Source organism: Microbacterium sp. CCNWLW41, from assembly GCF_037083505.1.
The window spans coordinates 1,181,242-1,238,912 of the sequence record NZ_JBAOJP010000001.1; the positions used below are offsets into that span (position 1 = coordinate 1,181,242).

Genomic DNA, 57,671 nt, shown 5'->3' on the forward strand with positions numbered 1-57,671 from the left:
TGCCGGTGCCGGGGTCGGTGTAGTTCACCGTGATCCCGATGTCGGCGAGCTGCTGCGCCACGAGGTCGAACGTCGTCTGGAAAGCCGGCGTGGACATCATGTCGAGCGTGAAGCCGTCGGGGTAGCCGGCCTCGGCGAGCAGCTCCTTGGCGGCCTCGGGGTCGTATCCGTAGGTGCTGTCGAGCGCCTCGTCGTAGCCGACGGACGTCTCGGGGAAGACCTGCTCGGTCACCGTGCCGTAGCCGGCCTGCAGCGCGTCGAGCAGCGCCTCGCGGTCGAACGCCATGTTGATGGCCTGGCGCACCCGCACATCGGCCAGCTCGGGGGCCATGGTTCCGGCGCGGTCGAAGAGCAGGAGGCCCTGGAAGTCGAGCTCGTTGGACTCGATCGTCCAGCCGGATGCCTCGATCTCGGGGATCGTGTCGTTGTTGACGATCTTCGCGCCGTTCGCCTCGCCCGCCTTGAGCGCGTTAAGCGTCGCCGTCGGGTCCTCGATGACGTTGATCGTGAGGTTGTCGTACTTGACGGCGTCGGGGTTCCAGTAGTCCGGGTTGGCGGTGTACACGTACGTGGTGCCGGTGACCGTCGCCGCGGTGTCGAGGATGTAGGGGCCGGAGCCGACCGGCTCGGTGGCGGAGTCCGGGTCGTCGAACGTCGACGGCGCCTGGATGAGGCCCGGGGCGATCGACAGCAGGTTCACGAGCGAGGGGTCGGGCGTGGGCTGCGTGATGGTGACGGTCGTCGGGTCGACCGCGGCGAACTCCTTGCCGGCGAGGGTGGCGGCCTGCGGGGCGGTGCCGTCGCGGAAGCGCTCGAGGCTGGCGACGACGGCGTCGGCGTCCAGCGGCGTGCCGTCGGTGAACTCGACGTCGTCGCGCAGGGTCAGGGTCAGCACGGTGTTGTCGTCGTTGTACTCCCACTCGGTGGCGAGCCACGGCTCGATCTCACCGGCGGCGTTCTTCTGCAGCAGCGTGTCGAACACCGCCTGGAAGAACGGGCTGCGGTTGCCGTATTCGGCGCCCTGGCCGATGTCGTAGCTCGTGGGCCCGATGATCGCGGTGAGCGTGAGCCGGTCTGCCCGGCCGGATTCGCCTGCGCCCGACCCGTCGTCCCCGGCACCGGCGCAGCCGGTGAGGGCGAGAGCGGCGATCGCGATGGTGGCTGCTGTGGCCTTCCAACGGAACATCCTTGGTCCCTTCATAGGTGGCGATGCCCCTGCGGATCGCCTTCTGGCGGGAGACGCTAACACCAATTCCTAGTCACCGCTAGGTTTTTGACGCAAAAATCTAGCGCGCGCTCGAATTTCGTTATAGAACGGAGGGGAAGGAACCCGGCGGCCACCGATGCAGGTGCGCGAGACGACCCGGGGATACGGTGAGACGATGACCGAGACCACCTCCGCCGCAGCGCAGAAGGGGACCGCTCCCACGCGGACGCGCAAGCCGCGCGGCGAGTACGCGAAGTCGGCGGCGACGCGGACGGCGATCCTGGATGCAGCCCTCGAGGTGTTCGCCGAATCCGGATATCGAGCCGGATCCCTGCGGGAGGTCGCCGAGCGCGTGGGCATGAGCGAGGCCGGGCTGCTTCACCACTTCCGAAGCAAGAGCGCACTGCTTCAGGCGGTGCTCGACCACCGAGACGACCTGGCGCGCGAACTCGTCGACTTCGACGTGCCCGACGGCGTCGAGGCCCTGCGCGGCCTCGTCGCGCTCGCGCGGCACAATGCGTCCATCCCGGGGGTCGTCGAGCTCTACTGCACGCTTTCGGCAGAGGCGACGTCGTCCGATCATCCCGCCCACGGGTACTTCGTGCAGCGATACGAATACGTGCGGGAGAGCACCACCCGGGCCTTCGCGCGCATCGCCTCCGCCGATCGGCTGCTGCCGGGGGTCGACCCGCGACGCGCGGCGGTCGCGACGATCGCGCTCATGGACGGCCTCCAGGTGCAATGGCTCCTCGACCCGTCGTCGACGGACATGGCCGAGGCGCTGGCGGAGTTCTTCCGCGGCATGATCAGCGGCTACGACCTCGCGGGGATCGAAGCGGTGCTCGATGCGAGATCGGGCGGCGCTGAACCCGCGGAGGGCGCCGGGGCGGACCCGGGACCCGCGGAGGCCGACGGCTCCCGCGAGGTCGGCGCGTGATCCGGCAGCCGTTCCTCGAGGGCTGGACCGTCGGTCCCAAGCTCGGTGCCTTCGAGGCACCCACGCCCGAGTCGGCGCCGCGGCCCGTCCGGCTGCCGCACGACGCCGTGCGCGACCTGCCGCGGTCCTCCGGCAGCGACCAGGGCGTGCACACCGGCTACGTGCCGGGCGGGGTGTTCGAGTACGCGAAGACGATCGACGTGCCCGCTTCGTGGCGCGACAAGACGGTGCGGCTCGAGTTCGAGGGTGTCTACCGTGACGCGGTCGTCTTCGTCAACGGCGACGAGGTCGTGCACGAGCCGAATGGCTACAACGCCTTCGAGGCGGTGCTGGACCCGTATCTGCGCCACGGGGAGGCGAACCGCATCACCGTCGAAGCCCGCGCGCACCGCGACAGCCGATGGTACTCCGGCGCGGGCATCTATCGTCCCGTGCACCTCGTCGTCGCCGATCCGGTGCACATCCCGCTCGACGGCACCGTCGTCACGACCCCCGACATCGACGCCGACCGTGCGATCGTGAACGTGGCGACGACCGTGCGGAACGGCTCGCGCCACACGCGCAGGCTGCGGCTCACGTGGACGGTCGTGGGACCCGACGGCGTGCAGGTCGCGACCGGGTCAGCGCCCGTGACCGTGCTCCCCGGGAGCGAGGCCGTCGCACGGCTCCGCCTCGCGGTCGAGGCGCCGGCGCTGTGGAGCGAGGCGTCGCCCGCGCTGCACCAGGTGCGCACCGCCCTCACGGCCGAGGACGGAACCGAGCTGGACACGGATGCCGCGAGCTTCGGCATCCGTCGCCTCCAAGTGGACGCGCGGCGCGGCCTGCGGATCAACGGCGAGCCCGTGACGCTCCGGGGCGCCTGCGTCCACCACGACGGCGGGCCGCTCGGCGCCGCCACCTTCGCCGACGCGGAGGACCGGCGGGTGCGGCTCCTCAAGGAGGCGGGCTTCAACGCCCTGCGCAGCGCGCACAACCCGATGAGCCGCGCGATGCTGGACGCGTGCGACCGGCACGGCGTGTTCGTCATGGACGAGCTCACCGACACCTGGACACGGTCGAAGGTGGCCTTCGACGCCGCGCCGGGGTTCGCCGAGCGATGGCGGCACGACGTCGACGCCCTCGTCGCGAAGGACCTCAACCACCCGAGCGTCATCATGTACTCGATCGGCAACGAGATCCTCGAGCTCGCGTCGCCCGCCGGGTCGGCGTGGAGCAGGCGCCTGGCCGAGCGGATCCGCGAGCGCGACGACACCCGTCTGGTCACCAACGGCATCAACGGCATCATCGCCAACCTCGACCGCATGCGGGAGGCCGATGCCGGGCCGGAGGGTGAGGGCGAGGCCTCCGATCCGAACACCATGATGGCGACGATGGGCGACGTGATGGCCCGCGCCAACGCGTCGGAGCTCGTGACGTCGTCGACCGAGGAGTCGGCATCGGTGCTCGACGTCGTGGGGTTCAACTACGCGGAGTCCCGCTACGAGCTGGATGCCGAGCTGTTCCCGAACCGGGTCATCGTGGGCTCCGAGACCTTCCCCTCGCGGATCGAGAAGATGTGGGAGCTGGTCCAGCGCCTGCCGCACGTCATCGGCGACTTCACCTGGACGGGGTGGGACTACCTCGGGGAGGCCGGCATCGGCCGCGTCGACTACACCGATGAGCCCGGCTATCAGCCGACCGGGACCGCCGGACCGTTCCCGCATCTGCTCGCCGGCTGCGGCGACCTCGACATCACCGGCCACCGCCGCCCCGCGTCCTACTACCGCGAGATCGTCTTCGGGCTGCGCACCGAGCCGTACCTGGCGGTGCATCCGCCCCGGCACCACGGCCGGCCCACGGCGACCACGCCGTGGTCGTGGGACGACTCGGTGTCGTCATGGACATGGGATGCCGCGCCCGGCGCCCCGGTCACCGTCGACGTCTACGCGCCCGCGGAGGAGGTCGAGCTGCAGCTCGACGGCGTCTCGCTGGGCGTGGCGCCGGTCGGCGCCGAGAAGGCGTTCCGGGCGCGCTTCGAGACGGAGTACCGGCCGGGCGAGCTGGTCGCCGTCGCGCGCGCCGGCGGTCGCGAGGTCGGCCGCACGACGCTGCGCACCGCGGCGGACATCGCCCTCGTGGCGATGGCCGAGCGCGACGAGATCACGACGGACGGCCTCGGCTTCGTCCGGATCCTCCTCGCCGATGCGGACGGGGTCGTCGCGTGCGACGCCGATCGCGCGGTCACCGTGACGGTAGAGGGCGATGCCGAGCTCGTCGGCCTCGGCACCGGGCGCATCCGCACCGAGGAGTCCTTCGCGGGCCCCGCCGTCACGACGCACGACGGGCGGGCGCTCGCGATCGTGCGGGCGACGGGGCCGGGACGGGCGACGGTGACGGTGACGGCCGACGGCCTGGCCGCGGCATCCGTCACCCTCACCGTTTCCTGACGCGGACCGCGGTGCCGCGGGAAGACGTCAGCTCGCGCGGCGGACGCGCACGTCGCCCTTGTCCTCGGGCACGACGCGGATCGGGGTGGTGCCGGCGACCTCGTCGCTGAACTCCTCGGGAGCGATGACCGAGAGGGGGCGCGTCTCGTCGAGCGTCAGGCGGAACCGCCTGTGCTCGTGGCGGTGGAGCCGGCCCGAGACGAAGAGCCAGGTCGCACCGATCGCGAAAGCCACGAAGGCCGCTGCCGCGCCGAGGAGGATCGCCACGCGCGGACCCCACTCCGCCGCCACCCATCCGACGATGGGTGCGCCGATCGGCGTGCCGCCCATGAGGATCGCCATGTACAGGGCCAGCACCCGGCCGCGCAGCACGGGATCGGTCGTGGTCTGCACGTAGCCGTTGGCGGTCGTCATCATCGTCACCACGGCGAAGCCGGTGAACATGAGCGTGACGGCATACAGCCAGTACGAGGGCATGAAGGCCGACACGAGGGCGGCGAATCCGAACATCGCCGTGCCGGCGATGAGCACCCGCAGCCGCGCGCGATCGCGCCGTGCCGCCATGAGGGCTCCGGCGACCGAGCCGATGGCGAGGATCGAGCTCAGCAGTCCGAAGCCGTCGGCCTCCTTGCCGAACTCGACCGCCATCGTCGAGGCCAGGATCGGGAAGTTCATGCCGAACGCGCCGATGAGGAACACCATCGCGAAGGTGACGATCAGGTCGGGTCGCCCGGCCACGTAGCGGAAGCCGTCGGCGAGCCGCGACGACTGGGGCGCCTTCACGCGCGGGATGAGCTCGTGGGTGCGGATGAGCACGAGCGCGGCGAGCATCGCGAGGAAGGTGACGGCGTTGGCGACGAACACCCACCCGGTTCCGACCGCCACGATGACGATGCCGGCGACGGCCGGGCCGATCATGCGGGCGCCGTTGAACGACGCGGCGTTCAGCGCGACGGCGTTGGAGGCGTTCTCGCGTGCCACGAGGTCCGACACGAACGCCTGGCGCGCCGGGTTGTCGAACGCCGCCACGACGCCGAGGGCGAGTGCGAATGCGTACATGATCAGCAGGTTCATGACGCCGGCGAAGATCAGCGCGCCGATGCCGAGTCCGAGGATCAGCAGCAGGCTCTGCGTCACCAGCAGGAGCCGGCGGCGGTCGAACCGGTCCGCGACGAGGCCCGTCACGCCGACCAGCAGCAGCGGCGGCGCGAACTGCAGCGCCATCGTGACGCCCATCGCGGCGGCGTCGTTGTCGGTGAGCTCGGTGAGCACGACCCAGCTGATGGCCGTCGCCTGCATCCACGCGCCGATGTTCGACACCAGCGCGCCGATGAACCAGACGCGGTAGTTGAAGGCGGAGAAGGACCGGAACATCGCGCTCATCGATCGACCATCCGCTGCATGATCTCGGCGGCGGCCTCGAGCGTCTCGCGCTCGCGCGCGGTGAGCTGGGCGAGGGATGCCTCGACCCACGCGTCGCGGCGGCGCGCGGTCTCTTCGACGACCGCCTCGCCCTCGGGCGTGAGCGAGATGACGACCTTGCGGCCGTCCCGCTCGTCGGCGCCGCGCACGATGTAGCCCGACTCCTGGAGGCAGTTGACGGTGCGGTTCATCGAGGGAGCCGAGACCCGCTCCCGCTCGGCGAGCTCGCCGAGCGTGTGGGGACCGTGCACCTTGAGGGCGGCGAGGACGGCGAACTGGCCGTCGCTCATCGAGTCGACGGCGCGCTGCGTGCGCATGCGCCGCGCGAGACGGAAGATCGCGATCCGGAGGCGGGAGGCGGCAGGGGAGAGGTCCGGCTGGTCGACGGCGCTCGGGCCGGTCGCTGTCGTGGTGGTCTCGTCGCTGCTCATACGGTTAGTTAGCTTAGCTCATTAGTCTTGCTAAACAAAGTCGGAAAGCGGATGCCGCGCCCCGGCGCGCACCGCATGCGGCGGGCGGCGGCATCCGTCCGCATAGACTCCTGCGCATGCCCGAGTTCATCGATGCCCACGGCATCACGATCTTCTTCGATGTCCACCCGGCGAAGACCGAGCCGCGGGCTGTCGTGCAGCTCCTGCACGGCATCGGTGAGCACGCCGGGAGGTACGCCGCCCTCATCGAGGCACTCACCGGACAGGGCTGCACCGTCTACGCGGCCGACCACCGCGGCCACGGCCGCACCGGAATGGCGCAGCACGGTGGCGATGCCTCTCGGCTCGGCCACCTGGGTCCCGGGGGCCTGCGCGCCGCACTGGCCGCCATGTGGCAGTTCACCGAGCACATCCGCGCCGAGAATCAGGAGCTGCCGCTCGTGCTGCTGGGGCATTCGGGCGGATCGATCCTCGCGCAGATGCTGGTCAACGCCCACCCCGACGCGTATGACGGTCTCGTCCTCACCGGCTCGGCCCTGCGGATGCCGCGCTGGATCCGCACGACCGCGCTCAACAAACCGTGGGACGGGCCCGGTGCGATGGGCACGGAGTGGCTCTCGAGCGATCTCGCCGTGGGGCGAGCGTTCCTGGACGACCCCTTGACCACCAGCGAGGACCCGCTCAAGCTCATCGGGATCCCGGACTCCCTCCGGATGTACGGTCTTCCGCTGCGCGACTCGCCGCGCGACCTGCCCACCCTGCTCATGGTGGGTCGCGACGACCGGGTCGGCGGCCCGCGCAGCGTCCACCGGCTCGCCGACGCGTACCGGACGCGCTCGGGGTTCACCGACGTCACGACCCTCGTCTACCCCGGCGCCCGCCACGAGATCTTCAACGAGGTCATGCAGAAGGATGTGCGCGCCGATCTCCTCGCGTGGCTCGACCGGCGGTTCCCGGCGAAGGGCTGATCGCCCCGGCTCGGCAATAGGCTGAGCGGATGCACGGCGAATACAAGGTGCCCGGCGGGAAGCTCGTCGTCGTCGACCTCGAGGAGCGCGATGGCCGCATCGCGGACTTCCACCTCGCGGGCGACTTCTTCCTCGAGCCGGACGACGCGCTCGACGACATCGACGCGGCGGTCAACGGCCTCCCGGTCGAGGCGGACGTCGCCGCGGTCGCCGCGGCCGTGCGCTCCGCGCTCCCCGAGGGCGCCCAGCTGCTCGGCTTCACGCCCGAGGCGGTGGGCACGGCGGTGCGCCGGGCCTTGGTCACCGCGCCCGGCTGGCGGGACTTCGACTGGGAGATCGTGCACGAGCGCCCGGTCTCGCCGCGCATGAACCTGGCGCTCGACGAAGTGCTCACCGCCCGGGTCGGCGACGGCCGGCGGCGCCCGACGCTGCGCATCTGGGAGTGGAACGAGAACGCCGTGGTCATCGGGTCGTTCCAGTCGCTGCGCAACGAGGTGGATCCCGAGGGTGCCGCGCGCCACGGCTTCGACGTCGTGCGCCGCATCTCGGGTGGGGGCGCCATGCTCATGGGCGCGAACTCGATCATCACGTACTCGCTCTACGTCCCGGCATCGCTCGTCGCCGGTCTCACCTTCGCGGACTCGTACGCGTTCCTCGACGACTGGGTGCTGCAGGGGCTGCGCGCCCTGGGCGTCGACGCCACCTACCAGCCGCTCAACGACATCGCCTCGCCGCAGGGCAAGATCGGCGGCGCCGCGCAGAAGCGACTGGCGAACGGGGGAGTGCTGCACCACGCGACGCTCAGCTACGACATGGACGGCCAGATGATGACCGAGGTGCTCCGCATCGGGCGCGAGAAGCTGAGCGACAAGGGCACGACCTCGGCCGCGAAGCGCGTCGATCCGCTGCGTCGCCAGACCGGGCTGCCGCGCGAGGCGATCATCGCCAAGCTCGAGCAGACGTTCACGAAGCTCTACGGCGCCGTGCCCGGGCGCATCGCCGAGGACGAGTACGCCGAGGCGGAGGCGCTCGTGGAGTCCAAGTTCGCCACCGACGCGTGGCTGCGCCGGGTGCCGTGACCGACGACGGGCCGGCCCCCGCGCCCGCCGAGGGGGCCGTCGAGATCCACGAGGGCGACAACCTCGACGTCGTCCGCGGCTTCGCCGACGCCTCCTTCACGCTCATCTACCTCGACCCGCCGTTCAACACCGGCCGCACGCAGGAGCGGGCCGTCGAGACGGCGCGGACGCGGCATCCGTCCCCCGTCGAGCAGGCGGCGGAACCCGCCGGGATCGTGCGACGCGGGTTCCACGGGCGCGAGTACGAGCGGATCCGCGGCGACCTTCGCGCCTACGACGACCGGTTCGACGACTACTGGGGCTTCCTCGAGCCGCGACTGCTCGAGGCGTGGCGGCTTCTCACCGAGGACGGCACCCTCTACCTCCACCTCGACTACCGCGAGGCGCACTACGCCAAGGTGCTCATGGACGCCCTCGTGGGGCGGGAGCGGTTCCTCAACGAGCTCATCTGGGCGTACGACTTCGGCGCCAAGACGCGCAAGCGCTGGCCGACCAAGCACGACACGATCCTGGTGTACGTGAAGGATCCGCGGGCGTACTGGTTCGACTCCGACGCCGTCGACCGCGAGCCCTACATGGCGCCGGGGCTCGTCACGGCGGAGAAGGCCGAGCGGGGCAAGCTGCCCACCGACGTCTGGTGGCACACGATCGTGCCGACGACCGGGCGTGAGAAGACCGGGTATCCCACCCAGAAGCCCGAGGGCATCCTGCGCCGCATCGTGCAGGCGTCCTCGCGCCCCGGCGACCGTGTGCTCGACTTCTTCGCGGGGAGCGGCACCACCGGCGCCGTCGCGTCGTCACTCGGCCGCGACGCGGTGCTCGTGGACCACAACCCCGAGGCGATCGCGGTCATGCGACAGCGGATGCCGCGCGCCCGCGTGGTCGCGGACTGACCGGGCGGCCGGCGGGCCGGGCGACCGGCGGAATATACCTCTCCGCGAGGCGGTCGTCGAGCCTCCGCGGCGCCGGGGCGCGGCATCCGTCACCCGCTCTAGGGTGGGAGCCATGCGCTTCGGAACCTTCATCCCCCAAGGCTGGCGATTCGATCTCGTGGGCATCGAGCCCTCCGCCCACTGGGAGGTGATGAACGGCCTCGCGCAGCGCGCGGATGCAGGCCCGTGGGAGTCGCTGTGGGTGTACGACCACTTCCACACGACCCCGGTGCACTCGGACGAGGCGACGCACGAGGCGTGGACGCTGATGGCCGCCTTCGCGGCCTCGACCAGCCGCATCCGTCTCGGCCAGATGTGCACGTGCATGGGCTACCGCAACCCCGCGTACCTCGCGAAGGTCGCCGCGACGGTCGACATCGTGTCGGGCGGCCGCACCGAGATGGGCATCGGCGGCGGCTGGTACGAGCACGAGTGGAACGCGTACGGCTACGGGTTCCCGCCGGTCCCCGAGCGGCTGCGGATGCTCCGCGAAGGCGTCGACATCATGCAGCAGGCGTGGACCACCGGCCGGGCGACGCTCGACGGCCGGCACTACCAGGTCGACGGCGCGATCGTGCAGCCGCTGCCGCTGCAGGACGGCGGCATCCCGTTCTGGATCGCCGGCGGCGGCGAGAAGGTCACGCTCAAGATCGCCGCGAAGTACGCGTCGTACACGAACTTCTCGGGATCGCTCGAGGACATCGACCGCAAGAGCGCCGTGCTGCGTGAACACTGCGACGCGCTGGGACGCGACTTCTCCGAGATCACGCGCACCTCGAACTTCAACACGATCGTCGGGGCGACCGAGGGCGAGGCCCGCGAGCGGCTCGCCGTCGTCAAGGAGCGGCTGCTCCCGCACGTCGGGCAGGAGCGGGCCGACCACATCGAGCACGAGTACCTCGCGTCGCCCGGGTTCGGCTCGGTGGAGCAGGTCGTCGAGCAGCTCGCCGAGCGCGAGCGGCACGGCATCGCCTATGCGATCCACTACTTCCCCGAGGCGGCCTACGACGTGTCGGGCATGGAGCTGTTCGAGCGCGAGGTCGTTCCGGCGCTGCGCTGATCGACGCTTCGTTCAGACGAGCGCGCGGACGCTGCGGTAGCCGTCGCCGATGACGTCGGAGGCGGATGCCTCGCCGCCGAAGACGCGCGTCGTCCCCGGCGTGCTCGACCAGGCCGGCCAGCCGGGGTCGTCGCCGCGCACCAGCGCCACCGCGGCGCCGTGGAGCGCGGCGGCGATCCGCCGCGGGGGCGCGTCTCCCGCGATCGCGGCGACGCCGGGCTCGTCGAGGCAGTCGAACCAGAACGGCACGTCGAGGCAGTGCAGGGCCCACCGCCTCGTCGGCGAGGGCCACGAGAAGCGATACACCCAGGTGGGCGCTGCGCCCCGCGCCTCGGCGACCCTCGCCACCGTGGAGCGGAAGACCGCGTCGGTGACATAGCGGCCGAGCACGGCGGCCGTGCCCTTGCGCCGCTGCGCCGCGTTGTCGGCGAGGTACTCGCGGCGGCGATCGCGCGGCACGCCCAGCCTCGAGAGCGCGAGACCGGCCGGGACCAGGCGCAGCGCGCGCGCCGCCCCGTCCAGGACCATCGTGAACTCGTCGTCCGTCGAACCCAGCACGAGCGGCTTGTCGGCGCCGACGCCGTCCCGCAGCGCGGCGACCGTCGGCTGCGGCACGAGGTCTCCGTCGACGGCGGGGCCCCACGAGAGCCCGTCGTCCAGCATGGCGCGGACGCCGGCGAGGCGGTCGCGCGAGGGGGCCTGGCTCGCCTTCGACTGCAGCCCGTGCAGCGTCGCCTCCGGCACCGAGGCGAAGCCGTCGCGCGTCGGGGCGACGCCCGCGAGCGCCGCGAGCCGGGCCGAGGCGGCCTCGGCGCGGTCAGGCGGCACGTCCGCCAGGGCGGCGGACAGCGCCCACGCCGAGTGGAACAGATGCTGGGCGGCCGGCAGCGCGAGCAGCCGCAGCACCGCGCCTCCGCCGGCGGACTGGCCGGCGATCGTCACACGCGAGGGGTCGCCCCCGAAGTTCGCGATGTCGTCCTGCACCCACTGCAGCGCCGCGAGCCAGTCGCGCACGCCTCGATTGGACGGGGCGCCGTCGATGCGGCCGAATCCGTCGAAGCCGAGGCGGTACGAGATCGTCACGGTGACGACGCCGTCGCGGTTGAAGGCGCGGCCGTCGTACCAGGGACTCGCCGGTGAGCCGGAGACGTAGCCGCCGCCGTGGATCCACACGAGCACCGGCAGCGGCGTCTCGGTCGCGCCGGGTGCCGGCGTGAAGACGTTGACGTTGAGCGTCGACTCGCCCGGCACCGACGGCTCGGGGATGAGCGTGATCCCGGTGTCGCCGCGCTGCGCGGTCGCGCCGAACTCGAGGGCGTCGCGAACCCCCTCCCACGGGTCGACCGGCACGGGAGCGGCGAACCGGAGGTCGCCGACGGGAGCCTTGGCGAACGGGATGCCGAGGAACGCCGCCGACCCGCCGGCGCCGGGCTCGCCGCGCCAGGCGCCGCGGACCCGTCCGGTCGTCGTGCGTGCCTCGGCGTACCGGATGGTCGTGGTGGTGTCGGTCATCGCTTCTCCGTGGTGAGCAGTTCGAACAGGGCGTCGATCGTTGCGGCCATGTCGACGTCGGGCTGCTGCATCCACTGCAGCTGCAGTCCGTCGGCGACGGCCTGGAAGATCCTCGCGAGCGTCGCGGGGTCGATCCGGTCCGTGATCTCGCCCGACTCCTGCCCGGCGGCGATCGCTGCGGCGAAGTAGCCGCGCAGGGTCTCGCCGCGCTCCACGAAAAACCGGTGGGCGGGATGCTCCGGATCGGCGGCGTCGACCGACAGCCGCGCGAAGAGCTGCACGAGCCCCGGGACCTCGGCGTTGTGACGGACGATCCCGACGTACCCGTCCCGGAGCTCGCGGAGGTCGGCCGGCGCGGCCTCCGGTGAGGCCGTCGCGGCGTCGAGCCCCATGTCGGCCGAGTCCCGTTCGTCGCGCTTGCGGAGGATCTCGGTGAACAGCTCCTCCTTGCCCTCGAAGTAGTGGAGGAGTCCCGCCTGGCTGAGGCCGACGGCATCCGCCAGCTCTTTCACCGACGCGCCTCGGTAACCCTCACGGGCGATGACCTCCAGCGCGCGCGTGAGGATCTCCTCGCGCTTGGCCACCCCCTTGGCGTAGGAGCCCCGCCGCCCCGTGCCGTTCTCTGCCATAGCTCACAGTAAACCCGAACGGTGCTCGATTTCTCCGGCGGGGCTCGTCACGGACCGGCTGCCGGGTCGGATGCCTCGGCCCGGGCGGTCCCGGAGACCGAGGGCCGAGGCATCCGTCGTCGTCAGCTCTTCAGGAAGGCGAGCAGCGCCTCGTTCACCTCGGCGCCGTGCGTCCACAGCAGGCCGTGCGGCGCGCCTTCGAGCTCGACGTAGGTCGCGTCGGGGAGGAGCTCCTTGAAGCGCCGGGCGGTCACGTCGATCGGCAGGATGTTGTCGGCCGTGCCGTGGAGGATGAGCGCCGGCACGTCGATCGATCCGATGTCGCCGCGGAAGTCGGTCGGCCACGTCAGCGGCGCCGCGGCGATCGCGGCGTTCCCCGCGTAGCTCGCGACCTGGACGCTCGCGTCGAGAGCCTCCTGCGAGATGCGGGTGCCGAGGTTGTCGTCGAGGTTGTAGAAGTCCTTGTAGAACCCGGCGATGAACGCGTAGCGGTCCTCGCGCACCGACTGCGCGATGCCATCGAAGAACTCCTGGGGGCCGGCGCCGCCCGGGTTGTCGTCGGTCTTCAGCAGGTACGGCTCGAGCGACCCGAGGAAGGCCGCCTTCGCCACGCGGCCGCTGCCGTACCGCGACAGGTAGCGTGCGATCTCGCCGGTGCCCATCGAGAAGCCCACCAGGACCGCGTCGCGGAGGTCGAGGTCCTCGACGAGGGCGTGCAGGTCGGACGCGAACGTGTCGTAGTCGTAGCCCGACCCGGCCTTGGTCGACGCGCCGAAGCCGCGTCGGTCGTAGGCGATGACGCGGTAGCCGGCGTCCAGGAGCGCCGCCTGCTGCTTGCCCCACGACTCGCCGTTGAGCGGGAACCCGTGGATCAGCACGACCGGCTGCGCATCGGCCGGTCCCTGATCGGTGTAGTAGATGTCGATGTCGACCGAGTTCTCGGTTCCGACGGTGATGTACGCCACGATCGCTCCCTTACACGCGCGGACCGGATGCCCGCGCACCAGGTTCGACGCTAAGCGTCCCCGATCCATTCCCGCCAGGTCTTGCGCCGGCTGGCCGGCGCCCCTTCCCCCGGTGTTCACCTGCGCTGGATGCACGCGTCCACGCGGCATCGGCGTACGTTCAGCGCAAGTGAAGCATGAGGCTGTGGGGGCGAGTCAGTCGCGGGCGGCGCCGGCGGACGGGGCCACGGTGAAGATCGTGGGGGCGGCGAAGCCGGCGGACGCGAAGGCGGCGGTGGCGGCATCCGTCACGGCCTGCACCCGATCGCGGGCGACCAGGGCGATCGCCGCACCGCCGAAGCCGCCGCCGGTCATGCGCGCGCCGACCGCGCCGGCCGACAGCGCCGCCTCGACTGCGGTGTCGAGCTCGGGAACCGAGATCTCGAAGTCGTCGCGCATCGACGCGTGCGACGCCACCAGCAGGTCGCCGATCGCGGTCGGCCCCTGCTCGCGGAGCGTTCGGACGGTGTCGAGCACGCGCTGGTTCTCGGTCACGACGTGGCGCACGCGGCGGAGGGTCACGTCGTCGACGAGACCGGCGAGGCGCGGCAGGTCGGCGGGAGTGACGTCGCGCAGCGCCGGAACGCCCAGCGCGGCCGCGCCCCGCTCGCACGCCGCGCGGCGCTCGCCGTAACCCCCCGTGGCGTGGGAGTGCTTCACGCCGGTGTCGATCACGACCAGCTCGAGCCCCGCGTCCGCGAAGCCGAGGTCGATGATCTGCGCCTCGAGCGAGCGGCAGTCCAGGAAGATCGCGGCGTCGGCACGGCCGAGCAGCGACGCCATCTGATCCATGATCCCGGTGGGCGCCCCCACGGCCTCGTTCTCGGCGCGGCGGCCGACCTTGGCGAGGGCGACGCGGTCGAGGTCGACGGCCCAGGTCTCGGCCAGGGCGACGGCGGTCGCTCCCTCGATCGCGGCCGATGACGAGAGGCCGGCGCCGACCGGCACGTCGGACGCGAAGGCGAGGTCGACGCCCGGCACGCGGGACGGATCGATTCCGGATGCCGCGAGCAGCGCCCACGCGACGCCCAGCGGGTAGCGCGCCCACTCGGGGACCTCGTCGCGCCGTTCGGGGAACAGCGTGTGCAGCTCGGCGAGGCCCGCTTCGACGGCGCTGCCGTCGAAGGTCGAGACGACACGGATGCGATGGTCGTCGCGGAGGCCCAGCGCGACGTGCGTCCGGTGCTGGATCGCGAAGGGCAGCACGAACCCGTCGTTGTAGTCGGTGTGCTCGCCGATCAGGTTCACGCGGCCCGGAGCAGACCACGTCCCCGTCGGATCGGCGGCGAAGCGCTCGGCGAACAGGGCGATCGCGGCGTCGGCGGTGCGGGTGTCGGTGGCGCTCACGGGGTCTCCTCGGGGACGGCGGCGACGGCTTCGCGCAGCCTTGCGGCGGCCGTCTCGGGCGGGATGTCGCCGATCCAGGCGCCCATGGCGGCCTCGGAACCGGCGAGGAACTTGAGCTTGTCCGCGGCGCGACGCGGCGACGTCAGCTGCAGGTGCAGTCGGGCGGTGTCGCGGCCACGGTGCACGGGCGCCTGGTGCCAGGCGGCGATGTACGGCGTCGCCGAGTCGTACAGGGCGTCGACGCCGCGGAGCAGCCGCAGATAGAGGGGCGCGAGCTCGTCGCGCTCGGCATCCGTCGTCTCGGCGAAGTCCGCGACGTGACGGTGCGGCAGCAGATGGATCTCGATCGGCCAGCGCGCGGCGAACGGCACGAACGCCGTCCAGTGCTCGCCCTCGAGGATCACGCGCTCGCCCGCACGCTCGAAGGCGAGGATGCGCTCGAACAGGTCGGGGCCCTCGCGATCGATCGACGCGAGCAGGCTCGTCGTGCGGGGCGTGATGTAGGGGTACGCGTAGATCTGCCCGTGCGGGTGGGGGAGCGTGACGCCGATCGCCTCGCCGCGGTTCTCGAACGGGAAGACCTGCTCGATGCCGGGAAGCGCCGACAGGGCCGCGGTCCGGTCGGCCCACGCCTCGATGACGGTGCGCGCCCGTGTCGCCGTGAGCGAGCCGAACGATCCGGCGTGCTCGGGGCTGAAGCACACGACCTCGCAGCGTCCCACGCTCGTGCGCGTGCGGCCGAGCCCGGGGGCGACGAGGTCGTCGAGGTCGCGGGGCGCGTCGACGCCTGCCGGCGCGTCGCCGTGCGCGACCGCCAGGGCGGGCCCGAACGATGGCGACTTGTTCTCGAAGACGGCGACGTCGTAGCTGGACGGGATCTCGGACGGGTTCGTCGGCGTCTGCGGAGCGAGCGGGTCCAGGTGAGCGGGAGGCAGGAACGCACGGTTCTGGCGCGCCGCGGCGATCGAGACCCAGTCGCCGGTCAACACGTCGCGCCGCATCGTCGCGGTCTCGGGCCGCGGTGCGAGCTCACGTGCGTCGACGGCGCGCTCGGCCCCGAGGGTCGTGCCCGGGTCGTCGTAGTAGATGAGCTCCCGGCCGTCGGCCAGTCGCGTTGCGCGCTTGACGACGCCGGCGCTCAGCGCCTGCACGGCCAGCTCTGCCGTCGAGGCGGCGACCATGGGGTCCAAGTCCGGTGTGTTCACGTCAACATGCTAGCTATAGCGCTATGTTAGCGTCAACACGGTTTCGGGATTCGCGCTGCGGTGGCGAGCGCACGGGCCGGGGAGCGAGGAGTTCGAGGATGACGACGAGACGCGTCTCGATGGCGGACGTCGCCGCCCGCGCCGGCGTGTCGGGGCAGACCGTGTCGCGCGTCGTCAACGCCAGCCCTCGCGTCGACCCCGAGACGCGCGCGCGCATCGAGGCGGCGATGGCCGAGCTGGGCTACCGCCCGCACCGTGCCGCCCGGGCGCTGCGCACCGGCCGCACGCAGACGATCGGCCTGGTCGTGTCGACGCTCGCGTCAGTGGGCAACTCCCGCATGCTTCAGGCGGTGGCGGATGCCGCGGCCGCCCGCGGCTACGCCCTCACGGTCGTCACGCTCGGCGCCGAGGGCGACGTCGCCGCCGCGTTCGGGCGGCTCGTCGACCAGGCCGTGGACGGCGCGATCGTGCTGAACGAGGCCACCGAGCGCGTGCGGGAGGCGGACCTGCGCGCGGCGGGGCTGCAGCTCGTGGTGGTCGACTCGCCGCGCGACGACCGCTTCGGTGTCGTCGAGACAGATCACGCCGGCGGTGCGGGCCAGGCCGTCCGGCACCTCCTGGACCTCGGGCACCGGACGGTGCACCATCCCGCCGGACCGGCGGGCTCGTTCGCCGCGGCCGAGCGGGAGCGCGGCTGGCGCGAGGCGCTCGTGCAGGCGGGCGCGGCGGTGCCCCCGGTCGTGCGCGGCGACTGGACGTCCGCGTCGGGGTCGGCTGCGGCATCCGCTCTCGTCGATGCCGGCGCGACCGCCGTCTTCGCCGCGAACGACCAGATGTCGCTCGGGCTGCTGCGGGCCTTCGCCGACGCGGGGCGTGCCGTGCCGGGGGACGTCAGCGTGGTCGGGTTCGACGACGTGGCGGATGCCGCCGACTACCGCCCGCCGCTCACCACGGTGCACCAGGACTTCGACGCGCTCGGCTCGCTCGCGGTGGCCGCGCTCGTCGACGGCATCGAGGCCGGCGCGGCCGCGGCCTTCGTGACCGTGCCGACGCGCCTCGTCGTGCGCGCCAGCACCGCGCCCCCCGCCCGCTGAGGGGCGGGTCCGGGTCGTGGGAGGCGCCGCTTTCGCGTGGCGGGTGGCGCCGCTTTCGGGCTGCGGGTGGCGCCGCTTTCGGGTTGCGGGTCGCGCGGCTCCGGGTCGCGGGTGGCGCGGCTCCGGATTTCGGACTTCGCGAGGGTTTCCGGAGGCTTCGGTGCCCGCGGGTCCGGAAAGCGTGCGGAACTCCGATTTCCGGATCCGCGAATCGGGGGCGGGCGTCAGCCGTGGGCGGCCCGGCGGGCCTCCCAGGCGCTGCGCACCATCTCGTCGACGGTGTAGCGGTTCCTCCAGTCGAGGTCCCGCGCGGCGAGCTCGCCCGTCGCCACGATCCGATCGGGGTCGCCCGGACGGCGCGGCGCGACCTCGGGCGTGAAGTCGATGCCCGTGACGCGCGCCATGGCGTCCATGATCTCGCGGACGCTCAGGCCGTTCTGCGACCCGAGGTTGTACGCGGGCTCGATCGGCGCGCCCGTGAGCAGCCGCTGCGCGGCGGCGACGTGGGCGGCGGCGATGTCGGCGACGTGCACGTAGTCGCGCACATTGGTGCCGTCGGGGGTGTCGTAGTCGTCGCCGTAGATGCGGGGCGTGCGTCCCTCGAGGAGCGCCTCGAACACCAGCGGGAACAGATTGTGCGGGCTGGTGTCGTACACGGCGGGATCGCCGGAGCCGACAACGTTGAAGTAGCGGAGCGCGGTGTGGCGGAGCGGATGCTTCGACTCGGCGGTCGCGACGGCCTGGTCGCGGATGAGCCACTCGCCGATCAGCTTGGACTCGCCGTACGGCGACGCGGGCCGCTTGGGCAGATCCTCGGTGACCAGCGGCGCGTCGGGGGTGCCGTACACCGCCGCGGAGGACGAGAACACCAGGTTCGCGACGTCGGCGACCTGCATCGCCTCGAGGAGCACCCGGGTGCCCTCGACGTTCTGGGCATAGGTGTGCAGCGGCCGCTGGACGGAGACGCCCGCGTACTTGAACCCCGCCAGATGGATCACGCCCTGGGCGCCGTGGTCGCGCAGCGCGCGTTCGACGAGTTCCCGGTCGAGGATCGAACCCTGCACGAAGGGCACGCCGTCAGGCACGAACTCGGCGTGGCCGCTCGAGAGGTCGTCGACGACGACGGGCGCGAGGCCCGCGTCGCCGAGAGCGCGGACGATGTGGGCGCCGATATAGCCGGCGCCTCCGGTCACGAGCCAGGTCATGTCACTCCGGGGGTCGGGGTCGCCGAGCGGCGCCGTCCTCCATTGTGCCCGCTCCGGCCGGATGCCCACGGCCACGGGGCTCGCGCCCGGGCACAGAATCGGAGAACCAGGGCGGCACGCCGGGCTGCGGCATCCGTCTCCCGGCGTGTCGGCCACAGCCTCCGATTCTGTGCGCGGCGCGCGGTGCGCGGTGCGCCGTGCGCCACGGCTGGGCGCCGCGCCGCGGCTCAGGCGCGAGCGGCCCAGCGCGCGGCGCGCTGCAGCAGCCGCACGTGCTCTGGGGAGTCGTAGGCCCGCGCGTCGTGGCCGAGCGACGATACGACCGCCCGCGTCGGGTCTTCGCGGATCCACACCGCCGGGTGGGCGGTGCCATCCACGTCGTGCTCGGCGAGCACGCGGGCGCCGCCGTCGACCGCGAGGTCGCTGTAGCGCTCGTCGAAGACGTCGATGCCCGGCATCCGGTCGGTGATCGGGTGACCGGCGTCGACGATCCGCACGTGCGCGTCGGCGATCGGCGGATGCCACGAGCGTCCCGGCTCCCACTCCCCGCCGATCGCGCGGCGCCACGCCGGGTGGTCGCGAAGCGTCGAGAGCGCGGCATGCACCGCGATGATCCCGATGCCACGCGCGATCGCAGTGGTGAGACCGGCATCGGCGGCCGGGTCGGCGTAGTGCCCGAGCTCGGTGTCGCCGTTCCGCCACGGGTCGCCGGCGTTGACGACCAGCAGATCGAAGCCGTCCAGGTGCGCGAGCGCGTGATCGACGTCGTCGTCCACGGTGACGTCCCACCCGTCGTCACGCAGCAGCGCGGCGATGCGCGCCGAGGTCTCGGAGAACGGATGCCACGGATCGCCGTAGCGGCCGGTGCCGGTGGCGATGGCGGCGCGCGGGGACGCGGGCTGCGCCTGCGACGGGTCCATGGATACCATGATCAGCAGGATAACGCTTTCCGAACCGGTACCCGCCGGTGCAACGCATCGCCGCGCGCGAGGAGAATGGCCGCATGACCCACACCGTCGTGATCGCCCCCGATTCGTTCAAGGGGACCATCGGCGCAGCGGCAGCCGCCGACGCCCTCGGGGCGGGCTGGCGACGCGAGCGACCTCACGATCGGGTGCGGCTCATGCCGATGGCCGACGGCGGCGAGGGCACCGTCGACGCGTTCGCCGCCGCCGTGCCGGGCGCGCGCCGGATGCGGGTGACGGTGACGGGGCCCGAGGGGACGCCTGTCGAGGCATCCTGGGTCCTGCTCCCGCCGAGCGCGGACGCTCCGAACGGAACCGGCGTGGTCGAGCTCGCGAACACCAGCGGCATCGAGCTGCTCGGGACGCCGCCACGGCTGCGACCGTTCGACGCGCACACACGAGGCTTCGGTGAGGGGATCGCCGCCGCGCTGGCCCACGGCGTGTCGCGGCTCGTGCTCGGCATCGGGTCGAGCTCGTCCACCGACGGCGGTGCCGGCCTGCTCGCAGTGCTCGGCGCGCGGATCACGGATGCCTCGGGCGCGCCGATCGCCGACGGCGCGCGCGGGCTCGCCACGGCGTCGTCTGCCGACCTGTCGGGGCTCGCGCCGCTTCCGCCGCACGGTGTGACCGTGCTCAGCGACGTGACGAACCCGCTGCTGGGTGCCCGCGGCGCGGCGGCGGTGTTCGGCCCGCAGAAGGGCGCGAGCCCCGACGACGTCGCCGGGCTCGACGCCGCACTCTCGCGGCTCGCCGGGCTGGACGCCTTCGCGACCATCGATCCCGAGACGCCGGGCGCCGGTGCCGCCGGCGGCACCGGGTTCGGCCTACTGGCCTGGGGCGCGGAGCTCGTGCCCGGCTCGGCCGCCGTCGCGGAGCTCGTGGGACTCGATGCGGCGGTGGCCGCGGCATCCGTCGTCGTCACCGGCGAGGGGTCCTACGACGGGCAGTCCGCCGCCGGAAAAGTGCCCGCCCACGTGGCCGCGGTCGCCCGCGCCGTCGGTGCGCCGGTCGCGCTGGTCGCGGGGCGCATCGCTGCGGACGCCGACGTCTCGGGGTTCGCCGCCACCGCCTCGCTGACCGACCTCGCTGGGTCGGGGGAGGCGGCGATGGCCGACGCCGCGCACTGGCTCGAGCGCGCCGGCGCGGCGCTGGCAGGTTCCCTCACCTGACGCTCCCGGCCGGACGTCGCGCATGAACACCGCGTCCGCGACGAGACACCCGGGCCTGGCGCGGTGTCTCGTCGCGAACGCGGTGTATGCCCTGGAATGCCCGGGCCTGGCGCGGTGTCTCGTCGCGAACGTGGTGTATGCCCTGGAGGGGCGCCGGTTGCAGCGAGGTTCAGGGCACGAGCAGAGCGCCGTTGCGGCGGTGCGGCAGCGTGGCGAGGGCCTCATCCCGCAGCACCTCGGGGAGGAGCGCGGCCGGGGCGTCCTGGAAAACCACAGGCCGCAGGAACCGGCGGATCGCCGTCGCCCCCACGGACGTGTGCAGCGACGTCGTCGCCGGCCACGGGCCGCCGTGCTGCTGCGACCAGGTCACGGCGACACCGGTGGGCCAGCCGGAGAACAGCACGCGTCCGGCCTTGCGTGTGAGCACCTCGAGCACGTCGGCCACCTCGTCGGACGCCTGCGAGTGCAGCGTCGCCGTCAGCGATCCGGGAACCGCCTCCAGCGCAGCGCGCAGGTCGGCGGCCGAGGAGTAGCGCACGAGGAGCGTGACCGGTCCGAAGCACTCCTCGAGCAGCGTCTCGGGGCGAGCGGCGACGGCCGCGGCATCCGTCGACAGCACGATCGGGCGCGCAGACCCCGGCTCTGCGGGCCGGCCCTGGGCGACGACCGCCACGGACGGGTCGGACTCGAGGTGCTCGATGCCCGACGGGAAGGCCTCGGTGATGCGATCGGTGAGCAGGGGTCCGCCGGAGGCGCCGGTGGCGAAGCCCGCCACCAGGTCCTCGAAGCCGGCGCCCTCCGGGACGAACACGACGCCCGGCTTGGTGCAGAACTGGCCGACGCCGAGCGTGAACGAGCCCACCAGGCCCTGCGCGAGCGTCTCGCCGCGCTCTGCGATCGCCGCTTCGGTGATGACCACCGGGTTCACCGATCCCAGCTCGCCGTAGAACGGGATGGGGTCGGGGCGTCCGGCGGCGAGGTCGAAGAGCGCGCGTCCGCCGCCGAGCGATCCGGTGAACCCTGCGGCTTGGATGACCGGATGCTGCACCAGTGCGTTGCCGGCCTCGCGGCCTTCGACGAGAGCGAGCGAGCCTTCGGGCGCACCCGCGGCGATGAGGGCGGCCGCGACGATCTCGGCGGTGCGCCGCGAGAGCCGCGGGTGTCCGGAGTGCGCCTTGACGATGACGGGGTTGCCGGAGGCCAGCGCGGACGCGGTGTCGCCACCGGCGACCGAGAACGCGAACGGGAAGTTCGACGCCGAGAACACCGCCACCGGTCCCACCCCGACCAGCATGCGCCGCAGCTCCGGGCGCGGCGGCACGGCGGCCGGGTCGGCGTCGTCGACGGTCAGCTCGAGGTACGAGCCCTCCTCGACGACGCTCGCGAACAGGCGCAGCTGCCCGGTGGTGCGGCCGACCTCGCCGCGCAGGCGCGTCGCGCCGAGCCGGGTCTCCTCGTCGGCGATCGCGACCAGCTCGTCGACGTGGACATCGAGCGCGTCAGCGGCGGCGCGGAGCCAGGACGCGCGGGTCGCGGCGTCCGCCGCGCGCCACACCGGAGCGGCTGCGGCCGCCGCGGCGGCCAGGCTGTCGAGCTCGGTCGTGGAGGTGGTCGTGACGGCGGTGGTCATCGGGGTTCCTTTCGTGCGGTGCATCGCTCGCCCGGTCCGTCGTGCTCGTCCGTCGCAGGCGTACGCGGATCACGGGTGACGGCGGACAGGCGCGGCGAACGAACCAGGGGGGCGGGAGACGGGAGTCATGAGAATCGGATGCCGAGGCCGGCGTGGGGGACGTCGGTGAGGGTGCCGTCGGCGATGCGCACCGGGGATGCGTCGCGGAGGGCGCCGAGGGAGGCGAAACCGGCGTCCTCGACGTCCTCGACCATGGGCTCGGCGACGCCGGGCACGGCGCGCAGGCACAGCGCGAGCTGGCCCGAGAGCTCCGGCAGCAGATGGGGGTGCAGGGCCGCGCCGTACTCGGCGGCGATCGCCGCGATGCCGAGGAACGGCGTGATCCCGCCGACGCGCACCACGTTGGGCTGCACGATCTGCGCGGCGCCCAGCCGCAGGAAGTCGTCGAAGCGGTAGACGTTGTGCAGGTTCTCGCCCACGGCGATCGGGATCCCGCTCGAGGCGGCGAGGCGCTGGGACAGTTCGACGTGCCCGTACAGGTCGTCGGCGCGCAGCGGCTCCTCGATCCACGCTGGCGACACCTCGGCGAGCACCTCCAGCGAGCGCGTGGCGCGGTCGAGCTCCCATCGCTGGTTCGCGTCGATCATGAGCGCGCGGTCCGGGCCGAGCACCTCGCGGACGGCCCGCAGGCGCTCGAGGTCCTCCGCGACATCGGGCTTGCCGACCTTGACCTTCACGGCGCCGAAGCCGGCGTCGACCCAGCGTCGCGCCTGGGCGACGAGCTCATCCTGCGTGTAGTGCAGGTTCACGCCCGAGCCGTAGGCCGTCACCCGTTCGCGCTGGGCGCCGAGGAAGCCGGTCAGCGACGTCCCGGCGGCGCGGGTCGCGGCATCCCACAGTGCGAGGTCGAGGCCCGCCTGCGCGATCGTCGTGATCCCGCCCCCTCCCGCCTCGTGGAGGTGCTGCCACAGCGTGAGCCACTCGGCGCCCGGGTCGGCGGTGCGCCCGATGGCGAAGGCCGCGATGTCGTTCGCGAGCAGGGCGTGGACCGCCTCGGCACCGATCTGCGGCGTCCACGCGAAGCCCCAGCCCTCGGCGCCGTCCGACCGCACCACGTGCGTGGCGATGACGCCCACCGACGTGACGTCCGCGGCCCACGGGCGCGTCAGGGCGATCCGGACCAGACGCGCGTCGAAGGCGGCGATCGTCGGTGCGGCCTCGAACGCCGCGCCCGCGGCATCCGACACGGCCTCGCGAGCGCGGGTCATGGCAGCAGCGCCCGTCCCGCCTCGAGGATCTCGGCCAGGCGCTCCTCCTGCGCCGGGGTCGGGTCGACGAGCGGCGCACGCACGGAGCCGACCGGGAGCCCGCCGAGCCGCAGGCCCGTCTTGATGAGCGAGACGCCGAAGCCCGGGGTCTCATCGCGCAGCTGCACGAGGGGCGAGTAGAAGCCGTCGAGCAGCTCCGCGCGGCGCACCTCGTCGCCGTCGACGTACGCGCGGTAGTACGCCCCCGCGACCTCGGGGATCATCGCGAACGCCGCCGACGAGTACAGCGGGATGCCGATGCCCCGGTACGCGCCCTGCGTCAGCTCGGCGGTCAGCAGGCCGTTGAAGAAGGCGAAGTCGTCGCGACCCTCCGCGGCGACGGCGCGCACGATCTGCTGCGCGAGGCCGACATCGCCGACCCCGTCCTTGAAGCCGACGACCTTCGGGTTGCGCGCCAGGCGGCGCACCGAGTCGACGGAGTACTGGGCGTTGCCGCGGTGGTAGATCACGACGGGGAGATCGGATGCCGCGGCCACCGCCTCGACGTACGCCACCAGTCCCGCCTGCGGGCCGCCGACGAGGTAGGGCGGCAGCACGAGCAGCGCATCTGCTCCGGCATCGGCGGCCGCGCGGGCGAGCGTCGTCGCGTGGCCGAGCGGGCCGCCGGTGCCGGCGACGACGGGCACGCGGCCGGCGACGGTCTCGGTCGCGACCTGCACGACGCGTGTCGCCTCGTCGGTGGACAGCGCGTGGAACTCGCCCGTGCCGCACGCCGGGAACACGCCGCCGGGTGAGTGCTCGAGCGTCGTGGCGATGTGGGTGCGCAGCAGGTCCTCGTCGACGCGTCCCTGGGCGTCGAACGGCGTGACGGGGAAGAAGAGGATGCCGTCGAAGTTCACGCCAGCACGTCCTTTCGGGCGAGGTCGGAAGAGGGGGCAGGGTCGTACGCGGGCTCGCCGAGCTCGCCGCGCCAGGTGTGCGCGGGACGCCAGCCGAGCACGCGACGGGCTTTGGCGTTGGAGAACGCGGGGGCCGTGCCCGTCAGCTCGGCGGCGAGGTCCTCGGTGCCGGGGACGAACCGGGGCAGCAGCTCGGCGAGCGGCCGGCGCGCCAGCGCGTCGTCGGCGCCGACGAAGAACACCTCGGCGTTCGGGATCTCGGGCAGGGCCAGCAGCAGCGTATCGACGAACGTGGCGACGTCGCGGGCATCGACGTAGTTGAAGAGGGCGGGCGCCGACAGCGCCGGATCCGCCAGCCGCTCGTGCACCGTGTGGCCCTGCTGCGTGAGGGCGCCCTGCCACTCCTCGGGCGCGATGACGTAGCAGGGGCGGAAGGCCGCGAAGCGGACGGCGTCGCCGGTCTGGCGGGCGAGCATCGCGATGGTCTGCTCGGCGAGGTGCTTGGACAGCGCGTAGGCATTCCAGGGCTTCGGCGTCGACTCCTCGTCGAGAGGGAGCCGCTCGGGCAGCCACCCGGTGGGCGCGCCGTAGCCCAGCACCGTGGGGCTCGACGCGGTCACGATCCTGCGGATGCCCGCGTGCGCGCCGGCCGAGAGCACGTTGAGCGCCATCGTCGCGTTCGTGCGGAGGATCACATCCTCTGGTGCGCTGAACGGCACCGCGATGGCGGCGAGGTGGATGAGCGCGTCCGCCCGCGTGCCGGCGATCGCGCGGGCGGCGGCATCCGTCTCGGTGAGGTCCACGGCGACCTGCTCGACGTCGCCCAGCTCGGGGGCATCAGACACGGCGCGATCGAGCGACACCAGCTCATGACCCGCCGCCGCGAGTCCCGCGACGAGGCTGCGGCCGAGGCGTCCCGCGCCGCCGGTGACGGCGATCCGGCTCATGCGCGGACCGCGGCCGCTTCGGCGGCGGGCGTGGTGAGGAGGCGGATGCCGAGCTCGGCGACCTGGACGGGGAGCCCGGTCTCGAGCGAGCGGTTGCCGGCGATGCCGACGGCGATGGAGCGGACGCCGTCGCGCCAGTCGGCGGGGCGGGCCAGCGGGTCGTCGCCGGGACCTTCGAACACGTCGGCCAGGAGCAGGGCGTCGCCGCCGCCGTGGCCGTCGCTGTTGCCCTCGAGCGGCACCTCGTAGGCCGCCTCCCAGTGCCGCTGCACGATGAGCCGCTCGCCTTCGGGGCGGAGCGATCCGGATGCGCCGGCGTGGACGGCGGACGGGTCGAGCACGGGGTGCAGGCCCTCGTCGGCGAGCACGGCACCGCGCTCGACGACCTCGAGCTCGGCGCGGCCGAGCGTGCCGTTGACCGCGACCCGGTAGCCCTCCCACGGCGCGTGGGCGTTCAGCGAGTACGACAGGGTCGCGCCGGAGGCGTAGTCCACGACCAGGGCGAGGTTGTCCTCGATGGTGATGCCCTCGCCGAACACGTCCCGGTCGCGCAGGTAGCCGTCGTGCTGCTCCGCGTCCAGGTAGAGCGCCTTGAGGCGCTCGTCGTCGCGCAGGTCCAGCTCGAACGCGTCGGCACCGTCGTGGGTGCCGCGGGCGGGACGGTTCCCGATGCCGCGGGCCGCGGCGTTGTCGGCCCCGTAGAAGCGGAGGCCGCCCGACGCGTAGACGCGCCGGGGCGCGGAGCGGATCCACCAGTTCACCAGATCGAAGTGGTGGCTGGCCTTGTGGACCAGCAGGCCCCCGGAGTGCTCCTTCTCGCGGTGCCACCGGCGGAAGTAGTCCGCCCCGTGCTTGGTGTCCAGCACCCACGAGAAGTCCACGCTCGTGACCTCGCCGATGACGCCGTCCTGGATGACCTGGCGCAGCGCGGAGTTGCGCGGGGAGTAGCGGTAGTTGAAGGTGATGACGACCTCGCGGCCGGTGCGGTCGATGGCGTCCTCGATCGCCGCAGCGGACGGCCCGTCGATGGTCAGCGGCTTCTCGACGACGACGTCGGCGCCGGCATCCAGCGACCTGACGATCAACGGCGCGTGCAGGTCGTCGCGCGCGCAGATCACCACGCGGTCCACCCGCTGCTCGCGGACCATCGCCTCGAGGTCGTCCGGGCCGTACACCGCGGGCGCGGGCAGGCCCGCTTCGGTGACGCGGTCGACGTAGTACTGCGCGCGCACCGGGTTGGGCTCGCAGATCGCCACGAGCGCCGCGTCGTCCGCGTAGCGCCCGATGATCGCGTCGACGTACATCTGAGCGCGGTGTCCCGCACCGACGAGGGCATACCGGCGGTGGCTCATCTCTCTCCTTCAGGAAACGTTTTCTCAGGATAGCACGGGGCCCGTGGGGCCGTCCTCGAAACCGGATCAGTGCCGCGGTGCCGGCGTCACGCGGCGGCGGGTCCCGTCGTTCCCCGGACGGTGACCTCGGGGAGGAGGGTGAGCGGATGCCCCGGCTCCGCGCCTTCCAGCAGCTGCCGCATCCGCGCCCATGCCTGTGCGCCGAGCTCGGCGGCGGGCACGGCCGCCGTCGTCAGGGGCGGAGTCGTGTACCGGGCGAACGGGATGTCGTCGAAGCCCACGATCGACAGGTCGGCCGGGACGCGGCATCCGCGGGCCTGCACGGCGCTCAAGAGACCCATCGCGACGAGATCGTTGAAGGCGAGCGCGGCCGTCGCACCCGAGGCGAGCACGTCGTCGCCGGCGGCGGCGCCCGACTCGAAGTCGACGCCGCAGGGGATCTCGGTGACGTCGGTGTCGGGGTGCGCGGCCACGAAGCCGGCGATCGCCTCGAGCCGGGCCGCGTTCGCCACGCTGCGCGGGGCTCCCGCCAGGAACACGATGCGGCGGTGACCGAGTGCGTGGAGGTGCGCGAGCTCGGCGGCCAGCGCGCTGCGGTAGTCCGCACGCACGCTCGGCACGTCGCCCGACGCGCGGTTGATCAGCACGACGGGGCGCAGGCCCCCCACGAGGCGGTCGAGCTCGTCCTGCGGCAGGCGCGGCGAGCACAGGATGACGCCGTCGGTGCGGCGCCGCGTCGCGCCGGCGAGGACGCGCTCCTCGTCGACGGACTCCGCCGAGTCGGCGACGAGCACGTGGTAGTCGTCAGCGGCGGCGGCACGGCTGAGCCCGCGGAGGATCGCCTGGAACGTGGGGTTGCCGAGGTCGGGAACGACGACCGCCACCGTCTGCGTGCGCCCGAGCACCAGGCTGCGCGCGACGGGGCTCGCGGTGTAGTCGAGGGCGGCCGCGGCATCCTTCACCCGCTCCGCGAGAGCCGGATCGACGGTCGGGTTGCCGTTCAGCGCGCGCGACACCGTCGACAGCGACACGCCGGCGCGAGCGGCGACGTCGGCGATGGTGACGCGCGATCCGTCGGCGCGTGGCGGGCGAGGCATCGGGTGCTCCTTCGGTCCGGGGCGCGCTCAGCCTACCCGGAAACGTTTCCCCGCCCGCGGTGGGGAGGGGTCGCGCACTCTGGGGGTTGTGGGCCCTGCCGTCCGGGGGCTCGGGGGTTCGTGCGCGTGCCCTTTCGCGGGCTCGGGGGCTCGGGTCTCGCGCGCGTGCCCTTTTGCGGATCCGGAATTCGGACTTCTCGCCGGTTTCCGGATCGCGCGCGGCATCTCGATCCGAAAACCAGCGGATTCTCCGAATCTCGGATCGTGCGCGCAGGCGCCACAGCGGCGCAAGACGGGCGACGGATGCCTCGACCCGGCGACCTCGCGACCCCGCGCCCGGCGGCCCGCGAACCGGCGCCCGGCGTCCCCGCGACCCCGCGACACGGCGCCCGGCGACGCGGCGCCCGGCGGCGCGTCGCCCGGCGGGGTCAGGCCCGCGGCGGCGTGCTGCCGCGGAGGATCACCTCGAGGGGCAGGGACGGCTCGTCGTCCTCCCACTCCGCGTCGGTCGCGGCGTGCAGGGCGCGGTAGCCGAGGTCCTCGAGCGGGACGCGGACCGTGGTGAGCCCGGGGCGGATGTCGCGGCCGGTCGCGATGTCGTCGAAGCCGGCGACGGCGATGTCGTCGCCGACTCTGCGCCCGGCGTCGCGCACGGCGGACATGACGCCGATGGCCACGACGTCGCTGATGCCGAAGATCAGGGTGCCGGCGGGCACGTCGCCCTGCAGCAGCTCGGTGGCGGCGGCATAGCCCGCGTCGCGCGTGAAGCCCCCGCGGCGCACCTCACGCACGGTGCCGCCGGCGGACGTGAAGCCCTCGGTGAAGCCGGCGATGCGGTCGTCCGAGGTGCGGATGCCCTCAGATGCCGCGACCACGATCGCGTCGCGATAGCCGACGCCCGCCAGCTGGGCGCCGAGCGCGGCCGAGCCGCCGCGGTTGTCGACGGCGACCGACCGGGCGGACCCGCCGCCGGGCCCGACCACGACGACCCGCCCGCCCATCTGCGAGAAGGCGTCGAGCTCGCCCTGGAGTCCCACCGCGTCGGGGCCCTCCACGCGGGAGGCCGCGAGGATGAGGCCGCGCGGGCGCTGGCCGCGCAGCGCGCGGACGAGCTTGACCTCGCGCTGCGGGTCGCGCTCGGTGATGGCGATGGTCACCACGAGGCCGGCCTCGTCGGCACCCCGCGCCACGCCGGACGCGAGCTGGCCGAAGTACGGGTCGGCGATGTCGGCCACGAGGAGGGCGACGATCGCGGCCGTGCCGCGCGCGGTCGCCTGCGCCGACAGGTTCGCCGTGTAGCCGAGCTTGTCGGCGGCGGCCTGGACGCGCTCGCGGTAGCTCTCGGCGACCTTGCGGGTCGAGCCGTTGAGCACACGCGACGCGGTCGCGAGCGAGACTCCGGCCTCGCGCGCGACGTCGTGAAGGGTGGCGGCGCCTCGGGTCGGCGCGATGATGTCGCTCACGAGCCAGAGTCTAGGCCCTGTGTCCGGTTCGAGCACTAGATTGGGAAGCGGTTTCCCAATCCTGCTCGAGATCCTCTCGGCAACAGCGTCGTCCCCGAGGAGCACCATGACACGACCCGCCGCATCGAGCGTCGCGCTGCCCGCCACCGTTCCCTTCGCACCACCCGCGCGCGTGCGCCTCGCGCCCGGCCTCGACCTCGACGCGCAGCGCACCGTGAGCGCGACGCTGCAGCGGCTGGATCCCGAGCGGCTCCTCGCCCCGTTCCGTCGGGAGGCCGGCCTCGCCCAGCACGCCGAGCCGTACGGAGGGTGGGAGTCCGATGGGCTCGACGGTCACACCGCCGGCCACGTCCTGTCGGCCGCGAGCACGCTGGCCGCCGCGGGGGACGAGGCCGCCGCACAGCTCGCACGAACGCTGGTGCGCGGCATCCGTCACTGTCAGCTCGCGCGCGGCAGCGGCTACGTCGGCGGCGTGCCGGACGGAGAGGCGCTGTGGGACGAGCTGCGCGCCGGCCGGGTGGAGGCGGGCGCCTTCCACCTCAACGGGCGGTGGGTGCCGCTGTACAACCTGCACAAGACCCTCGCCGGGCTCATCGACGCCGCCGAGCTGACCGGCGACCCCGACGCGCGGGCGACGCTCGACGACCTCGGTGCGTGGTGGCTCCGCGTGACCGGCGAGCTCGGGGACGACACGTTCGAGCCCATCCTCGACTGCGAGTTCGGGGGCATGACCGAGGCCTTCGCGCGGCTGGCGCTGCTCACGCGCGAGCCCGCCCATCTGCATCTCGCCCGCCGCTTCGTGCGTCGCGGGCTGGCCGAACCGCTGGCTGCGGGACGCGACGAGCTCGACGGGCTGCATGCCAACACGCAGATCCCGGTGGTCGTCGGATTCGCCACCATCGAGCGTGCGGCCCGCGAGCTCGCGCCGGAGCTCCTGACCGTAATCGAGGCGCGCGAGGGTGCCGCGGCCCGTTTCTTCTTCGAGCGCGTCGCCCGCCGTCGCAGCGCCGCAATCGGCGGCAACAGCGTGCGCGAGCACTTCCCGCAGGACCTCTCCAGCATGCTCACGGCGCGCGAGGGGCCGGAGACGTGCAACACGCACAACATGGTCAAGCTCGCTGCCGAGCTGCATCAGCTCACCGGCGACGACGCATACGTGCTGTGGGCGGAGCGGGCCCGCGCGAACCACCTGCGCTCAGCGCAGCATCCGGTCCACGGCGGACTCGTGTACTTCACGCCGCAGCGGCCCGCGCACTACCGCGTCTACTCGCCCGAGGCCGAGGGATTCTGGTGCTGCATGGGCTCGGGCTTCGAGGCGCAGTCGCGCCACGCCGCGCTGGTCTACTCCGTCGCACCGGACGAGGTGCGCGTCAACGCGCTCGTGCCGTCGCGGTTCGAGTCCGACGGGGCCGAGGTCGTGATCGCCGTCGACGACCGCTCCGACGCCGCGGCCGTGGACGTCACGCTCCGCGTGCGGGCCGCCGGCCCCACCCGCGTGGCCGCGCTGGTCCCCGGCTGGGTCGACGGCGACGCGCTCGCGACCATCGCCGAGGGGGTGACGGATGCCGCCCCGCGGCGCGCACCCGCCGGCTCGCGGCTGCGGTTCGACGCGGCGGAGGGCGAGACGGTCGTGCAGCTGTCGCTCGCGCGCAGCCTGCGCTGGGAGCGCGCGGCGGACGGGTCGGACTGGGCGTGGATCGTCGACGGCCCCGATGTGCTCGCGCACCGCGTGCCCGACGACGCGGTCGCCTACCGCGGCACCGGCGCACGCATGGGGCACATCGCGGTCGGCGCGCTCCGCCCGCTCGCCGGCGCACCGGTGCTGACAGCCGACGCCCTCGAGCACGCCGTCCGGCTCGGCCCGGGCTCGGTGCGCGTGCCCACCGCGGACGGCGGCAGCGTCGATCTCGAGCCGTTCGCCGGGGTCCACGACGCCCGCTACATCGTGGCGTGGCCGCTCGCCGCCGACCCCCGGGACGTGCCGGCCCGGCGGGCGGCGCTCGAGCGGATCGACACCGCCTCGCTCGGTCTCGAAGCCCGCACCCGGGACGTCGTCGCATTCGGTGAGCAGCAGCCGGAGTCCGACCACGCCCTCACGGCCACCGACGAGGAGATCGGCGTGCGCGGCGACACCCGCTGGCGTCGGACCCGCGGCACGATTGCGGTGACGCTGCGCGACTGGAGCGGCACGGCCGACGCGCTGCGACTGTCGTGGCTCGGCGGCGACGAGGACTCCCGCGTGCGTGTCGTCGTGGCCGGCGCGGTGGTGCTCGACGAGGTCGTGCCGGCGTCGTCGAGCGACGGGACGCGCGAGGTGCCGCTCGGCGACGCGACCGGCGCGTTGGATCTGCCGGTGCGCATCGAGGCGGCGGGCTCGGCCACCCCGCGTCTGACCGAGCTCCGCGCGCTCGCCGCGGCGTCGGACCGCTGACCGCAGCGGCCGCACAGCCACGCGGCCGCCCGCGATCACCGAAGACGCGACCCGCCGATCACGGTGTGCCCGGTGAGCGGATCACGGTGCGGGCCGTCGCCGGGTAGGCGTCAGACCGCGAGAGCGGACCGCAGGAACCCCCGCGCCTCGTCCTGCATCGCGGCCGTGAACTCGTGCGGTGCGTCATGCCACGCGCCGGTGTAGCGCGACCCGAGCAGAGCGCGCAGGCGGGTGTCGGCATCCGTCATCCCCTCACGGGGGAACAGCTCGTCACGTGCGCCGTACTGCACGAGCACACGCTGCCCGAGCGCGGCGATGTCGGGCAGGTCGAAGCGTGCGGCCAGTCCCGGACTGTGCAGCAGCCACGAGTGGGTCTCCAGATAGTCGGGCACGAGCGACGCCGACGTCGCCATCATGCCGGCGATCGCCGTCACCGCGAACCTGTCGTCCAGCGCGGCGGTGAACAGCGCACGACCGCCGCCTCCTGAGAACCCGACGACGCCCAGCCGCGACGCGTCGACCTCGGCGAGCCCGGCGAGCACCCCGGCCGCCGCCAGGTCGTCGGTGGCGACGGCTCCCGCGAAGCTCGTGCCGAGCGCACCCGCGGCCTTGGCCAGGCCGTACTCGTGCAGCGACGACAGCTCGTCGAAGCGCTCGTCGGGGGAGAGGGTCTCGCCCCGCTCGCGGTGCAGCGCGTCCAGTGCCTCACCGAGACGCGCGAGCACGGCGGGAGGCGACGACAGGTCGAACGCCCGGCTTGCCCACGAGAAGGCGTCGGGCGCGAGCACCGCGAAGCCGTCACGAGCGAGATCGTTCGCGAGGGTGCGGCCGGCGTAGCAGCGCGCACGCATGCGCGCGGCCGACGGGCTCGGAGCGTGCCCCGTGTCGACGAGCTGCTCGGCTCCGGTGGAGCGGACCCCGCCGTGCGCGTGAAGAGTCAGCACCCCGGGGAGCGGCCCATGCGCCCCGACGGGAGTCAGCAGGAACGCACGCGTGCGCGGGCCGAACCCGAGCCACCACGTGAGCTCGCGTCCCTCCACACCCGCGGCGGTCCAGGTCCGCTCGACACGGACGTCGCGGGCGGGCGCGACCCGCACTCCGAGCACCTCGGCCAGCGCCCGACGGCGCGGATCGGCCGGCGAGAGCACGGAAGCGCCCGCGAGGTAGGCCGGCCAATCGGCGTACCCCGCGAGCGCTCCGGTGCCCATGCGGCGCGTCAGTGCGCGACGCGAGCGCGCAGGTGAGGAGTGACGGATGCCCCGAACCCGGCGGCCGTGCGCTGCACGGCGACGAGCGGGTCGGTGGCCCAGATGTCCTCGTTGAAGATCTCGACCTCGATGTCGCGGTCGTAGCCGGTGGCCTCGACCGCGCGCGTGAGCGATGCGAAGTCGATGACGCCGTCGCCCGGGTATTGGCGGCCGAGCAGCACGTCCGCGGGGAGCGGCGTCTTCCAGTCGCAGACCTGGTACGTGGCGATGCGGCCCTCGCGGCCCGCGCGCTCGATCGACGAGAGCACGTCCGGGTCCCACCAGATGTGGAACGTGTCGACGGTCGCGCCCACGACGGCGGGGTCGAAGTCCGCCGCGATGTCGAGCGCCTGGCCGAGCGTCGAGACGACGCAGCGGTCGGAGGCGTACATCGGATGCAGCGGCTCGATCGCGAGCGTCACACCGGCGGCCGCGGCATCCGGAACCAGCTCGCCGACCGCGTCGCGCACGCGCTCGCGCGCGCCGATCAGGTCGCGCGACCCCTCGGGCAGACCGCCCGCGACGAGCACGAGGATGGCGGTCGACCCCTCGGCCCCGGCCGCCGCGAGCGTCGCCGCCTCTTCGATGGCGACGCGGTTGTCGTCGATCGACGCCCGGCGGTCGGGCCCCTCGGGCATCGTGAAGAAGCCGGCGCGGCAGTGCGTCGTGAAGCGCAGGCCCGAGTCGGTCAGCATCGAGGCGGCCGTGGCCAGGCCCACCTGCTGCACGGGCTCGCGCCACAGGCCGATCGCCTGCACGCCCGCTTCGGCGGTCACGCGCAGCGCGGTCGCCAGGTCGGCGTGCTTGATGGTGGCCTGGTTGATCGACAGACGCGGGTCCACGGTCACGCGATCACCCCCGGGACGTCGATGCCGTTGTGACGCAGCATGCCGTGCCAGCGGATGGCGGCGAGCTCGGGCTTCTCCAGGGCGAGCGACGCGTTCGCGAGCTCGACGATGCGCGACAGGTGGGGGAGGCTGCGCGCGGAGTGCAGGCCGCCGACCATCTGGAACGCCGGCTGGTGGCCGTTGAGCCACGAAAGGAACGCGACGCCGGTCTTGTAGTAGAACGTGGGCGCGGCGAACACCTGGCGGCTGAGCTCCTCGGTGGGGCCGAGGATCTGGAGGTAGCGTGCCGGATCGCCCGCGTCCAGCGCCTGGATGGCCGCCGACGCGACCGGCGTGATCGCGGCGAAGGCGCCGAGCAGCGCGTCCGAGTGCTGACGGGCGCTGTCGGGGTTGCGGGCCGGCTGCGTCGCGTCGGGCACGTCCTGCCCGCCGATGAGGCCGACGTAGTTGAAGTCGTCGCCGGTGAACATGCGCACGCCCTTGGGCAGGCGCTCGCGCACCGACACCTCGGAGGCCGCGTCGAGCAGGCTCATCTTGACGCCCGCGACCTTGTCGGCGTTCTCCTCGATGATCTCCAGCAGCACCGCCGACGCGTCGCGCCAGTCGGGCGACCCGAAGTAGCCCTCCAGCACCGGGTCGAAGGCGGTGCCGAGCCAGTGCAGCACGACCGGGGCGGTCGCGGACTGCAGCACCTCGCGGTAGACGCGCCGGTAGTCGTCGGCCGACTGCGCGACCCGCGCGAGGTGGCGGGACGCCATCAGCACCGGGCCGGCACCCTGCTCCTCGGTGAAGTGCAGCTGCTCCTTGTAGGCGTCGATGACCTGGTCGATCGAGATGCGCTCCTCGTCGACATGGTCGGTGTTGACGCCGACGACGACCGAGCCGCCCTCCTCGCGGGCGACCTGCGCCGAGCGGGCGATGAGGTCGCGCGTCGCGGCGGCGTCCAGACCCATGTTCCGCTGTGCGGTGTCCATGGCGTCGGCGACGCCGAGACCCCAGGAGTACACCGAGCGGCGGAAGTCCAGCGTGGCGTCCCAGTCGACCTCGGCGGGACGGCCCGGGGTGTTGTCGGCCCAGGTGTGGGGCACGACGTGCGCGGCGGCATACGCCACGCGGCTGCGGAGCGGGCCCCCGGGCTTCGTGTAGCCCGGGGACTCGTTCAGCGAGACCGCCGACGTCGCGCCGTCGGCCGAGAGAAGTGTGAGCTTCGGCATCCGTTCTCCCGATCAGTCCAGCGACAGCGCGGGCAGCTCGACCTTGCGGCCCTCGCGGCTGGACTGCAGGCCGGCCTCGGCCAGCAGCACGCCGCGCGCGCCGGAGAGCAGGTCGAACTCGTAGTCGGTGCCCAGCACGTACGACTCGAGGAACTCCTCCCACTGCTGACGGAAGCCGTTCTGGAACACGTCGTTCGTGGGCACCTCGGCCCAGTCGGCGTCGTAGTCGTGGTCGTCGGCGAGGTCGGGGTTCCAGACCGGCTTGGGGGTGGCGTTGCGGTGCTGGATCTTCGCGCCGAAGAGGCCCACGACGGCCGAGCCGTGCGTGCCGTCGACGTGGAACTCGACGAGCTCGTCGCGGTTCACGCGGACGGTCCACGACGAGTTGATCTGCGCGACGATGTCGCCCTCGAGCTCGAAGACGCCGTAGGCGGCGTCCTCGGCGGTCGCGGTGTAGTGCTCGCCCTTCTCGTCCCAGCGGTCCTTGATGTGCACGGCGGCCTGTGCGTAGACCGTCTTGACCTCGCCGAAGAGGTTCTCCATCACGTAGTTCCAGTGCGGGAACATGTCGACGATGATGCCGCCGCCGTCCTCGGCGCGGTAGTTCCACGAGGGACGCTGGGCGGGCTGCCAGTCGCCCTCGAACACCCAGTAGCCGAACTCGCCGCGCACCGACAGGATGCGGCCGAAGAAGCCGGAGTCGATGAGGCGCTTGAGCTTCTGCAGGCCGGGGAGGTAGAGCTTGTCGTGGACGACGCCGGTCTTGACGCCGGCCTCCTTCGCGAGCTTCGCGAGCTCGAGCGCCTCTTCGACCGTCTCGGCCGTCGGCTTCTCGGTGTAGATCGTCTTGCCGGCGGCGATCGCCTTGCGCAGGGCCGAGGCGCGGGCCTTGGTCACCAGGAAGTCGGCGTAGATCTCCCAGCGCGGGTCGGCCAGGGCGGCGTCGAGGTCGGTCGTGTAGTCCTCGATGCCGTGCTTGGCGGCGAGGTCGGCGAGCTTCGCCTCGCTGCGGCCGACGAGCAGCGGCTTGACGGTGACCTTGGTGCCGTCGGCGAGCTCGATGCCGCCCTGGTCGCGGATCGCGAGGATCGAGCGCACCAGGTGCTGGCGGTAGCCCATGCGGCCCGAGACGCCGTTCATGATGATGCCGATCTCGCGCACCTGCGGACGGCCCGAGGTCTCCGCCGAAGCCGGAGCGAGTGTCGTGTCGGTCATGGGGGTCCTGCTTTCTTCTCTGAAGGCTGTGGGTACCCGCTCACCGGGCAGTGATGCGGGTAAACGCTTTCCAATAGTGTGACACGGGATTTGTCGGTTCGCAAGCGCTATCCGGAGCGCACAGAATCGGAGGTTTCGAGCGACGCGCCGGAGAGCGGATGCCTCGTCCCGGCGTGTCGCCCAAGAAGTCCGACGCTGTGCCGCTCCACGCCGCCCCGCGCGGGCCGGTCAGGCCCGCAGCAGCACGCACCCGTGCGGCTCGAGCGTCAGCCGGACGACGGAGCTGCCCGGAGCCACACCGCGCGCCGCATCCGACTGCTCGTGGACGGCCTCCACGGCGACGGATGCCGCGTCCCACACGTCCACGACGCCTGCGGGGGCGGGGCCGAGGCCGAGCGACCGCGTGTCGAACGGCACCTCGCGGGGTTGGTCGGCGGTGTTGAAGACGGCGACCCAGCGTGTCTCGCCGCGCTCGGCCGCCCACACCACGAGGTCTCGCTCGCGCAGCAGCTCGCGGTTGCCGGTGGACTCGCGCAGCACCTCGAGCACGTCGTCGTTCGTGAAGAGGGCGATGGTCTCGGGGGCACTGGTGGGGAGGTCTCCGCCGATCATGAGCGGGGATCGCGCCATGACCCACAGGGTGACCAGCGACCTGCGCTCGGCCAGGGTGAGCGCGCCTTCGCGGGGTTCGCCGCGCTCGGCGCGGATGCCGATGCGGCCGAGGGGCAGCATGTCGGCGTCGGGCCAGCCCTCCGGCCCTGCCAGCGGCGCCCAGCGAGCCAGCCGCGCGAAGTTCGCCTCGACGTCGTCCCACCGGTCCCACAGGTCGTCGCAGATCCGCCACATCGTGGCGTGCTGCCGCAGGTGCTCGAGGTGGGCCGCCGACAGGTCCCGTCCGGGCGAGAGCGACAGCGCGATGGCGCGCGGCGCGGTCTCGATCGCCGTCGAGAGGGCTTCGATCTCGGCGGCCTGGTAGGGCCACAGAAGGTCGTCGGCCTTGATGAAGTCGACGCCCCACAGCGCGTACTGGTCCGCGATCGAGCGGTAGTACGCCGCGGCGCCGGGCTTCGAGTGGTCCAGGCCGAGGTAGTGCGGGTTCCACTCGCAGACGTTGGCCGAGTCGGCGATGCCCGCCGCCGTGGCCTCGGCGCCCTGCACGGGCAGGTCGCGCTCGACGGCCAGGCGCGGGATGCCGCGCATGATGTGGATGCCGAACTTCAGGCCGAGTTCGTGCACGCGCGCGGCCAGCGGGGCGAACCCGCGGCCACCGGCCGACGACGGGAACCGCACCGGGTCGGGCTGCACGCGGCCGAACTCGTCGATCACCAGCGGAGCGGCGTCGTTGTACCCGTGCGACCGCGCGGTCGGATCGGCCCAGTCGATGTCGACCACCACCGTGTCCCATCCGTGGGGGAGGAGGTGCTCGGCCATGAAGGCGGCGTTGGCGAGCACCTCCTCCTCGGTGACGGTGGTGCCGTAGCTGTCCCAGCTGTTCCACCCCATCGGCGGGGTGGGCGTCTTCCGCAGCGTCATGCGAGCCGGATCGCCGTCCACGAGACGGCGGGGAGCGTCACCGACAGCTGTTCGCCGTCGACGGATGCCTCCGCCTCGCGTACGCCCACCCGCTCGGGCGCCTCCAGCGTGTTGGCGGCGTACAGGTCGTCCTCGTGCAGGAGGTGCGACTCCACGACCGAGACCTCGCGGCCGAGCTCGCGCACCAGGGCGGCGAGGTCGACGCGGAGGGTCGCGGCATCCGTCGTCGAACGGTTCACCGCGAACAGCGACACGCCCTCGTCGTCGATGGTCGCCACCGCGTTCAGCGCCGGGACGTCGCCGAACCTCTCGCTGGCGAAGGTGCTCGACGCGACCGGCACGCGCACCGCGTTGCCGCGTGCCAGGCGCGAGGTGATCGAGAACGGGAAGAACGTGGTCTGCCGCCACGCGGGTCCGCCGGGCTCGGTCATGATCGGCGCGATCACGTTGACCAGCTGCGCGAGCGAAGCCGAGCGCACCCGGTCGGCGTGCTGCAGCAGCGTGATCAGCAGGTCGCCGAAGACGACGGCGTCGAGCGCGTGGTACTGGTCCTCGAGCAGACGCGGAGCCACGGGCCACGCCCCGCCCTTGAACTCGTGGCCCGACTCGGTGCCGTCCTCCTTGTGCAGGTACCAGACGTTCCACTCGTCGAACGAGATCATGATGCGCTTGTCGCTCTTCTTCTCCGCGGCCACGGAGTCGGCGATGGCGGCGACGGCCTCGATGAAGCGCGCCATGTCGACGCCGGAGGCCAGGAACTCCTGCGCGTTTCCGTCGTGCTCCTGGTAGTACGAGTGGCACGAGATGTACTCGACGTCGTCGAAGGTGTGCTCGAGGACGGTGCGCTCCCACGACCCGAACGTCGGCATGCCCCGGCCCGACGAGCCGCACACGACGAGCTCGATGTCGGGGTCGAGCATGCGCATCGCCTTCGCGGTCTGCGAGGCGAGCTTGCCGTAGTCGTCGGCGTTCTTGTGGCCGACCTGCCATGGGCCGTCCATCTCGTTGCCCAGGCACCACATGCTCACGCCGAAGGGCGTCTCGCGGCCGTTCGCCGCGCGCCGGTCGGTCCACGCCGTCTGCGCGTCGGCGTTGGCGTACTCGAGCAGATCGAGCGCCTCCTGCGTGCCGCGCGTGCCGAGATTGACCGCGAGCATGAGGTCGCTCCCGACGCGGTCGAGCCACGCCTGGAACTCGTGGAGGCCGACCTCGTTCGTCTCCGTCGAGTGCCACGCGAGGTCGAGCCGGCGCGGGCGCTCGGCCTTCGGCCCGATGCCGTCCTCCCAGCGGTACGCCGAGACGAAGTTGCCGCCGGGGTAGCGGATGGTCGAGACGCCGAGCTCCTTCACCAGCTCGACGACGTCGGTGCGGAAGCCCTCCTCGTCGGCGGACGGATGCCCCGGCTCGAAGATGCCGTCGTAGATGTGGCGCCCGAGGTGCTCGACGAATCCGCCGAACAGCCGCCGGTCGATGTCGGCGACCTCGTGGTGCGGGTCGAGGCGGGCGGTCGCGTCCTGCGCGTCGGTCACGGGGTGCTCCTCGGAGGTCGAAGCGCCGGCGATGCGGACGTGCGTCGCCGGCGACGGTTCAGTGGGATGCCGGCTCGTGCCGGAGGATCAGCGAGATGGCGGCCGGCTTCGCGGGGAGGCGGTACCGGGGGAGCACCCCCGGCCCGCAGGTGGCGGTGCCGACGCCCGACTGGGCGAGGTCGATCGTCACGTGCGTCTGCCCGTCCGGAGTCAGCTCCCAGTTGTGGGCGGCGCCGGCGAGGGATCGCCGGCTGTGACGCGACACGGTGAGCGCGAAGGGGGCGTCGAGCGAGGATACGTGCAGGGTACCGGCCTCGGTCGCGATCTCGGCCTCGCGCACGCCGATCCTCGAGCCGCTCTCCTGCGGACGGACATGGTCCACGGTGAGCTCGTCGGCGTCGAGGTGCCACCAGCCGAACCGCGCGGCCGCGCGCAGGTCGGGGTAGCTGGGCATCGGGCCGTATCCCGCCAGGTCCACCCCGACGGGCGCCGAGGCGAGGACGAAGTCCAGCCCGATCCTCGCCCACTCCGTGATCCAGGTGCCGTGGGGCTCGAGCTCGGCGTCGAGCCGCACGGCGCCGCCCTCGAGGGCGGTCCACCGCAGTCGGGCGTCGACGGCGCTGTCGAGGATGGGCGTCCCGGTGCGGGTGCGCACCGTGACGGCGCCGCCCTCGGTCAGGGCGTCCACCAGCCGGGTCACGGTGCGGTCCATGCCGGCCGCGCGCCAGCGCTCGGCGTAGGAGGGCAGGTCGAGCTCGTCGTCGCCGATGTCGCGGTCGTTGTCCGTCGGAGCACGCCAGACGCCCACCGTCGGTCCCGCGATCGCCAGACCGCCCAGGCTCTGCAGGCCTCCGCCCGTGCGGTCGAACCGCGCGGCGCCGACGACGTCGGCGGTCGCGGCGACCGCGGCGGGGGCGGGTGCGACGGGTCGTCCGTCGCGGACGTCCTGGCCGCTCGCGATCACGTGGCCGGCCTCCGCCCAGGCCGATGCTGCGGCCGAGACCGCCTCGACCGTGAGCGCGTCGGCCACGCGGGCCGCGGCATCCGTCCGGCACTCGTCGGGCAGGTCCACCATCGCGGCGGAACGCGGTCCGCAGGCGGGTGTGGGAAGGGTTCCGGATGCCACGACCTCGCCGTCGACGGTGCGCGTCCAGCGCAGCGCGACGTCGGCGAGGTCGCGGAAGTCGTACCGGTTCTCGAGGCGCACGCGCGTGCGCGCGCCGTCGATCCCCACGACGATGGGGGCGATGACGGCCGCATAGTGCAGCAGCCCGGGCCGGGGATTGCGGTCCGCGTCGACGAGTCCGTCGATGACGAAGTTGCCGTCGTGCACGTCCTCTCCGAAGTCGCCGCCGTAGAGGGTCCGGCTCGTGCCGTCCGGGCCGTCCACCGCGATGCCGTGCTCGAGCCACTCCCACACGAAGCCGCCCGCGTGGCGCGGGAAGGTCTCGAAGAGGTCCCAGTACTCCTGGAGGCCGCCGGGGCCGGTCCCCATCGCGTGCGCGAACTCGCACTGGAGGAACGGCAGGGTGCGGCGGCGCACCTCGGCCGGCGTGGCGTCGAAGGGTGCCGGCACCAGCGCCTCCTCGCCGATCGCGCGCACCTCGTCGTGCGTGGCGTACATGCGCGAGTAGACGTCGACGTAGCGGCTCGCGCGATCGCCCTCATAGTGGATGAGCCGGGTGGGATCGGCGGTCTTCGCCCATCGCGCCATCTCCTCGAGATTCGCACCGACGTGCGACTCGTTGCCCAGCGACCACATGATGACGCTCGGATGGTTCTTGTCGCGATGCACCGTCCGGCGGATGCGGTCCAGGAACGCGTCGCGCCACGCGGGGTCGGCGCTCGGGTTGCGGCGCCAGTCGACGTGCTCGAAGCCGTGGGTCTCGAGGTCGCACTCGTCGATCACCCAGAACCCGAGCTCGTCGAAGAGGTCGAGGACGTCCGGATGCGGGGGGTAGTGGGAGGTACGGACCGCGTTGATGTTGTGGCGCTTCATCAGGAGCAGCTCGTCGCGGGCCACGTCGGCGTCGTAGACGCGACCGTGCCGCGGGCGGTGCTCGTGGCGGTTCACGCCGCGCAGCATGATCGGCGCACCGTTGACGAGGAGCTGCGTGTCCCGCACCTCCACCCGTCGGAACCCGATGCGAAGGGCGACGACCTCCGCCTGGGTGCGGACCTCGGCGTCGTAGAGCCGCGGCTGCTCGGCGGTCCACGGCTCGACCCCGGCGATCCGCAGTGTGTCCGCTGCGGGCGCGTCGATGCCGAGCTCGGGGATCACGATGCGCGCCGCGGCCTCGCCGTCGCCGCGGACCGAGACGTCGAGGGTGCCCGCTCCGGTGTCGGCGTCGTAGTCCGCACGCACGAACACGTCGTCGACCCCGCCGTCGGGCCGGGCGAGGATCGTCACGCTCCGGAAGATCCCCGGCAGCCACCACATGTCCTGGTTCTCGAGGTAGGTGGCGTCGCTGAACTGCGCGACGCGGACCGCGAGCCGGTTCGTCCCGGGGACGAGGACGTCCGACACGTCGAACTCGTGCGTGAGCCTGCTTCCACGGGTCGTCCCGAGGAGCACGTCGTTCAACCACACCTCGGCGGCCGACTCGATGCCGTCGAACCGGAGGATGCGGCGGCGATGCGCGATGACCTCGTCCGACGCCGCGAAGTCGAGCCGGTAGTCGCCGATCGGATTGACGTCGGGCGGGTGCGGCGGGTCCACCGCGAAGGGCATCTGCACGTTGGAGTAGGCCGGCGACCCGTAGCCCTGCAGGTTCCAGTGGCCGGGGACCTCGACGACTCCCCAGCCGTCGGCGTCTGCGACGCGCCAGTCCTCGGGCGCGGCCCGGAGGGAGGGCGAGACGCGGAATCTCCAGCGCCCGTCGAGCGACTGGCTGGGCGCATCGGAGCGCAGACGAGCGCGCGGGGCGGTGGTGCCGGAGCCGGGGCTGGTAGTGGCGATCTCCATGGGTTCCTCGTCGGTGAGTGAAGAGCGTCAGAGCACCGACCCTACACGGAAGGCGCTTACCCATTCGCTGGGAAATTGAGGGAAGGCGCTTGCCGGTAGACGAACTTTGCTCTAATGTCCTAACATCGTATCAGCGATCCGCACCGGGCTCCGGCTCCGGCTCCGCACCAGAGGCGCGAAATCCCGCGCCGCATCGACAAGGACGTTGGCCCCTGGACATCCAGGGCGAAAGGGAAATCCAATGAAGCATTCAGCAAAGCCCCGCCTGCGGGTGACTCTCGCCCTCGCCGCCGCCGCGGTCACCGCTGTCGCGCTCACCGGCTGCGGCTCGAACGGCGAAGCCGCCCAGACCGACGAGCCGATCCAGTTCTTCCTCTCTGGCGACGCCAACCAGGGCGGCGGCTACGCCCACATGGCCGAGAAGTACGAGGAGGAGACCGGCGTCGAGGTCGAGATCGTCGACATCGCGAACGACGACCTCGCCACCAAGCTCCGCAACGCCGCGCAGGCCAACGACCTCCCGGCGATCGCCCGCGTCGGCGCCGTCGACCCGGTCTGGCGCAACGCGACGACCGATCTGTCGGACATCACCGAAGGCAGCGAGATCCGCACGGACCTCTCCGACAAGGACGACGACGGCAACGTCATCTCGCTCCCCTCCGACATCACCGCGGTCGGCATGTTCATCAACAAGACGCTGTTCGACGAGGCCGGCGTCGCCTACCCCACCAGCGAGGACGACATCTGGACGTGGGACGAGTACGTCGCTGCGGTCAAGGAGGTCCAGGCCGCGACCGGCACCACGTACGGCATGGTGATGGACAAGTCCTCGCACCGCCTCAAGGCCCTCTTCTACGAATTCGGCTCGGACTACTTCCAGGCCGATGACGAGGGTGTCTTCAGCACGAACGACAACACGAAGGACGCGCTGGAGTTCTTCGGCTCGCTGAACGACGACTCCTTCATGCCGCGCTCGGTGTGGCTGTCGGATGCCGACCCGAACGCGCTCTTCAAGAGCGGCGACGTCGTGTCGTACCTCTCCGGCTCGTGGCAGATCGCGGACTTCGCCGTGAACATCGCCGACTTCGAGTGGGCGTCGGTCTACATGCCGCAGGAGGAGGAGCGCGCGACCAACTTCGGCAACGCCGCATCGATCGTCGTCTTCGAGGGCCCCCAGCAGGAGGCCGCGCACGACTTCATCGAGTGGCTGTACGAGCCCGAGAACTACACCGAACTGTCGGAGACGTCGTCGTTCATCCCCGCCATCGGCGGCCTGGACATCGAGTACGCGGCGCACGCGGACGCCTTCGACATCTACAACCAGGACATCGCGGCCTCTCCCGACATCGTGGGCGAGATCAAGGCGATGGAGCTGCAGTACGGCGCGCAGGGCGTGACGACCGACGGCGACCCGGTGCGCGACGAGACCGTCAAGTACCTCAACGGCGAGCAGGACGTCGACACCACGATCGAGAACATCAACGCCCTGTTCACCGACCAGCTGGGCGCTCTGGAGTGACCGTGTCCACCACCAAGACCGTCGATGGGCGCAGCGCCGAAACCTCTGCGCTCATCACCGTGGGGCGGCGGACGCAGCGCGTCCGCCGCCCGCGGCGGCGCAGCTCGACGACATTCGTCCTGGCGCCGCTCACCTTCATCGCCGTCTCGGTGGTGCTGTTCGCCCTGTTCTTCCTGTGGCCGGGAGCGCTCGGGCTCTGGTACTCGCTCACCGACTACACCGGTGTCGGCACCCCCGAGTTCATCGGCGTCGAGAACTACGTCGACCTCGCCCAGGACCCGGTGTTCTACAGCGTGCTCGGCCGCACCTTCCTGTACACCCTGCTGTCGGTCCCGCTGCACTACGTCGCGGCGCTCGGGATCGCGGTCCTCCTGACCAACAGCATGGCCAAGGGCAAGTCGACGGCCCGCATCATCTTCTTCCTGCCGTGGCTCATCTCGCCGATCGTCGCCGGTGTCATCTGGAAGTGGCTCTTCGGCGAGAACTTCGGTCTCGTGAACTATCTGATCGAGACGCTCGGCGGCCAGGGCCTGCGATGGGAGACCGACCCGACGCTCGCGCTCGTGCTCATCCTCATCGTGAGCACGTGGGGCGGCACGGCGTTCAACATGCTGCTGTTCATCGCCGCGATCCGCAACGTCCCGCAGTCGTACCTGGAGGCCGCGCAGCTGGACGGCGCCAACAGCTGGCAGCGCTTCTACCGCATCACCCTGCCGCTGCTGCGCCCGACCTCGTTCATGGTGATCCTCCTGACGACCATCGGGTCGATGAAGGAGTTCGCGATGGTCCAGGCGCTCAACGGCGGTGGACCGGGCACCTCGAACATGTTCATGGTCCAGTACATCTACCGCACCGGCTTCGAGCGTGCCGATGTGGGCTACGCCAGTGCCGCATCGATGGTCCTCATGGTGATCCTCATCGTCATCGCGGTCATCCAGATGCGCTTCGACAAGAGGAACGACCTCGCATGACTCTCCGACAAGAGGCGCGACCGCGCCGCCGCGGGCTCCGCTCGCTGCCGAGCACGCTGCTGCTGTGGCTGCTCGCGCTGGGCTTCATCATCCCCGTCGCCTGGTTCATCCTCAGCTCGTTCAAGCCCGGCTCGGAGCTCTTCAGCCTCCCGCTCCGGCTGTTCCCCGAAGACTGGACGATCAGCGGCTACACCACCGCGTGGAACCGGTTCAACTTCGCCCAGTACTTCCTCAACACCTCGATCGTGGCGGTCGTCACCACGGTGCTGACCGTGCTGGTGAGCGCCATGACCGGCTACGCGTTCGCGAAGTACAAGGCCTGGTGGCTGAAGTTCTTCTTCATCTGCGTCCTCGCGACCACCATGCTGCCGACCGAGGTCATCATGCCGAGCTCGTTCGCCGTGGTGCGCGACCTGGGCCTGTACAACACGCTCGCCGGAATCATCGTGCCGTCGATCATCACCGCGACGGGCATCTTCATGTTCCGTCAGTACTTCAAGACGATCCCCGACGAGCTGCTCGAGGCCGCCCGCATCGACGGGGTGTCGGAGTTCGGTGCGTTCTGGCGCATCATGCTCCCCCTCGCGAAGCCGATCGCCGTGGTGCTCGCGATCTTCTCGTTCCAGTGGCGGTGGAACGACTACATCTGGCCGCTGATCGTGCTGAGGGACCCGGACCGCTACACGCTCCAGGTCGCGCTGCGATCCATCGTCGGCGCCGACAACATCGACTGGTCGGTGCTCCTGTCGGCCTCGGTGATCTCGCTGGTCCCGATGGTGGTCCTCTTCGCCATCTTCCAGCGGCAGATCATGAACGCCGATGTGAACTCCGGTCTGAAGGACTGAGATGCCCGACAGATCCCCGTTCCTCAGCGCGCTCCGGAACGCCGTCGCCGAAGACGTGCGGCGGGCGCTCGCCGAGGGCGCGAGCCCCGCGGACAGGCACCGCCGGCTGATGGAGCGCGCCAAGCTCCTGGTCTGCGCCTATCTGTGGCCCGAGTCGGACGATCGGGGCGACCCGGCGCTGCTCGCAGGCGCCGAGGCGAACGTCCGCGCACTGCGGGGGCTCCAGGGACCCGGCGGCCTGTTCATCGGCGGCGACAACGTCGACTCCCCTCCGGACTCGTCCTTCACGGTCAACGACCTCTGCGACACCCTGCAGGTCATCCGCACCGTCGACGCCGCAGCGGGAGACGGCCGCCTAGCCGCGCTCGCCGCCGAGCTGGACGCCGTCGCCGACGCCGTCGAACCGGCGCTCATCGCCGGCGGCGTCCACACGCCCAACCACCGGTGGGAGATCTCGGCGGCCCTGGCGCGGCTGCACCGCCGCCGTCCCTCGGAGGCGCTGCGCCGCCGTGCAGAGGAATGGCTCGCTGAGGGCGTCGACATCACGGCCGACGGCGTCTACTCCGAGCGGAGCGCGAACTATGCCGCGTGGGTGTCCAACCCGTCGCTCACGGCCATCGCCGAGGTGTTCGGCCGGAAGGATGCGCACGCTGCCGTCGTGCACAACCTCGAGAGCACGCTCGGGCTCATCCATCCGGACGACACGGTCGAGACCGTGCACTCGCGTCGTCAGGACCAGCTCACCCGGTTCCCGCTCGGACCCTATCTGGTCGCCTACCGGCGGTACGCCGTCCAGCTGGGACGCGGTGACTTTGCGTGGGCCGCGGAGCGCGCCCTGCGCGACGGCGTCGTCCACGCGCCGTCCACGCTGGCCGACCTCCTGCTCGAGCCCGCCCTCGGCGACGAGCTGCCCGAGGCGACCGCGCCATCCACGCAGGCCTCCTGGGCGCAATCCCGCCTCGTGGTCGACGACAACGCGCAGCGCCGCCTCGTGGTGTTCGGCGGGTCGGACTACCCGCGCTTCCGGCGCGTCCGCTCGGGCCTGTCGACGAACCCCACGTTCCTCCGCCTGTTCGCCGGCGAAGCGGTCCTGGACTCCGTGCGACTCTCGCGCGACTTCTTCGGACTCGGTCCGTTCCGCGCCGACGGTCTCGCGACCGATCGCGACGACGGCGGACTGAGCCACCGGCTGACGGAGACCGTCGCGGCGCACTACTACCAGCCCATGCCCGCCGACCTCCGCTCGCCGTCCGGCGAGTACGAGCTGACCGACGACGGCAGGTTCTACGGCTCGATGGCGTTCGCGCAGCGCGGCCGTGACGAGGTGGCGCTGCGGACCTCGGTCGACGTGCAGCCGACGGATGACGGCGCGATCCTCACCCTCTCCGTCGACGGACCCGACAGTCCCTGGGCGCTCGAGCTCGCCTTCCGTGAGGGCGGGCGGTTCGAGGGCGAGGGCGCGACGCCGCAGGAGAACGGGAGCCACCTGCTCACGCACGGCGCCTGCGTCTACCGGGTCGGCGAGGACGCGATCGCCGTCGAGGCGGGGGACGCGTACCGCTCGGCCGGCCCAGGCACGTACCACCCGGGCGAGGACTACGCGTTCCTCGGCGCGACCGACGCCGCTGACGGCTCGCGCCTGTATCTCACCGGACGATCACCCGCACGCCTCGTGTTCAGCCTCCGCGCCGAGCGAGCCGTCCGATGAGTGCGGTGACCGTGGACGCGCTCGAGTTCGACACCCTCCGCGCGCTGCGCGCCGAACGGCCGCACGCCGTCCAGGAGGCGCTCGCGACGCGCCGCCGCCGCGACATCGTGCGCGGGGACGGGCGTCTCTTCATCGTCGCGGCCGACCACCCCGCACGCGGGGCGCTGTCGGTGGGCGACCGCGACCACGCGATGGCGAGCCGGTATCTGCTGCTCCAGCGGCTCGCTGTGGCCCTCAGCCACCCGGGTGTGGACGGTGTGCTGGGCACGCCCGACATCATCGACGATCTCGCCGTCCTGGGCCTGCTCGACGACAAGGTCGTGGTCGGCTCGATGAACCGCGGCGGGCTGCGCGGGTCGGCCTTCGAGATGGACGACCGCTTCACGGGGTACGACGTGCCCGCGATGGTGCGCTCGGGCGTCGACTTCGCCAAGGTGCTGCTGCGCGTGAACCTCGCCGACCCGGCCACCGCGTCGACGCTCGAGTCCGCCGCCCACGCGGTGAGCGCCGCGGCGGAGGCCCGGATGCCGATCATGCTCGAGCCCTTCATGAGCCGCTGGGTCGACGGTCGCATCGGCAACGACCTCACCGCGGACGCCGTCGTGCTGTCCCTCGCGATCGCCGCCGGCCTCGGGGTCAGCAGCGCCTACACGTGGATGAAGCTGCCCGTCGTGCCCGACATGGAACGGGTGATGGAGGCGACCACCCTGCCGACGCTGCTGCTCGGGGGCGACTCGGGCAGCGATCCGGACGAGACCTTCTCATCATGGGAGGATGCTCTCGCGCTTCCCGGCGTCCGCGGGCTCACCGCCGGTCGGGCCCTGCTCTACCCGCCGGACGGCGATGTGGCCGCCGCCGTCGACGCGGCCGCCCGCCTGGTCCACACCGATCTCTGACCGAGGAGAACCCATGCGCACGTTCGAGGAGACCCGATGAAGGCGGAGGTCGCCGGCGCCCCGGTGAGCTTCGGCGTCTTCGAGATGACGCCGGACGGCGCGGCCACCGTGTCCGCCGACGACCTGCTCGAGGTGCTGGCCGACGCCGGGTACCGCGGCGTCGACCTGGGCCCCGTGGGGTACCTCGGCCGCGGCGCGGAGCTTCGCGCACGGCTCGCCCGCTTCGAGCTGGAGCTGGCGGGCGGATGGGTGCAGCTGCCGTTCTCGGATGACGAGGCCTTCGAGGCATCCCTCCCCGTTCTGACCGACGCGCTTCGCGTCTTCTCCGACGCGGCGCAGGCGGGCCCCGGGAGGCTGCCGCTGCCGACGCTCGCCGACGACGGCTCCGTGGCGCGCCGCGCCCACCCCGGCCGCGGAGCGGCCGCGGACCCGCTCGCTCCCGAGGCCTGGGATCGCCTCTTCGCGAACACCGAGCGCGCGGCGGCGCTCGTGCGCGCCGCCGGCTTCGAGCCGACCTTCCATCACCACGCCGGCACCTTCGTGGAGTCGCCCGATGAGATCGACCGGTTCCTCGCGAGCGTCGACGTCGACCTCACCCTTGACACCGGTCATCTGCTCATCGCCGACGGCGACCCGGCGGAGGCCGTCTCGCGCTGGGGCGATCGCATCAACCACCTGCATCTGAAGGACGTCGACCGCGCCGAGCTGCGGCGGGTGCTGGCGGCCGGCGGCGGCATGGCCGAGGTCTGGTCGTCGGGGGCGTTCACCGCGTTCGGCCGCGGCGATCTCGATCTCGCGCGCGTGATGGATGCCATGGACGAACGCGGCTTCGACGGCTGGGTGGTCGTCGAACAGGACGTGCTGAACGCCCCCGATGTCGCGATCGACACCTTCCGTGCCGCGCGCGGCGACGACCAGCGGGTGAACCGCGCTGCGCTCACGCGCTGGGTCTGACCCACGCTGCCGCCTCTTCTCCGACAGAGACAAGGAAACCGCCGTGCCCCACGCCCCTCTCCGCTTCGGTCTCATCGGCACCGGCCGCATCGGCCAGGTGCACGCCGAGAACATCGCCGCGAACCCGGACACCGCCCTCGCGCGGGTCGCCGACCCGTTCGTCGACGGGGCGCGTCGCGTCGCCGACCGCTTCGGGGGACGGGCGACGGCCGACACGGACGAGGTCTTCACCGCGGGCGACGTGGACGCCGTCCTCATCGCCTCGCCCACCCCGACGCACGTCGACCTCATCGAGAGGGCGGTGGATGCCGGCATCCCGGTGCTGTGCGAGAAGCCGATCGATCTCGACATCGCGCGCGTCGACAGGCTGCGCCCGAAGGTCGCGGCGGCCGGCATCCCCGTGGCTCTCGGCTTCAACCGGCGCTTCGACCCCGCGTTCGCGGAAGTCCGCGCGCGGGTCGCCGCCGGCGAGATCGGCGCCCTGGAGCAGCTCACCATCATCAGTCGCGACCCGTCCGCGCCGCCGGCGGACTACATCGCCGTCTCGGGTGGCATCTTCCGCGACATGACGATCCACGACTTCGACATGGCGCGCAGCTTCCTGCCCGACATCGTCGAGGTCAGCGCGGTCGGCTCGCGCACGTTCGACGACGGCGCGAGCGAGCACGGCGACTTCGACACGGCGGTGGTGACGCTGCGCGCGGCGTCGGGGGCGCTCGTCACGATCGTCAACTCGCGGCACAGCGCCGTCGGCTACGACCAGCGCCTCGAGGCGTTCGGCGGGAACGGGACCCTGCAGGTCGCGAACCGCTCGACGAGCCTCGTGAGCCTCTCCACCGGCGTCGGCGTGGAGACCCGGGCACCGTACGAGGACTTCTTCCTCCAGCGCTACGCCGAGGCCTACGCCGCCGAGCTGGGGGAGTTCGTCCGCCTCGCCCGCGGCGAGACCGCGTCGAGCCCGACCTTCGAGGACGGACGCGCTGCGCTGATCCTCGCCGACGCCGCGCAGCGCTCGGCGACCGAGCGGGTCGCCGTCGAGGTCAGCCTGGCCTGACCAGGCCCTCCCACAGACGAACAGACGGATGCCGCGGCTCGATGAGCCGCGGCATCCGTCGTCCTGCTGTCGGTCAGCCGAGGATCGCGTCGGCCTCTGCGAAGAACTGGGTCACCGCGTCGTCGACCGAGAGGGCGCCCAGGCCGATGGACTTGCCGAGGTCCCAGAAGGTCTGCTCCAGCGAGCCGTAGCCGACGACCGGGACCGGCGGGGCGTCGCCGATGCGGTCGGCGGCGGACTCGATGTAGTCGGCGACCTGCTTGTCGGCGCCCTCGAGGGTCGTGCCCTCGAGCTTCGACGACGAGGCGGGGAAGCCGAGCGTCGTGCCGAAGATCTCGCCGGCCTCGGGGCTGTTCACGACGAAGTCGAGGAACAGCGCGGCGGCTTCGGGGTGCTCGGTGTTCTGCGCGATCGCGACCTGGAGGCCCGCCTGACGGTACAGGTCCTTCGAGCCCTCCTCCGCGGTCGGCGGGGCGACGATCGAGATCGATGAGGCGCCCGAGTCGGCGAGGTACCCGCCGAGGAAGTTGCTCCAGCTCATCTCGCTCGCGGTCACGGCCGCGCCGAATCCGGACTTGGGGGACAGCTCCTCGAGCGTCTGCTGCGGCACGGTGACGCCGTCGCGGATGTCGGCGCCCGACTCCCAGAAGTCGCGCAGCTCGTCCTCGGTGAAGCCGAGCTCGCCGTCCTCGGTGTACAGGTTGCCGCCGTCGGCGCGGAGCACGAGTTCGAACACCTGGATGCGCTGCGTGTAATCGGTGCCGCCGTACACGGTGCCGCCGGTCGCATCGGTGACCGAGGCCATCCACTCGTCGAAGTCGGCGAAGCTGCCGCCGGCCTCGGGCGCCTCGACGCCCGCCTGTGCGACGAGGTCGTCGTTGACGAAGTTCGCCCACAGGCTGTAGCCCGTCGGCAGCGAGTACTGCGTTCCGTCGAGGGCGCCGGTGCCGAGCAGCGACTCATCGAACGTGGTCGTGTCGACGTAGTCCGCGACCTCGGCGAGGTCGAGCAGGTTGCCGGACTCGGCGTACTGGCGCAGGTAGCTGTCGGAGAACTGGAACACGTCGGGCAGTCCGCCGCCGGCGGCCTCGGTCTGCCGCTTCTCCCAGAAGCTGGGGAAGTCGGTGAACGAGGTGTTGATCGTGATGTTCGGGTACTCCTCGTTGAACGCCGCGATCAGGTCGTTGTAGCGGGTCGCGCGGTCGTCGTTGCCCCAGAACGCGAAGTCGATGGTGACCTTCTCGTCGGGGTCGAACGCCGCCGCGTCATCGGAGGTGTCGCCGGAGCATCCGGCGAGGACGAGCGCCGCGGTCGCCGTGAGGGCGGCCGCTGCGAGGAGGCGAGGTGCGGGCATGGGTATGTCTCCAGTGGGTGCGGTTGGGCGAGGGTCGGGGGGTCGCCGCTCAGCGGGCGGCGGACAGTTCTGCGGCGGGGGCGGACGCCGGCGCGCCGGGCGAGGCGGGCACGAGGAGGAAGGCGACACCCTGCGCATCGAGGATGACGCGGTGGACGGCCGCTCCGGTCTCGGCATCCGTTCCCGCCACGTCGACCGTCACGGCGGTCTCACCATGGTTGATGAGCGTGATGAGGTCGCCACGGCGGGCCGCCTCGACGTCCGCGGGGAGCCCGTCGACGACGGGGCGGACACCGGATGCCTCGACCACGGCCGTGACGACGGCGTCGATGCCGTCGGGGTCGGGCTGCGTCGCGACGTACCACGCCTCGCCCGCGCCGAGGCGGTGACGGGTCAGCGCGGGGGAGCCGGCCTGCAGGCCGGATGCGAAGGTGCCGACCACGGAGGCGCCCGTGGCGTGCACGGCCTCCGCCACCAGGCGCCCCGTCTGCGACGAGCCGCCGAGCGTGAACGACACGGCTCCGCCGGCGGCAGCCGAGCGTGCGGCGTGGAGCGCCTCGACGTTCAGGGCGCCGACGCCGTTGGCGCTCGCGGCGGCACCGGCGAGCGCGCCGAAGTCCTCGAAGCGCAGGCCGAGCACCGGGCCGAGCTGGGTGAGGAAGCCGCCGTCGCGGAACTGATCGTGCGCGTCGACGATGTCGCTGAACGGTCCCGTGAGCAGGGTGCCGCCGTCCTCGACGAAGCGGGTGATCGCCGCGGCGCCCTCGTCGCGCAGGAGGTAGAGCGCCGGTGCCACGACGAGGTCGTAGGAGCGGTCCACCTCCTCGGGCCCGACGATGTCGACCTGGATGCCGCGGGAGTGGAAGGCGCCGTACCACTCGAGGGTCAGCGCGAGGTAGTCGATCTCGGTCGGGTGGTCGCGCTCCTCGACCGCCCACCAGTTCTCCCAGTCGAAGACGAGCGCCACCTGGGCGTCGCGGCCGGGGGCGGGAAGCTCAGGCAGTGCGGCCAGGCGCGCACCCAGCGCCGTGACCGCGTCCCACGTGCGGGTCCCGGTGCCGGCGTGCGGGAGCATCGCCGAGTGGAACTTCTCGCTGCCCGCGCGGGACTGCCGCCACTGGAAGAACATGATGCCGTCCGCGCCGCGCGCGATGGACTGGGCCGACTCGGCGACCAGGGCGCCGCGACGCTTGCCGGGATTGGCGGGACGCCAGTTCACGGCATCCGTCGCCTGCTCCCACAGCAGCCACGGCACGCCCGGCTTCAGCGAACGGATGAGGTCGCGCTGGAATGCGGCGTCGCGCACGCGATGCGGGTTCGCCGGATCGGGGTAGCAGTCGTCGGCGATGACGTCCATGTGCGGCGCCCACTTGCGGTAGTCGGCGGGCTTGAACGGTCCCATGAAGTTCGTCGTGATCGGCTGCGTCGCGCCCGCGGCCAGCAGGATCTCGCGCTCCATGAGGTAGCACTCCAGCAGCATGTCGCTCGTGAAGCGGCGCCAGTCGAGCATCGACGACGGGTTGTGGCTGTACGGCGCCAGCCGGGGCGGGAACACCTCGTCGAACGAGCCGTAGCGCTGCGACCAGAAGCTCGTGCCCCATGCCTCGTTGAGCGCCTCGATCGTGGAGTACCGCTTCGCGAGCCAGGCGCGGTACGCGTCGCGCGCGGCATCCGAGAAGTCCATCCAGAGGTGGCAGCCGAACTCGTTGCCGACGTGCCACATCACGACCGCCGGGTGATCGACGTAGCGCTCCGCCAGGCGGCGCACCAGCTCGCCGGCGAGACGGCGGTACGTCGGCGAGGACGGCGCGAAGTGCTGGCGGCTGCCCGGCCAGTACGAGGCGCCCGACTCGTCGGCGGGGAGCGTCTCGGGGTAGGTCGCGCTCACCCACGGCGGCGGAGACGCGGTCGCGGTGGCGAGGTTGACCTGGATGCCGCCGGCGTGGAGCTTGTCGATGACGGTGTCGAGCCACTCGAAGTCCCAGACGTCCTCGGCGGGCTGGATGCGCGACCACGCGAAGATGCCGAGGCTGACGATGTTGACGCCGGCCTCCTGCATGAGGCGGACGTCCTCGTCCCACACCTCCTCGGGCCACTGGTCGGGGTTGTAGTCGGCGCCGTAGAGCACGTCGAGCAGCTCCTTGTTCGAAGGTTGCGGTGGGGGAGGGGTCGGGATCAGCCGCGGCGGCCGCGGCGCGCGGGGACGGCGACCACGGCGAACGCGGCGCAGCCGAGCCCGGCGATGATGAGGGGAGCGAGCATCCACGTGACGACCGCGACGAGGACGGCCGCGGCCGCGAGGTAGACGGTGGCGACGGGGTCACCGGTGACAGCCGAGGGGATGCCGCGGACGGCGCCGCGCCAGCCCCGCTCGGGCGTCCACGCACCGGCCGCGACGAGGAGGGCGGTCGCGCCGACGACGAGACCCGCCCAGCCGACGACCGCGACAGCCGGGCCGCCGGGCAGCGCACCGGAGTTCGCGAGATCGATGTCGAGCGTCAGCACGACGGCGAGGAGCGCTCCGATCACGCCGACCACGACCCCGCCCGGGAGAGCGGCGCGCCAGTCCTGCCAGAACGTCCGCACGTGCGACTGCTCGGCGTTCACGTACCGGCGGAGGTGACGAATGCCGGCGGCCAGGGCGGCCGGCAGCGTGATCACGAGCAGCCCGCCGGCGGTGACGAGCAGGCCCGTCAGCAGCACCTCGCCGAAGAGGGCGAACGCCCCCTTCGCGCCGGGGAAGCGGGCGGGCTCGCGCTCTTCGAGCGTCGGCCCGCTTCCCGTCGCATCGGCGCGACGCGCGGCGCGGAGTTCTCGGCGGTCCATGAGGGGTGCCCTATCCCTTGAGGCCCTGGGTGGCGACGCCGTCCACGAGGAAGCGCTGGAACACCAGGAAGAAGAGGAGCACGGGGATCAGCGCGATGAACGAGGCGGTGACGGTGGCACCGTAGTCGCTGACGGACGTCTGGTCGTTGTAGAGGCGCAGTGCGATCGGCAGCGGGTAGTTCTCGGGGCTGGTCAGGTACAGCAGCGGTCCGAGGAAGTCGTTCCACGACCAGATGAACGCGAAGATCGAGCAGGTGATCAGGGCCGGCTTGATCAGCGGCAGGATGATCGACCAGAAGATGCGGACGTGGCCGGCGCCGTCGATGCGGGCCGCTTCGTCCATGTCGCGCGGCATCTGGCGGATGAACTGCACCAGCAGGAACACGAAGAACGCCTCGGTGGCGAGGAACTTCGGCAGCAGCAGCGGCCAGAAGGTGTCGATCATGTCGAGCCGGTTGAAGATGATGTACTGCGGGATGATCACGACGTGGAACGGCAGCAGGAGCGTGCCGATCATCGCCGCGAACAGGATGCCGAGGCCCTTGAACTGGATGCGGGCGAACGCGTAGGCGGCCAGCGACGACGAGAGCAGCACGCCGATGACCGAGCCGACGGCGATGATGAGGGAGTTCAGGTAGAACCGCCACATCGGAACGCCGGCGATGCCCTCGAGCACCTTGACGTAGTTGTCGATGGTCGGGTTGTTCGGGATGAGGCCCATGTTCGAGCCGAACTCGCTGTTGGGCTTGAAGGTGGAGAACAGCAGCCACACCAGCGGGTAGAGCACGACCGCGGTGACGACGAGGAGCACGACGAACCAGATCACCGTCTGCCAGGTCTTGGTCTTGATCTTGCGACGCGGGGCGGGGCTGGACTTCTGGTCGGGGTCGACCTGGTTCTCGGTGAGCAGGAGCGCGTTCTCGCCGAACGAGGATGTGGTGGTCATCGGTTGTCTCCGGCGTAGTGGACCCAGCTGCGCTGAGTGCGGAAGAGGATGAAGGCGATGATGGCGACGACGATCAGCAGCACCCACGCGATGGCGGCGGCGTAGCCCATCTGGCCGTCGGAGAAGCCGCGCTTGTACAGGTACAGCGTGATGAAGTTCGTCATGCCGGCGGGGCCGCCGGTGCCGTTGGAGATGATGTAGGCCGACGCGAAGACCTGGAACGCGCCGATCAGCCCGAGCAGCAGGTTGAAGAAGATGACCGGCGACAGCATCGGCAGGGTGACCGCGCGGAACCGGTGCCAGGCGCCGGCGCCGTCCATCTCGGCCGCCTCGTACAGCTCCTTGGGGATCTGCTTGAGACCGGCGAGGAAGATCACCATGGTCGCGCCGAACTGCCACACCGCGAGGAGGATCATCGCGGGCAGCACGAGCGCGGGATTGCCGATCCAGCCGCCCAGGTCGATGCCGATGGCCGACAGGCCGTTGTCGACCGGACCGTCGGAGGCGAACATCGCCCGCCACACGATGGCGACCGAGACCGATCCGCCGATCAGCGAGGGGGCGTAGAACGCCGAGCGGAAGAAGCCGGCGCCCCTGTCGCGGTAGTTGAGGAGCATCGCCACGCCCAGCGCCGCGGCCAGGGTGATCGGGGTGCCCACGAGCACGTATATGAGGGTGATCTGCGCGGACTGCACGAACGCCGGGTCGGACGTGAACATCCGGACGTAGTTGTCCAAGCCGATCCAGCGCGGCGGGGAGAAGATGTTGTACGCCGTGAACGACAGGTACAGCGAGTACGCCATCGGGATGAGCGTGAGGCCGAAGAAGCCCACCAGCCACGGGACGAGGAAGCCGTAGCCGGCGACCGTCTCCTTCACGGCACGCTGTCGCATGCCCGGACGGTTGACATGCTCGGGCCTGCTCCGGCGGAACAGGGACCGGCGCGAAGGCTTCTCACCGGTCACGATGACTCTGGTCGCTGTGGTGCTCACGTGGACTCTCCGATACGGATTCGGGTGGTGTTCCGGGCCCGGGCGCATCGTACGCCCGGACCCGGAAGCTGTCACTGGTTGAGGACGACGTCCATCTCGGCGAAGAACTGCGAGACCGCGTCATCGACCGTGATCGTGCCGTAGTTCAGCTCCTCCCCGAGCTGGCGGAACTTCTCCTCGAGGGTGCCGTAGCCGACGATCGGCACCGGCGGGGCGTCGCCGAGGCGGTCGGCGATCGAGGCCTCGTAGTCCTTGACCTGCTGGCTCAGCGGGTCGAGCTCGGCAGCCTCCAGCGCGGTCTCCGAGGCCGGCAGGCCGCGGTTGGTGCCGAAGATCTCACCCGACTGCGGCGAGTTGACCAGGAAGTTCACGAGCGTCGCCGCAGCCTCGGGGTGCTCGGTGTTGGCCGAGATCGTGTGGAGCATCGAGGGCTTGAGGTACAGGTCCTTGGCGCCCTCCTCCGTGACCGGGGGAGCGATGAGGCCGAGCTCGGTGTAGGACTCGCCGAGGCCCGCGAGGTAGCCGGCGCCGAAGTTGTCCCACGTGAGCTCGCTCGCCGTCAGCGCGCTGTCGAAGGCGCCCTTCGGGGCGACCTCCGCCACGCGCTGCTGCGGGATGCCGATGCCGTCGCGGATGTCCTGTCCGGACTCCCAGAACTCGGCGAGGCGCTCCTCGTCGAAGCCGGGCGTGCCGTCCTCGTTGAAGAGGTTCTCGCCCTCTGCGCGCAGCTGCACCTCGAAGTTCTGGATGCGGCCGGTGAAGTCGCTGCCACCCCAGAACGCACCGCCCGAAGCGTCGGTGACCTCACCCATCCACTCGGTGTAGTCCTCCCACGTGCCGCCCTCGAACTGGTCGACGCCGGCCTGCTCGAGCAGGACCGGGTTGGTGAACAGGCCCCACGCGTTGGTGGAGGTGGCGATGCCATAGGTCGTGTCGTTCACGACGCCGATGTCGAGGATGTTCTGGGGGATCGGGTCGGTCTCGATGATGTTGCCGAGGTACGGACCGAGGTCGAGCAGCAGCCCGTTCTCGGAGTACTGGCGCAGGTACGAGTAGTCGAACTGCATGACGTCGGGCAGGTTGCCGCCCGCCGCCTCGGTCTGACGCTTCTCCCAGAACTCCGGGAAGCCCAGGAACGTCGAGTTCACCGTGATGTTCGGGTATTCCTCATTGAACGCCTCGATCGCCTCGTTGTAGAGCCCGGCGCGAACGTCGTTGCCCCAGAAGGCGAGGTCGAGCGTGACCTCTTCGTTCGGGTCGAAGGTGGGGTCGGCTTCGGGGCTGTCCTCGCTGCCGCCGGCGCAGCCGGCGAGCACCAGGGCTGCGCCGGCCGCGATCGCGGTGACGGCGAATGCCCGCTTCTTGCTGAACATCCT

46 protein-coding genes (1 of these 46 running past the window's edge) are annotated in these 57,671 nt (G+C 72.0%); 16 read left to right on the forward strand and 30 right to left on the reverse strand.

Going from position 1 to position 57,671, the window contains the following annotated elements:
- Positions 1–1,186, reverse strand: the 5' portion of a protein-coding gene (locus V6R91_RS05195) for an ABC transporter substrate-binding protein (RefSeq protein WP_336394518.1). 344 nt of this gene lie to the left of the window's left edge; the window shows 1,186 of its 1,530 coding nt (coding positions 1–1,186); the start codon lies at positions 1,184–1,186; its stop codon lies beyond the left edge, outside the window.
- 196 nt (positions 1,187–1,382) lie between these two features.
- On the opposite strand from V6R91_RS05195, the gene V6R91_RS05200 reads away from it, so the two are divergent.
- The gene (locus V6R91_RS05200) at positions 1,383–2,144 is read left to right on the forward strand and encodes a TetR/AcrR family transcriptional regulator (protein WP_336394519.1); all 762 of its coding nucleotides are present in this window, start codon (positions 1,383–1,385) and stop codon (positions 2,142–2,144) included.
- Complete coding sequence (locus tag V6R91_RS05205; protein WP_336394520.1) at positions 2,141–4,570, forward strand: glycoside hydrolase family 2 TIM barrel-domain containing protein; 2,430 nt, start codon at positions 2,141–2,143, stop codon at positions 4,568–4,570. The genes V6R91_RS05200 and V6R91_RS05205 overlap by 4 nt, the downstream gene beginning before the upstream one ends.
- A gap of 27 nt (positions 4,571–4,597) precedes the next feature.
- On the opposite strand, the gene V6R91_RS05210 is transcribed toward V6R91_RS05205, so the two are convergent.
- Both V6R91_RS05210 and V6R91_RS05215 read right to left on the reverse strand, forming a co-directional pair.
- Positions 4,598–5,953 (reverse strand): MFS transporter, encoded by a 1,356-nt coding sequence (locus V6R91_RS05210; protein WP_336394521.1) that lies wholly within the window; start codon positions 5,951–5,953, stop codon positions 4,598–4,600.
- A complete protein-coding gene (locus V6R91_RS05215) occupies positions 5,950–6,423 on the reverse strand; it encodes a MarR family winged helix-turn-helix transcriptional regulator (RefSeq protein WP_336394522.1) in 474 nt (157 codons plus the stop codon). Before V6R91_RS05215 ends, V6R91_RS05210 begins: the two co-directional genes overlap by 4 nt.
- A gap of 116 nt (positions 6,424–6,539) precedes the next feature.
- Here V6R91_RS05215 and V6R91_RS05220 point away from each other — a divergent pair, with 116 nt between their 5' ends.
- The 4 genes from V6R91_RS05220 to V6R91_RS05235 all read left to right on the forward strand — a co-directional run bounded on the left by V6R91_RS05220 (position 6,540) and on the right by V6R91_RS05235 (position 10,462).
- Positions 6,540–7,391 carry an alpha/beta hydrolase gene (locus tag V6R91_RS05220; RefSeq protein WP_336394523.1) on the forward strand — a complete coding sequence of 284 codons (852 nt, stop codon included), beginning with the start codon at positions 6,540–6,542 and terminating at the stop codon, positions 7,389–7,391.
- Between the two features lie 29 nt (positions 7,392–7,420).
- Positions 7,421–8,470, forward strand: coding sequence for a lipoate--protein ligase family protein (locus V6R91_RS05225; protein ID WP_336394524.1), 1,050 nt, complete (start codon positions 7,421–7,423; stop codon positions 8,468–8,470).
- Complete coding sequence (locus V6R91_RS05230) at positions 8,449–9,363, forward strand: DNA-methyltransferase (protein WP_378884942.1); 915 nt, start codon at positions 8,449–8,451, stop codon at positions 9,361–9,363. Before V6R91_RS05225 ends, V6R91_RS05230 begins: the two co-directional genes overlap by 22 nt.
- Positions 9,364–9,475: 112 nt before the next feature.
- Entirely contained in the window at positions 9,476–10,462 is a 987-nt protein-coding gene (locus V6R91_RS05235) for an LLM class F420-dependent oxidoreductase (protein WP_336394525.1), read from the forward strand.
- 12 nt (positions 10,463–10,474) lie between these two features.
- Here V6R91_RS05235 and V6R91_RS05240 read toward each other — a convergent pair whose 3' ends face one another.
- The 5 genes from V6R91_RS05240 to galT all read right to left on the reverse strand — a co-directional run bounded on the left by V6R91_RS05240 (position 10,475) and on the right by galT (position 16,135).
- Entirely contained in the window at positions 10,475–11,974 is a 1,500-nt protein-coding gene (locus V6R91_RS05240; RefSeq protein WP_336394526.1) for a carboxylesterase/lipase family protein, read from the reverse strand.
- Positions 11,971–12,603, reverse strand: coding sequence for a TetR/AcrR family transcriptional regulator (locus V6R91_RS05245; RefSeq protein WP_336394527.1), 633 nt, complete (start codon positions 12,601–12,603; stop codon positions 11,971–11,973). Before V6R91_RS05245 ends, V6R91_RS05240 begins: the two co-directional genes overlap by 4 nt.
- A gap of 122 nt (positions 12,604–12,725) precedes the next feature.
- Positions 12,726–13,568 (reverse strand): alpha/beta fold hydrolase, encoded by an 843-nt coding sequence (locus V6R91_RS05250; RefSeq protein ID WP_336394528.1) that lies wholly within the window; start codon positions 13,566–13,568, stop codon positions 12,726–12,728.
- Between the two features lie 195 nt (positions 13,569–13,763).
- Positions 13,764–14,954 (reverse strand): galactokinase, encoded by a 1,191-nt coding sequence (gene galK / locus V6R91_RS05255; protein ID WP_378884954.1) that lies wholly within the window; start codon positions 14,952–14,954, stop codon positions 13,764–13,766.
- Positions 14,951–16,135: a galactose-1-phosphate uridylyltransferase gene (gene galT, locus V6R91_RS05260; protein WP_336395047.1), complete on the reverse strand. Its 1,185-nt coding sequence runs from the start codon at positions 16,133–16,135 to the stop codon at positions 14,951–14,953. Before galT ends, galK begins: the two co-directional genes overlap by 4 nt.
- Positions 16,136–16,257: 122 nt before the next feature.
- On the opposite strand from galT, the gene V6R91_RS05265 reads away from it, so the two are divergent.
- On the forward strand, positions 16,258–17,253 hold the full coding sequence (locus tag V6R91_RS05265) for a LacI family DNA-binding transcriptional regulator (RefSeq protein ID WP_336394529.1): 996 nt from the start codon (positions 16,258–16,260) through the stop codon (positions 17,251–17,253).
- 224 nt (positions 17,254–17,477) lie between these two features.
- Here V6R91_RS05265 and galE read toward each other — a convergent pair whose 3' ends face one another.
- Both galE and V6R91_RS05275 read right to left on the reverse strand, forming a co-directional pair.
- Positions 17,478–18,458 carry a UDP-glucose 4-epimerase GalE gene (gene galE / locus V6R91_RS05270; protein ID WP_336394530.1) on the reverse strand — a complete coding sequence of 327 codons (981 nt, stop codon included), beginning with the start codon at positions 18,456–18,458 and terminating at the stop codon, positions 17,478–17,480.
- 227 nt (positions 18,459–18,685) lie between these two features.
- Positions 18,686–19,387 (reverse strand): ThuA domain-containing protein, encoded by a 702-nt coding sequence (locus tag V6R91_RS05275; protein ID WP_336394531.1) that lies wholly within the window; start codon positions 19,385–19,387, stop codon positions 18,686–18,688.
- Positions 19,388–19,461: 74 nt separating this feature from the next.
- Here V6R91_RS05275 and V6R91_RS05280 point away from each other — a divergent pair, with 74 nt between their 5' ends.
- On the forward strand, positions 19,462–20,592 hold the full coding sequence (locus V6R91_RS05280; protein ID WP_336394532.1) for a glycerate kinase: 1,131 nt from the start codon (positions 19,462–19,464) through the stop codon (positions 20,590–20,592).
- A gap of 169 nt (positions 20,593–20,761) precedes the next feature.
- On the opposite strand, the gene V6R91_RS05285 is transcribed toward V6R91_RS05280, so the two are convergent.
- From V6R91_RS05285 to V6R91_RS05315, 7 genes are all read right to left on the reverse strand, one after another.
- Positions 20,762–22,222: an aldehyde dehydrogenase (NADP(+)) gene (locus tag V6R91_RS05285; protein ID WP_336394533.1), complete on the reverse strand. Its 1,461-nt coding sequence runs from the start codon at positions 22,220–22,222 to the stop codon at positions 20,762–20,764.
- Positions 22,223–22,347: 125 nt separating this feature from the next.
- On the reverse strand, positions 22,348–23,490 hold the full coding sequence (locus tag V6R91_RS05290) for a mandelate racemase/muconate lactonizing enzyme family protein (protein ID WP_336394534.1): 1,143 nt from the start codon (positions 23,488–23,490) through the stop codon (positions 22,348–22,350).
- Entirely contained in the window at positions 23,487–24,389 is a 903-nt protein-coding gene (locus tag V6R91_RS05295) for a 5-dehydro-4-deoxyglucarate dehydratase (RefSeq protein WP_336394535.1), read from the reverse strand. The genes V6R91_RS05290 and V6R91_RS05295 overlap by 4 nt, the downstream gene beginning before the upstream one ends.
- A complete protein-coding gene (locus V6R91_RS05300) occupies positions 24,386–25,336 on the reverse strand; it encodes an NAD-dependent epimerase/dehydratase family protein (protein ID WP_336394536.1) in 951 nt (316 codons plus the stop codon). Before V6R91_RS05300 ends, V6R91_RS05295 begins: the two co-directional genes overlap by 4 nt.
- A complete protein-coding gene (locus V6R91_RS05305) occupies positions 25,333–26,688 on the reverse strand; it encodes a Gfo/Idh/MocA family protein (RefSeq protein ID WP_336394537.1) in 1,356 nt (451 codons plus the stop codon). The genes V6R91_RS05300 and V6R91_RS05305 overlap by 4 nt, the downstream gene beginning before the upstream one ends.
- Positions 26,689–26,774: 86 nt before the next feature.
- Positions 26,775–27,785, reverse strand: a complete 1,011-nt coding sequence (locus V6R91_RS05310) for a LacI family DNA-binding transcriptional regulator (RefSeq protein WP_336394538.1) — start codon at positions 27,783–27,785, stop codon at positions 26,775–26,777.
- A gap of 428 nt (positions 27,786–28,213) precedes the next feature.
- Complete coding sequence (locus tag V6R91_RS05315) at positions 28,214–29,248, reverse strand: LacI family DNA-binding transcriptional regulator (protein ID WP_336394539.1); 1,035 nt, start codon at positions 29,246–29,248, stop codon at positions 28,214–28,216.
- A 106-nt stretch (positions 29,249–29,354) separates the two neighbouring features.
- Here V6R91_RS05315 and V6R91_RS05320 point away from each other — a divergent pair, with 106 nt between their 5' ends.
- Positions 29,355–31,679, forward strand: coding sequence for a beta-L-arabinofuranosidase domain-containing protein (locus V6R91_RS05320; protein WP_336394540.1), 2,325 nt, complete (start codon positions 29,355–29,357; stop codon positions 31,677–31,679).
- A gap of 110 nt (positions 31,680–31,789) precedes the next feature.
- Here the strand turns inward: V6R91_RS05320 and V6R91_RS05325 are convergent, their stop codons facing one another.
- The 7 genes from V6R91_RS05325 to V6R91_RS05355 all read right to left on the reverse strand — a co-directional run bounded on the left by V6R91_RS05325 (position 31,790) and on the right by V6R91_RS05355 (position 42,230).
- A complete protein-coding gene (locus V6R91_RS05325) occupies positions 31,790–32,887 on the reverse strand; it encodes an acetylxylan esterase (RefSeq protein WP_336394541.1) in 1,098 nt (365 codons plus the stop codon).
- An 8-nt stretch (positions 32,888–32,895) separates the two neighbouring features.
- Positions 32,896–33,774 (reverse strand): sugar phosphate isomerase/epimerase family protein, encoded by an 879-nt coding sequence (locus V6R91_RS05330; protein WP_336394542.1) that lies wholly within the window; start codon positions 33,772–33,774, stop codon positions 32,896–32,898.
- Positions 33,771–34,988 (reverse strand): dihydrodipicolinate synthase family protein, encoded by a 1,218-nt coding sequence (locus V6R91_RS05335; RefSeq protein ID WP_336394543.1) that lies wholly within the window; start codon positions 34,986–34,988, stop codon positions 33,771–33,773. The genes V6R91_RS05330 and V6R91_RS05335 overlap by 4 nt, the downstream gene beginning before the upstream one ends.
- Before the next feature lie 12 nt (positions 34,989–35,000).
- Positions 35,001–36,203, reverse strand: a complete 1,203-nt coding sequence (locus tag V6R91_RS05340) for a Gfo/Idh/MocA family protein (RefSeq protein ID WP_336394544.1) — start codon at positions 36,201–36,203, stop codon at positions 35,001–35,003.
- Positions 36,204–36,431: 228 nt separating this feature from the next.
- The gene (locus tag V6R91_RS05345; RefSeq protein WP_336394545.1) at positions 36,432–37,736 is read right to left on the reverse strand and encodes an alpha-galactosidase; all 1,305 of its coding nucleotides are present in this window, start codon (positions 37,734–37,736) and stop codon (positions 36,432–36,434) included.
- A complete protein-coding gene (arfA, locus tag V6R91_RS05350) occupies positions 37,733–39,265 on the reverse strand; it encodes an arabinosylfuranosidase ArfA (protein ID WP_336394546.1) in 1,533 nt (510 codons plus the stop codon). The genes V6R91_RS05345 and arfA overlap by 4 nt, the downstream gene beginning before the upstream one ends.
- A gap of 58 nt (positions 39,266–39,323) precedes the next feature.
- Complete coding sequence (locus V6R91_RS05355) at positions 39,324–42,230, reverse strand: glycoside hydrolase family 2 TIM barrel-domain containing protein (protein WP_336394547.1); 2,907 nt, start codon at positions 42,228–42,230, stop codon at positions 39,324–39,326.
- Between the two features lie 241 nt (positions 42,231–42,471).
- Between V6R91_RS05355 and V6R91_RS05360 the strand changes: the two genes are divergently transcribed.
- Genes V6R91_RS05360 through iolG form a run of 7 tightly spaced genes read left to right on the forward strand, consistent with a single transcriptional unit; the run spans position 42,472 to position 50,177 of the window.
- A complete protein-coding gene (locus tag V6R91_RS05360; protein ID WP_336394548.1) occupies positions 42,472–43,749 on the forward strand; it encodes an ABC transporter substrate-binding protein in 1,278 nt (425 codons plus the stop codon).
- Positions 43,750–43,751: 2 nt separating this feature from the next.
- Positions 43,752–44,720, forward strand: coding sequence for a carbohydrate ABC transporter permease (locus V6R91_RS05365; protein ID WP_336394549.1), 969 nt, complete (start codon positions 43,752–43,754; stop codon positions 44,718–44,720).
- Positions 44,717–45,565, forward strand: a complete 849-nt coding sequence (locus V6R91_RS05370) for a carbohydrate ABC transporter permease (protein WP_336394550.1) — start codon at positions 44,717–44,719, stop codon at positions 45,563–45,565. The genes V6R91_RS05365 and V6R91_RS05370 overlap by 4 nt, the downstream gene beginning before the upstream one ends.
- 1 nt (position 45,566) lies before the next feature.
- Positions 45,567–47,273: a hypothetical protein gene (locus V6R91_RS05375; protein WP_336394551.1), complete on the forward strand. Its 1,707-nt coding sequence runs from the start codon at positions 45,567–45,569 to the stop codon at positions 47,271–47,273.
- Complete coding sequence (locus tag V6R91_RS05380) at positions 47,270–48,169, forward strand: Cgl0159 family (beta/alpha)8-fold protein (protein WP_336394552.1); 900 nt, start codon at positions 47,270–47,272, stop codon at positions 48,167–48,169. Before V6R91_RS05375 ends, V6R91_RS05380 begins: the two co-directional genes overlap by 4 nt.
- A 36-nt stretch (positions 48,170–48,205) precedes the next feature.
- Positions 48,206–49,123: a sugar phosphate isomerase/epimerase family protein gene (locus V6R91_RS05385; RefSeq protein WP_336394553.1), complete on the forward strand. Its 918-nt coding sequence runs from the start codon at positions 48,206–48,208 to the stop codon at positions 49,121–49,123.
- A gap of 43 nt (positions 49,124–49,166) precedes the next feature.
- Positions 49,167–50,177, forward strand: a complete 1,011-nt coding sequence (gene iolG / locus V6R91_RS05390) for an inositol 2-dehydrogenase (protein ID WP_336394554.1) — start codon at positions 49,167–49,169, stop codon at positions 50,175–50,177.
- 73 nt (positions 50,178–50,250) lie between these two features.
- Here the strand turns inward: iolG and V6R91_RS05395 are convergent, their stop codons facing one another.
- From V6R91_RS05395 to V6R91_RS05420, 6 genes are all read right to left on the reverse strand, one after another.
- The gene (locus tag V6R91_RS05395; protein WP_336394555.1) at positions 50,251–51,531 is read right to left on the reverse strand and encodes an ABC transporter substrate-binding protein; all 1,281 of its coding nucleotides are present in this window, start codon (positions 51,529–51,531) and stop codon (positions 50,251–50,253) included.
- 49 nt (positions 51,532–51,580) lie between these two features.
- Positions 51,581–53,659, reverse strand: a complete 2,079-nt coding sequence (locus V6R91_RS05400; protein ID WP_336394556.1) for a beta-galactosidase — start codon at positions 53,657–53,659, stop codon at positions 51,581–51,583.
- Positions 53,660–53,706: 47 nt separating this feature from the next.
- Complete coding sequence (locus tag V6R91_RS05405; protein ID WP_336394557.1) at positions 53,707–54,357, reverse strand: DUF624 domain-containing protein; 651 nt, start codon at positions 54,355–54,357, stop codon at positions 53,707–53,709.
- Positions 54,358–54,367: 10 nt separating this feature from the next.
- Complete coding sequence (locus V6R91_RS05410; protein WP_336394558.1) at positions 54,368–55,303, reverse strand: carbohydrate ABC transporter permease; 936 nt, start codon at positions 55,301–55,303, stop codon at positions 54,368–54,370.
- On the reverse strand, positions 55,300–56,196 hold the full coding sequence (locus tag V6R91_RS05415) for a carbohydrate ABC transporter permease (RefSeq protein ID WP_336394559.1): 897 nt from the start codon (positions 56,194–56,196) through the stop codon (positions 55,300–55,302). The genes V6R91_RS05410 and V6R91_RS05415 overlap by 4 nt, the downstream gene beginning before the upstream one ends.
- Positions 56,197–56,366: 170 nt before the next feature.
- Complete coding sequence (locus V6R91_RS05420) at positions 56,367–57,668, reverse strand: ABC transporter substrate-binding protein (protein ID WP_336394560.1); 1,302 nt, start codon at positions 57,666–57,668, stop codon at positions 56,367–56,369.
- Positions 57,669–57,671 lie beyond the last annotated feature (3 nt).

What these genes read in the sequence shown, in the direction of transcription:
- V6R91_RS05200 (WP_336394519.1), top strand. Translation starts at nt 1,383, where the DNA reads ATGACCGAGACCACCTCCGCCGCAGCGCAGAAGGGGACCGCTCCCACG.
- V6R91_RS05210 (WP_336394521.1), bottom strand. Translation starts at nt 5,953, where the DNA reads ATGAGCGCGATGTTCCGGTCCTTCTCCGCCTTCAACTACCGCGTCTGG.
- V6R91_RS05215 (WP_336394522.1), bottom strand. Translation starts at nt 6,423, where the DNA reads ATGAGCAGCGACGAGACCACCACGACAGCGACCGGCCCGAGCGCCGTC.
- V6R91_RS05220 (WP_336394523.1), top strand. Translation starts at nt 6,540, where the DNA reads ATGCCCGAGTTCATCGATGCCCACGGCATCACGATCTTCTTCGATGTC.
- V6R91_RS05225 (WP_336394524.1), top strand. Translation starts at nt 7,421, where the DNA reads ATGCACGGCGAATACAAGGTGCCCGGCGGGAAGCTCGTCGTCGTCGAC.
- V6R91_RS05235 (WP_336394525.1), top strand. Translation starts at nt 9,476, where the DNA reads ATGCGCTTCGGAACCTTCATCCCCCAAGGCTGGCGATTCGATCTCGTG.
- V6R91_RS05240 (WP_336394526.1), bottom strand. Translation starts at nt 11,974, where the DNA reads ATGACCGACACCACCACGACCATCCGGTACGCCGAGGCACGCACGACG.
- V6R91_RS05245 (WP_336394527.1), bottom strand. Translation starts at nt 12,603, where the DNA reads ATGGCAGAGAACGGCACGGGGCGGCGGGGCTCCTACGCCAAGGGGGTG.
- galT (WP_336395047.1), bottom strand. Translation starts at nt 16,135, where the DNA reads ATGGTCGCCGCCTCGACGGCAGAGCTGGCCGTGCAGGCGCTGAGCGCC.
- V6R91_RS05265 (WP_336394529.1), top strand. Translation starts at nt 16,258, where the DNA reads ATGACGACGAGACGCGTCTCGATGGCGGACGTCGCCGCCCGCGCCGGC.
- galE (WP_336394530.1), bottom strand. Translation starts at nt 18,458, where the DNA reads ATGACCTGGCTCGTGACCGGAGGCGCCGGCTATATCGGCGCCCACATC.
- V6R91_RS05275 (WP_336394531.1), bottom strand. Translation starts at nt 19,387, where the DNA reads ATGGTATCCATGGACCCGTCGCAGGCGCAGCCCGCGTCCCCGCGCGCC.
- V6R91_RS05280 (WP_336394532.1), top strand. Translation starts at nt 19,462, where the DNA reads ATGACCCACACCGTCGTGATCGCCCCCGATTCGTTCAAGGGGACCATC.
- V6R91_RS05285 (WP_336394533.1), bottom strand. Translation starts at nt 22,222, where the DNA reads ATGACCACCGCCGTCACGACCACCTCCACGACCGAGCTCGACAGCCTG.
- V6R91_RS05290 (WP_336394534.1), bottom strand. Translation starts at nt 23,490, where the DNA reads ATGACCCGCGCTCGCGAGGCCGTGTCGGATGCCGCGGGCGCGGCGTTC.
- V6R91_RS05300 (WP_336394536.1), bottom strand. Translation starts at nt 25,336, where the DNA reads ATGAGCCGGATCGCCGTCACCGGCGGCGCGGGACGCCTCGGCCGCAGC.
- V6R91_RS05305 (WP_336394537.1), bottom strand. Translation starts at nt 26,688, where the DNA reads ATGAGCCACCGCCGGTATGCCCTCGTCGGTGCGGGACACCGCGCTCAG.
- V6R91_RS05310 (WP_336394538.1), bottom strand. Translation starts at nt 27,785, where the DNA reads ATGCCTCGCCCGCCACGCGCCGACGGATCGCGCGTCACCATCGCCGAC.
- V6R91_RS05320 (WP_336394540.1), top strand. Translation starts at nt 29,355, where the DNA reads ATGACACGACCCGCCGCATCGAGCGTCGCGCTGCCCGCCACCGTTCCC.
- V6R91_RS05325 (WP_336394541.1), bottom strand. Translation starts at nt 32,887, where the DNA reads ATGGGCACCGGAGCGCTCGCGGGGTACGCCGATTGGCCGGCCTACCTC.
- V6R91_RS05335 (WP_336394543.1), bottom strand. Translation starts at nt 34,988, where the DNA reads ATGCCGAAGCTCACACTTCTCTCGGCCGACGGCGCGACGTCGGCGGTC.
- V6R91_RS05340 (WP_336394544.1), bottom strand. Translation starts at nt 36,203, where the DNA reads ATGACCGACACGACACTCGCTCCGGCTTCGGCGGAGACCTCGGGCCGT.
- V6R91_RS05345 (WP_336394545.1), bottom strand. Translation starts at nt 37,736, where the DNA reads ATGACGCTGCGGAAGACGCCCACCCCGCCGATGGGGTGGAACAGCTGG.
- V6R91_RS05355 (WP_336394547.1), bottom strand. Translation starts at nt 42,230, where the DNA reads ATGGAGATCGCCACTACCAGCCCCGGCTCCGGCACCACCGCCCCGCGC.
- V6R91_RS05360 (WP_336394548.1), top strand. Translation starts at nt 42,472, where the DNA reads ATGAAGCATTCAGCAAAGCCCCGCCTGCGGGTGACTCTCGCCCTCGCC.
- V6R91_RS05370 (WP_336394550.1), top strand. Translation starts at nt 44,717, where the DNA reads ATGACTCTCCGACAAGAGGCGCGACCGCGCCGCCGCGGGCTCCGCTCG.
- V6R91_RS05375 (WP_336394551.1), top strand. Translation starts at nt 45,567, where the DNA reads ATGCCCGACAGATCCCCGTTCCTCAGCGCGCTCCGGAACGCCGTCGCC.
- V6R91_RS05380 (WP_336394552.1), top strand. Translation starts at nt 47,270, where the DNA reads ATGAGTGCGGTGACCGTGGACGCGCTCGAGTTCGACACCCTCCGCGCG.
- V6R91_RS05385 (WP_336394553.1), top strand. Translation starts at nt 48,206, where the DNA reads ATGAAGGCGGAGGTCGCCGGCGCCCCGGTGAGCTTCGGCGTCTTCGAG.
- V6R91_RS05395 (WP_336394555.1), bottom strand. Translation starts at nt 51,531, where the DNA reads ATGCCCGCACCTCGCCTCCTCGCAGCGGCCGCCCTCACGGCGACCGCG.
- V6R91_RS05405 (WP_336394557.1), bottom strand. Translation starts at nt 54,357, where the DNA reads ATGGACCGCCGAGAACTCCGCGCCGCGCGTCGCGCCGATGCGACGGGA.
- V6R91_RS05410 (WP_336394558.1), bottom strand. Translation starts at nt 55,303, where the DNA reads ATGACCACCACATCCTCGTTCGGCGAGAACGCGCTCCTGCTCACCGAG.
- V6R91_RS05415 (WP_336394559.1), bottom strand. Translation starts at nt 56,196, where the DNA reads ATGCGACAGCGTGCCGTGAAGGAGACGGTCGCCGGCTACGGCTTCCTC.
- V6R91_RS05420 (WP_336394560.1), bottom strand. Translation starts at nt 57,668, where the DNA reads ATGTTCAGCAAGAAGCGGGCATTCGCCGTCACCGCGATCGCGGCCGGC.